Raw genomic sequence first — 48,699 nt, 5'->3', positions numbered from 1 at the left:
GTCCAACGCCTCGAAAAACCGCACCTTCAACCCAGCACATGCCACGATCCCCGCAACTCCCTCAAATCGAGGGTGTTGCGGGGATCGTTAGAACCCGCCTTGCTCGCGTCGGGCCCTTCGGCACTCGTGCTGGGAGATCTACGAGTAGATGGCCTCGATGTCGCTGCCACGTTCGGTGTGGATGATGTTGCGCTTGAGCTTCATCGTCGGAGTCAGCTCACCGGTCTCGACGGTGAAGTCGTTCTCGAGGATCGTGTACTTCTTGATCTGCTCGGGGTTGGAGACCTTCTTGTTGGCCTCGGCCACGGCCTTGTCGATTTCGGCGACGAGGTCGGCGTTCTTCGACAGCTCCGAGAACGGGATGTCGGCAGCGAGGTTGTGGCGTTCGAGCCAGCCCGGCATCGCTTCGGGGTCGAGGGTGATGAGCGCACCGATGAATGGCTTGGCGTCACCGACGACGAGGCACTGGCTGATGATCGCGTTGGCGCGCAGCGCGTCCTCGAGCACCGCGGGGGCAACGTTCTTGCCTCCTGCGGTGACGATGATTTCCTTCTTGCGGCCGGTGATCGAGACGAAGCCTTCCTGATCGATCGACCCCAGATCGCCGGTGTGGAACCAGCCGTCGACGATCGCTTCGGCGGTGGCCTTCTCGTTGTGCCAGTAGCCGCTGAACACCACCGGGCCCTTGAGCAGCAGTTCGCCGTCCTCGGCGACCTTGACCGCGTGACCGTCGATGGGCTTGCCGACGGTGCCGACGCGCTGTTCCTTGGTGGTGTTGACGGTGACGGCCGCGCTGGTCTCGGTCAGTCCGTAGCCCTCGTAGACCGGGACGCCCGCGCCGCGGAAGAAGTGGCCCAGGCGAGCGCCGAGGGGGCCACCGCCCGAGACCGCACGATCGCAGTTACCGCCGAGGGCAGCTCGCAACTTGGAGTAGACGAGCTTGTCGAAGACCGTGTGCTTGAGGTTGAGCACCAGGCCTGCGCCGCCCTTCTCCTGGGCTTCACTCCACTCGATGGCCGTCGCGGCGGCCTTGTCGAAGATGCTGCCCTTGCCGCCGTCGTGTGCCTTCTGCTTGGCCGAGTTGTAGACCTTCTCGAACACGCGCGGCACCGACAGGATGAAGTTCGGCTTGAAGACGGCGAACTGATCCACCAGTGTCGACACGTCCGAGGTGTGGCCCACGGTCACCTTCGACTCAAACGAGCCGAACGACACCGCGCGGGCGAACACGTGCGCCATCGGTAGGAACATCAAGGTGCGGTTGCCCTCGCGCATGGAGTCGTGCAGCGCGATCTGGGTGGCCTGGACCTCGGCGTAGAAGTTCGCGTGTGTCAGCTGCACACCCTTGGGGCGGCCGGTGGTGCCCGAGGTGTAGATCAGTGTCGCGGGGGAGGCGGCAGTGACCTGGTGTCGACGGGTGTGCACGTCCTCGTCGCTGATTCCCGCGCCTCGGGTGGTCAGTTCGTCGATGGCTCCGCCGTCGATATGGAGTACCTCGCGCAGTTCGGCGGCACCCTCGGTGACGTCCTTCAGGTTCGAGACGTGCGCTGCGGTCTCGACTACGAGCAGCTTGGTAGCGGAGTCCTCGAGGATCCACTGGGCCTGATCGGGCGACGAGGTCTCGTAGATCGCGACGGTGCACCCGCCGGCGGTCCAGATGGCGTAGTCGAGGACGACCCACTCGTAGCGGGTCGCGCTGAGGATCGCGACGCGGTCGCCGAGTTCGACGCCCGACGCGATCAGGCCCTTGGCCACGGCGGTGACCTCTTTGGCGAACTGACCCGCGGTGACGTCGGTCCAGGTGCCGTTCACCAGGCGCTGGAACGGGACGAAGTTCGGTGATTCCTTCTGGTACCGGAAGACGGTGTCGGCCATGGATGCGTCGTCGGGAATGGTGAATGACGCCGGCACAGAATATTCGCGCACTGCTGGACCCCTTACGGATAAATAGCGTGGTAGTTGTGCATTTCATCACACCCGAGTCCGTAACGCACCACCGAGGTTGTCCGCTTTGTGAATTTTCGGTCGTTTTTCGGGGGAGGTGAGTGTGACTCGGGGTACAACATAACGGTGTCCGGTCGTGTGTCTCCGTCGGGTCGCCCTCGCAGGGCCGCGTGTGCGTGCCCCCATCACCGCTGTTTTCGTCACCTGATCAGCGCAGAAGGAGTCGCGGGGGCCGGGCAGGTACTAAACTCGGGTGTATATGAGCACTTCAGAATCTGATCAGGATGCCGCCGTGACGTCTGACGAGACGAGTTCGTCCCCTCCCGTCCACGCAGGTGAGTCTTCTTCGACAGCGGATGACGACATCACTTTTGCCGATCTCGGAATAGACGAGCGGGTCCTGAAGGCCCTGCGCGACGTCGGATACGAGAGCCCGTCGCCCATCCAGGCGGCCACCATCCCGCCGTTGATGGCGGGGAACGACGTCGTCGGCCTCGCGCAGACCGGAACGGGTAAGACCGCCGCGTTCGCGGTGCCGATCCTGTCTCGTCTCGATGTCTCGCGTCGGACGCCGCAGGCCTTGGTGCTGGCACCGACCCGCGAGCTCGCGTTGCAGGTGGCCGAGGCGTTCGGGAAGTACGCCACCCACATTCCGGGTCTGCACATTCTGCCCATCTACGGCGGTCAGGCGTACGGGATCCAGTTGTCCGGCCTGCGCAAGGGTGCCCAGATCATCGTCGGAACCCCGGGCCGTGTGATCGACCACCTCGAGAAGGGCACACTCGACCTCTCCGGGCTCGAATACCTCGTGCTCGACGAGGCCGACGAGATGCTCAAGATGGGGTTCCAGGAGGACGTCGAGCGCATCCTCTCCGACACTCCCGAATACAAGCAGGTCGCGTTGTTCTCGGCCACGATGCCGGCCGCGATTCGCAAGATCTCCAAGCAGTACCTGCACGACCCGGTGGAGATCACCGTCAAGACCAAGACGTCGACGGCACCGAACATCACGCAGCGCTACGTCCAGGTGGCCCATCAGCGCAAGCTCGAGGCGCTCACTCGAATCTTCGAGGTCGAAGAGTTCGAGGCCATGATCATGTTCGTGCGCACCAAGCAGGCCACCGAAGAGCTCGCCGAGAAGTTGCGCGCACGGGGATTCTCCGCCGCCGCGATCAACGGCGACATCGTGCAGGCACAGCGCGAACGCACCATCGGCCAGCTCAAAAATGGCCAGATCGACATTCTGGTGGCCACCGACGTTGCGGCTCGTGGTCTCGACGTCGACCGCATCTCGCACGTCATCAACTACGACATCCCGCACGACACCGAGTCCTACGTACACCGCATCGGCCGTACCGGCCGCGCGGGTCGCGCCGGTCAGGCCCTGTTGTTCGTTGCGCCCCGCGAGCGTCACCTACTCAAGGCCATCGAGCGTGCGACGCGGCAGCCGATCACCGAGATGCAGCTCCCCAGCGTCGACGACGTCAATGCGCAGCGCGTCACGAAGTTCAAGGACTCCATCACCGAGAGCCTCGGCAACGAGAATCTGGCGCTGTTCCGCCGGCTCATCGAGGACTACGAGCGCGAGCACGACGTGCCGCTGGTCGATATCGCAGCAGCTCTGGCCATCCAGTCGCGCGACGGCGAAGCCTTCCTGCTCAAGCCCGAGCCGCCTGCCCCGCCGCGGGCACCCCGCGAGCCTCGGGAGCCGCGGCCACCGCGGACGTTCGACGAGGATGCGGCCAGCTCGCACCACCGCAAGACCGGCCAGGAAATGGCGACGTACCGCATCAGCGTCGGTAAGCGTCATCACGTCGCTCCCGGTGCCATTGTCGGTGCCATCGCCAACGAAGGCGGTCTGCGTCGAAGCGACTTCGGGCACATCAGCATTCGTCCCGACCATTCGCTGGTCGAGTTGCCTGCCGACCTCGCCGACGAGACGGTCGAGGCGCTGCGCCGCACCCGCATCAGCGGCGTGTTGATTCAGCTGCAGCCCGACTCCGGTCCTCCCGGACGCAGTGGCGGGCCGCGCGGCGGCGGAAAGTTCAAGGGCAAGCGCTAGCACCACGTGCGCGGAACTTCGTAGCCTGCTACGAAGTTCCGCGCAAGACCCGCGGGCTCGAGCGTTTGGTGGCTCAGGCCCCGGGTATCCGCACGTGCATGACCAACGTCACTCTGCGTGTCAATGGAACCGATCGTGAGATCGACTGTGACACTCGATCCACTCTGCTCGACGCACTTCGCGAGAACCTGGATCTCGTCGGGGCCAAGAAGGGGTGCGACCACGGTCAGTGTGGTGCCTGCACCGTCCTGGTCGACGGCCGGCGAATCAACAGTTGCCTCACGTTCGCCGTCGCGCAGGTCGGGCGCGAGATCACCACCGTCGAGGGACTGTCCGACGGCGACACTCTGCATCCCGTACAGCAGGCTTTCGTCGATCGTGACGCCTTTCAGTGCGGGTACTGCACGTCCGGGCAGATCTGCTCGGCGGTCGCGGTGATCGAGGAGGCAAAACAGGGCTGGCCCAGTGCGGTCACCGAAGACCTCGAGGCCACCGATGTCGAACTCGACTCCGACGAAGTGCGCGAGCGCATGAGCGGCAACCTGTGCCGCTGCGGTGCGTACGCGAACATCGTTCCCGCAGTGCAGGACGCGTCATGAAAACATTCGATTATCGAACCGCCACTGCGGTCGACGACGCTCTCGAACGCCTGGCGGGGGACGAGAACGCGATGTTGCTCGGTGGCGGCACCAATCTGGTCGATCTGATGAAGCTGGGTGTGGCGGCACCATCGGCGTTGATCGATGTCACGCGATTGCCGCTGCACGACATCGACGTCGCCGACGACGGAGCGTTGCGGATCGGATCCGGGGTGTCCAACAGTGATCTCGCGGTGCATCCGGTTGTCCGCCAGCGGTATCCGGTGCTCTCGCGGGCAGTGCTGTCCGGGGCCTCGGGCCAGCTACGCAACATGGCCACCACCGGTGGAAACCTGTTCCAGCGCACCCGATGCGTCTACTTCATGGACGCATCCAAGCCGTGCAACAAGCGCGAACCCGGTTCGGGTTGTCCGGCACGTAACGGCGAGCATCGAAACCTCGCCATCCTCGGAGCCTCGTCGTCGTGCGTGGCGACGCATCCGTCCGACATGGCCGTCGCGCTGTCGGCTCTCGACGCGCGCATCGTCGTTCGCGGAGTCGACGGTGAACGGAAACTCGAGATGGACGAGTTCTACCGATTGCCCGGCGATGATCCGACGCGAGACAACACTGTCGCCCGAGACGAGATCGTCACCGCCATCGAAATTCCGAAGGCTGCCGACGGCACTGTCTCGACGTATCGGAAGGTACGGGACAGGCAGTCGTACGCGTTCGCGGTCGCGTCGATCGGCGCTGTGCTCGACGTCGAGGACGGAATCGTACGTGGGGTGGCGATCGCGCTGGGCGGCGTCGCGCACCGACCGTGGCGGGCCCGAACCGCCGAACATGCTTTGCTCGGAACCGCTCCCGACGAGGCGTCGTTCCGGGCTGCGATCACCGAGGAACTGCACGCAGCAGAGCCGTTGCGAGACAACGCGTTCAAAATTCCGCTGGTCACGAACCTGGTGACGCGCACGCTGACGGAGTTGGCAGAGCTGGGCACACACGAAGAGTTGGGAGATCGGTCATGACGGCATCGATCGGCCGGTCGATTCAGCGCACCGAGTCCGTCGACAAGGTCACCGGCCGAGCGCGCTACGCCGCCGAGCAGCCGCCGATCGCCGGCCAGGTGTACGCCTGGTACGTGCCCGCGACGGTTCCCGTCGGGACGGTCGAGAACGTCGAACTCGCTGACGGGGGCCCGGCGGTCCACGCGCTCCTGTGGCACGGCAACGCCGAGAAGCTGGGCGAGGTGGAAGATGCGGAACTGCATGTGCTGCAATCGGATTCCGTTGCTTACCGCGGCCAGATCGTGGCCGTCGTTCTGGCCGACACCCTCCAGGATGCCCGCGCGGCCTCTGCCCGAGTACAGGTGCGTTACGCCGACGTTCGCTCACCCGACAACACCCTGAGCGCCGATCACAGCTCGCTGTATGCGCCCGAGTCCGTCAACGCGGGGTTCCCCACCGACGTCACGGTCGGTGATCCGGACGCTGCATTGACGACGGCCGAGCACGTCGTCGACAACTGGTACTCGACGGCTCCGATGCACAACAGTCCGATGGAACCGCATGCCACGACGGCTCAATGGTCCGATGGTGTACTCACGGTCTGGGATTCGACGCAGGCACCGTCGGGAGTTCAGGGGGATCTTGCCACGGCGTTCGGACTGGAACCCGCGAATGTTCGCGTGATTGCCGAGAACGTCGGCGGAGGCTTCGGAGCGAAGGGCAGTACTCGGCCCAACGCAGTTCTCGCTGCGATGGCGGCGCGAGCAACCGGCAAGACCGTCAAGCTGGTTCTGCCGAGGCAGGCCCTGTTCGATGTCGTCGGATACCGCACCCCGACCCTCAATCACGTTCGCCTCGGTGCGGATTCGAGTGGCAGGCTGCAGGCCATCGCTCACGATTCCTTCCAACAGACGAGCACGATCTTCGAGTTCTGTGAGCAGACGTCGGAATCGACCCGGCACATCTATGCCTCGCCCAACCGCGCCACAACGCATCGGCTCGCGTCGCTGGATGTCGGCACCCCGCGCTGGATGCGAGCCCCGGGTGAGGCACCCGGCATGTTTGCCGTCGAGACGGCGATCGACGAATTGGCAACGGCCACCGGAATCGATCCGATCGAGCTCCGGATCCGCAACGAACCCGACGTCGATCCCGCGAGTGGGAATCCGTTCAGCTCCCGCAGTGTGGTGCAGTGCCTGCGCGAGGGTGCCGAGAAATTCGGCTGGGATCGTCGAGACTCCACGCCGGGCCGACGCCGAGAAGGCAATGTCTTGCTCGGAATGGGCGTCGCGACAGCGAGCTACCCGGTGCTGATCTCGCCGAGTACCGCGGCGGCGCGTGTCGAGCAGGACGGCACGATCACGGTGTCCGTCGCTGCATCCGACATCGGAACCGGTGCGCGGACCGTGCTGCGACAGATTGCCGCCGATGCGCTCGAGGTCGATGCGGATGCCGTCACGCTGCAATTGGGCGACAGCGCTCTGCCCAAGGCCCCCGGTGCCGGTGGATCCTCGGGCACCTCCTCCTGGGGTTGGGCGGTCACCAAGGTCTGTAACGCGTTGCGGGACCAGGGACCGTTGCAGCCGGGTAACTCCGCCGAGGCCGATACAACCGACGACGTCGAAGCCCAGAAAGAGTTGGCGCGCATGGCGTTCGGTGCCCAGTTCGCCGAGGTGGCAGTCGACGTCGACACCGGCGAAGTACGAGTGCGCCGGATGCTGGGTGTGTTCGGCATCGGCAAGGTGATGAATCCACGGCTGGCCCGGTCGCAGCTCATCGGCGGCATGACGTTCGGACTCGGAATGGCGTTGATGGAGAGCGGCGTCGTCGATCACGAATTCGGCGGCTTCGCCAACCACGACCTCGCCGAGTACCACATCCCGGCCTGTGCGGACGTCACCGATCTCGAGGCCGTGTGGATCGAAGAGGTCGACACCGAGCTCGCACCGATGGGCGGTAAGGGAATCGGTGAGATCGGTGCGGTGGGCTCCTCGGCAGCCATCGGCAACGCGGTCTACAACGCCACCGGCGTCCGAGTCCGCGACCTGCCGATCACCCTGGACAAGGTGCTACCGCACCTCTAGAACGGGCGCAGCCCCTCTACGCCAAGATTCGCTGCAGGAACTGTCGGGTACGGGGCTCGGTCGGGTTCGCGAGAACCTGCTCGGGCGTCCCGCGTTCGACGACGACGCCGTTCTCGAGGAACAGCACCTGATCGGCCACCTGCTGGGCGAAGCGGATCTCGTGGGTGACGATCACCATCGTCCAGCCTTCGGCGGCAAGGCCTTTGATGACGCCCAGTACTTCGCCGACCAGTTCGGGGTCGAGTGCGGAGGTCGGCTCGTCGAACAGCATCAGTTTGGGGCGCAAGGCGAGGGCCCGGGCGATTCCGACGCGTTGCTGTTGGCCACCGGAAAGCTGGAACGGGTACTGATCGGACTTGGCGTCGAGACCGATCTGGTCGAGGATCGCGTGTGCGTCGCGAGTGGCGTCGTCCTTGGACCGCTTCTGGACGATCACCGGTCCCTCGATGATGTTCTGCAGCACGGTCTTGTGGGGAAACAGATTGTGGCTCTGGAACACCATGCCGCTCTGCGCGCGGAAGTGGCGCAGTCGCGCGGCGTCCACGGGCTCGGCGAAGTCGACCGACACGTCGCCAATGCGGATCAGGCCGGCATCGGCTCGGTCGAGAGCATTGAGCGTTCGCAGCACTGTGGTCTTGCCGGAGCCGGACGGCCCGATGATGACGGTGACGGTGCCCGACGGCACGGTGAACGAGACGTCCTTCAATACCTCGATCGGTGCGAACGATTTCTTCAGTGCGGATACTTCCAGCAGGTCTGTCATTTCGCCACGTACCTGTCGAGTCGGACTTCGAGTTTGCCTTGGAAGAACGAGAGAATTATGCAGATCACCCAGTAGTACAGGGCGGCAACGGAGTACAGCGTGAAGAAGTCGAACGTCGGAGCCGCCGCCAGCTGCGCGACGCGCAGCAGTTCGGTCACCAGGATGGTCGATGCCAGCGAGGTGTCCTTGACCAGCGAGATCAATGTGTTCGACAGCGGCGGCACGGCGGTACGCAGTGCCTGCGGAAGCACGATGCGCTGCAACGTGGTTCGGTATCCCATGCCGATCGTCTGCGCGGCCTCCCACTGGCCCTTGGGCACGCTCAGTATCGCAGCGCGAATGACTTCGGCTGCGTAGCCGCCGACATTGAGCGAGAACGCCACGACCGCCGCCGGAAACGGCGAGATCACGATGCCGAACTGCGGCAGGCCGTAGAAGATGATGAACAGCTGCAGCAGTAGGGGAGTGCCGCGAATGATCGAGACGTAGAACCGGGCCACTGCGGCGAGGGGCTTGATCGACGAGATCCGGGCGAGTGCCACGGCCAGCGCGATGACCAGTCCCACAACGAAACTGACGGCGGTCAGCGGGATCGTCATGGTGACCGTCGCCTTGAGCATCGGCCACAGGTTGTCGAGTACCAACTGCATCTTCGACGGCGCAGTGGTTCCTGCGTCCTCGCTCACCGGTGCCGCGGTGTCGGCGGTCGGTGCCGCGACGTCGCTGCCGAAGTACTTCTTCGAGATCTCGGCGATGGTGCCGTTGTCACGGAGGGTGTCGATGGCCGCGTCGACCTCCTCCATCAGGCCGCTGTTCTTGCGGGCCACGAAGGACTGCAGCGTCGTGTCGCCCGTGTTTCCGGAGACCCGCACTCCCGTGTCGCCGGTCTGCTGCAGGTATTCGGCGATGGCGAGCGAGTCGTTGACGGTGGCGTCCACCCGGCCGTCCTTGACGAGCGCGACCGCTTGGACGAATCCCTCGACCGCCTCGACGTTCGCGCCCGCGTCGGCAGCGACCTCGGCCCAGTTGCTCGTCGACGATTGGGCGGTGGTCTTGCCGGCCAGATCGGCCGTCGAGGTGATCGTGGTGTTGTTCGCGGCGGTGAGAATCTGGCCTTCGGACACCGTGTAGGGCTTGGACAGGTCGTAGGTCGACTGCCGGGCGGGGGTGATCGACACCTGGTTCGCGATCAGGTCGAAGCGTTGCGATTGCAGCCCGGCGAAGATCGAGTCGAAGGGGGTTTGCACGAAGTCGACGCGGACGCCCAGTTCGTCGCCGACCGCGTTGATGACGTCGATGTCGTAGCCGGTGAGTTGGCCGTCCCCGCCCTGATAACTGAACGGGCTGTACGTGCCCTCGGTGCCGACGACGAGTACACCGTCGTCGCGCACTCGGTCCAGGAGGGATTGCGACGACGAACTACACCCGGACAATCCGAGTATGCCGATCAGAATCGCGACCAGAACCAGAGTGGATCTGCGCACCATCTAGGCCTGCTTTCGCTGTAATGACGAGTGGAGAAAAACCTACCCGTCGATCTCCAGTTCCGCTGACACGACGACGGTGTTGTTCATCGGCAATGCGGCCGCTCCCAGCGCAGTCCGCGCATGCGCACCGACCTCGGGTCCGAAGATCGCCAACACCAGATCGGAGAACCCGTTGACGACGGTGGTGGTCTGAGTGAAGCCGTGATCGGCGTTGACCGAGCCGGTGACGGTCAGCCACGCGCTGATTCGATCGAGATCTCCGATGGCACGGGCGAGGCTGCCCAATACCGCGAGGGCGGTGTCACGCGCGGCGTCGGTGGCGGCGTCGAGGTCGACTTCGGACGGCACTGCACCGAACGGACCGGCGAGGGTTCCGTCCGGTGCGAGCGGCGAATGACCCGAGACGAAGACGCGGCTGCCGCGCACGCGAACCCAATCGAAGGAGAACTCGAATCCCGGTGGTGCGCTCGGTTCACCGGGCAGCTCGAAGCCGAGTTGGGCGATGCGACGTTCGATCTCCATGAACGGAAATCCTGTCAGACCGCAACGCCGTTGATGGTGCGAACCGTCCATCGGGTGCCGTCGTGTTCGAGTGTGGACACACCGGCGTTGAGTATGCGGGGTGAGTGTCGTCGACGGATGGCGTCGAAGATGGCTCGTATGACGCCACCGTGGGCCACGGCGATCACCGCGGAGTCGGGGTAGCGCGAGGCGATCTCGTCGACGGCTCGCACGCCCCGGACGATCAGATTCGATCGTGGCTCGAGGCCCGGGTATCGCCCGTCCGGCCAATGCGAGTACGCGTCCCAGTCGGTGAATCCCTCGGCGTCACCGAAGTGACGCTCGGCCAGATCCGGGAATTCGGCGGTTCGGTTCAGGCCCAGATGGGTCCCGATGATGTCGGCGGTTTCCGCGGCCCGGACCAGCGGCGAACTGACCAGGTGATCCCACGTACGGAACTCCAGTTCGTAGCCCGCCTCGCGGGCCTGAGCTCGTCCGGTGTCGTTGAGAGGGATGTCCGAAGAGCCCTGCAGGCGGCCGTGCAAATTCCAGTTCGTTTCACCGTGCCGAACCAGCGCCAGAAAAGTCATAGTGAGCGGAGAATATCCCAGAGTTACCAGGGAGTACGGTCGATACCGAGATAAGCGAACGAGCACGGAGGATTGTCGATGAATCTTGCCCTGACAGAAGAAGAGGCCGCGTTCCGCGACGAGATGCGGACGTTCTTCACCACGAAGATCCCCGCCGAGATTCGCGAGAAGAACGCGACGGGTCAGGAGTTGAGCAAGGACGAAGTGGTCACGACCATGCGAATCCTGAACGAGAACGGACTGGCAGTACCGCACTGGCCTGCGGAGTTCGGTGGCCGCGATTGGTCTGCGGTCCAGCGTCACATCTGGCTCGACGAAATGCAGCTGGCCTCGGTACCCGAGCCGCTGGCGTTCAACGCGTCGATGGTGGGCCCGGTCATTGCGACGTTCGGGTCGCAGGAGATCAAGGAGAAGTTCCTGCCGAAGACGGCGAACCTCGACATCTGGTGGTGTCAGGGGTTCTCCGAGCCCGAGGCCGGTTCGGATCTCGCCTCGCTGCGTACCACCGCCATTCGTGACGGTGACGACTACATCGTCAACGGCCAGAAGACGTGGACCACTCTCGGCCAGTACGCCGACTGGATCTTCGCGTTGGTACGCACCAACCCCGATGCACCGAAGAAGCAGGCCGGAATTTCGTTCCTGCTCATCGATCTGAACACCCCCGGCATCGAGATGCGTCCCATCAAGCTGGTCGACGGCAGCGTCGAGGTCAACGAGGTGTTCTTCGACAACGTCCGCGTCCCGGCCGAGAACCTCGTGGGCGAGGAGAACCAGGGCTGGAGCTACGCGAAGTTCCTGCTCGGCAACGAGCGCACCGGCGTCGCCCGCGCCGGACACACCAAAGTTCGACTGGGACAGGCGAAGAAGCACGCCGCGCAGACGAAGGTCGGCACCGGGACGCTGCTCGAGGATCCACTGTTCGCGGCCAAGCTGGCCGAGGTGGAGAACGAACTGCTCGCCCTCGAGCTCACCCAGTTGCGGATGGTCTCGAGCTCGGACGACGGCAAGCCGAACCCGGCATCGTCGATTCTGAAGCTGCGGGGTTCCGAATTGCAGCAAACCACAACAGAATTGCTGATGGACATCGCCGGGCCGGACTCCTTGCCCTACGAGGCAGGCGAGGACATCGAGAGCGACGGTTGGGCACAGCGGTCGGTACCGAACTACCTCAACTATCGCAAGGTCTCGATCTACGGCGGCTCGAACGAGGTTCAGCGCACCATCATCGCGTCGGCGATTCTCGGACTGTAAGGGAGCATCTGAAGACATGGATTTCGAACTCAACGAAGAGCAGAAACTGTTGCGCGACACCACCCGTGAGGTTCTTTCGCGCGCCTACGACACCGAGAAGCGCAACAAGATCGTGGCCGGTGAGCTGGGGTGGAGCACCGACGTCTGGAAGCAACTGGCCGAGGTCGGTCTGCTGGGTCTGACGTTCAGCGAGGACGACGGCGGGATGGACGCCGGTCCCGTGGAGATCATGGCGGTCATGACCGAGGTCGGACGACGGCTCGCGCCGGAGCCCATTCTCGACGCCGTTCTCGTGCCCGGCGGGCTCATCTCCGAGCTCGGCTCAGCCGATCAGCGCAAGCGACTTCTGCCACCCGTGGCCGAGGGCTCGTCGATGTTGGCGTTCGCGCACAACGAATCCGGCAGTCGCTGGCCGAACGTCGAGGTTGCCACCACGGCGACCGAGGACGGTGGATCGTGGTCGATCAGCGGCGTCAAGAACCCGGTTCCGCACGGCGGCAGCGCTGACGTCATCGTCGTCAGTGCCGTGCTTCCCGGCGGTGGAACCGGATTGTTCGTCGTCGACGGCGACGCGACCGGGCTGACCCGCAAGTCGTACGCCACCCACGACGGTCAGCGCGCCGCGCAGATCGAATTCTCCGACGTTGCTGCAGAACCGCTGGGTTCGGCCGAGAACGCAGCCGCGGCGATCACCGGTGCCGAGGTGCGCGCACAGGCCGCGCTGTGCGCCGAGGCAGTGGGAGCAATGGAAGAGGCGCTGCGGCTGACCACCGATTACCTCAAGCAGCGCAAGCAGTTCGGGGTTCCGCTGGCCAAGTTCCAGGCGCTCACCTTCCGCGCGGCGGACATGTACGTGCTGCTCGAGCTGGCCCGCAGCATGAGCCTGTACGCCACCATGTCGTTGGCGGACGGCAATGTCGACACGACCATCGCCTCGCGCGCCAAACTGCAGATCTCTCGTTCCGGTCGCAAGATCGGCCAGGAGGCAATTCAGTTGCACGGCGGAATCGGCGTCACGGCCGAATATCCCGTCGGGCACTACACCAGTCGGCTCGTGGCCATCGAGCACACTCTCGGTGGGGCCGACGAGCACCTGCGCATCCTGTCGGACAAGGTCGGCGATCACGACCTCATCGGAATCTGATCCGGTAGAAGAACACGGGCCCGGCCACCTCGTCCAGGTGGTCGGGCCCGTTGTCGTCTGTCGGACGCGTCAGCTACCCGAATCCGCCTGCACCACAAGGTCGGCCACAGCCGCGGGGTTCGAGACCAGGATGGCGTGCGAGCCCGGCACCTCGGTCACCCGGGCCCCGGCCCGCTGCGCCATGAACCGTTCGGCAGAGGTTGGGATGATCTGATCCTGCTGGGGGATCAGCGCCCACGACGGCGTATGCGCCCAGGACGGCGCACCGCTCGGTTCGAGCAAGGCACCGGCGGCGATGGTCTTCTGATGTGCCGCCATGCGGGCGGCCTGCTCCTCGGTGACGTCGGGGGCGAAGAACGGACGGAAGAGCGCGGGCGTGATGTACGAGTCGACGTTCTTGCCGATCAGGTTGGTCGAATCGTCGACGATCGACAGCCCGATCACGGGTGGGACCAGAGCCGTCACGGGGAATCGGAACGGGTCGAGTTCGAGGGCGACGGGTTCGCCTTCGACCGGCATGAACGCCGCGACGTAGACCAGTGCCTCCACGTTGTCCGCGTGCACGTTGCTGATCACCGTGCCGCCGTAGGAATGGCCGACCAGCACCACGGGCCCGTCGATGTTCTCGACGACGTCGGTCACCGAAGCCGCATCGATCGCCGGGCCGCGCAGTGAGTTCTCGGCGGTGACGACGGGGTAGCCGCGGCCGCGTAGGTCGGCCGCGACACCGTCCCAGCTGGTGCTGTCGGTGAAGGCACCGTGCACGAGGACAACGGTCGGCAGGCCCTGCGCGGCGGCCGGAGCCACGCCGATCCCGAGCATCGTGCCCACGGTCAGTGCCGCGGCTGCGAGCAGGGAGGTCCACTTGGAAGACGTCATGTTCTCAACCTGCCACACGCCAGGAGTTTCCACGGTGTTCACCGTCCGGATTCGACCAGCTTTTTCTCAGTGAACGCTCGTATGCTTGGCTTGTGGCAGTGGCGTTCGCCCGACCGGGTGATCGTGAAACGGTAGGTCCGATCGTGAGCGAGAGTTCGATGAAGTCTCGGATGGCCGAGTACCCACGTCCCCATCACTGCTTGTTGCACATCAGCGACACGCATCTCGTCGACGGCGGCGGTCGCTTGTACGGCGGCGTGGACAGTGAGTTGCGGCTCGAACAGGTGATGACCGATGTTCGGAACTCGGGGGTGCGGCCCGATGCGTTGGTGTTCACCGGTGATCTGACGGACAAGGGCGAGGCGGGCGCCTACGAGAAGCTCCGCGCTCTGGTCGAGCCGGTGGCCGAGGAGCTCGGCGCGCAGATCGTCTGGGCGATGGGCAATCACGACGACCGCGCGACGTTCCGTCGGACCCTGCTCGACGCCGAACCGAGCGGGCAGTCCATCGATCGCGTGCACGACGTCGACGGGCTTCGCATCGTCACCCTGGATACGACCGTCCCCGGAAAGCATCACGGTGAGCTCGCCGACGAGCAATTGGCCTGGCTCGCAAACACTCTCGCAACCCCTGCCGAGTTCGGCACGATCCTGGCGATGCATCACCCGCCGGTACCGACCGTGCTCGATCTCGCAGTTCTGGTCGAGCTCATCGATCAGCCGCGCCTGGCGGACGTGCTGCGCGGCAGCGACGTGCGATCGATACTCGCTGGACATCTGCACTATTCGACGACAGCGACGTTCGCGGGCATTCCCGTCTCGGTCGCGTCGGCCACGTGCTACACCCAGGATCTCAATGTTCCCGCCGGCGGGTTACGCGGTCGCGACGGAGCCCAGGGCTACAACCTGGTTCACCTCTACGACGACACCGTCGTCCATTCGGTGGTGCCGACGGGCTCGTACGACACTGTGGGAGAGGCAGTGTCGGCAGAGGAGACCGCGCGTCGGCTCGACGCAGCGGGAGTGACCATTGCCGACAGCGCCCGTCGAAAGTTGTTCAGCGACGCCTAGTTCGGGGTGCGTTCCCACGGCGCGACGATGGGGAAGTACTTGTCCAGGAACTGCGTCACGGTGCGCGTGCGCAGATCGAGGTCGACCTCCGGAAAGCTGCCGTCGTTGAGGCAGAAGAAGTCGACCGATCGCTTGGGCAGCAGCTTCTCCATCAACTCGAGACCCGCGACGGACGTGGTGTCGATGTACCGAACCTTCGCATCCTTCTGGACCACGGCGCGTCCGCTCATCAGCGCGTAGTAGTGGTACAGCGAATTCGTGACCGAGATGTTCGTACTCGCGCGGAATGCACTGGCAGCGGTGGAGGCGAACTCGTCGGGGAACTCGTTCTCCATTTCCTGCATCACGCTGCGGCGCAACGGCGTTGCCGCATGCTCGAGGTGCCGGGTGGTCGTCATCCCGAAGCGGTCCTGCAGGATCCGACGGTTCACGCGTGCCGCGTTCTCGAAGCCGCTGCGGTCGGCGTCGCTGTAGCCCAATCCGATTCGCGTCGTCGCCTCGATGAACATGCTGATTCCGCCGGGGGAGAAGAACATCGACGGGCTGACGGGGCGACCGAAGAACATGTCGTCGTTCGAGTACAGGAAGTGCTCGGACAACCCGGGGATGTGGTGCAGCTGGCATTCGACGGCCTGCGAATTGTGCGTCGGCAGTACGGAGGTATCGACGAAGAACGCCTCGCTCGGCACGAACGTCACCTTGGGATGGTCGGCGAGCCACGCCGGCCTCGGTGAGTCGGTGGCAACGAAGATGCGCCTGATCCACGGCGCGTACAGGTGAATCGACCGCAGTGCGTACTTCAGCTCGTCGATCTGCCGGTACCGGGCGGCCGAATCGTCGCCCTCGCCGACGACGTAGTTCGCCATCCGACGAGCGCGTTGGGCCTGGAATTCCGCGGACGAACCGTCGACCCACGAGAACACGATGTCGATGTCGAAATTGATGTCCGACGCGTGGTCGGCGAACATGTTCTCGATGGTCGGCCAGGTTCGGCCGAAGCGCTCGACGGTGCCGCGGACGGCCTCGTCGGGCCGAATGTTGCGGCGAGTGAGCGAGTTCTCGATCGGCAGCACGATCTCGGACGGTGAGAACGACCACAGCTCGATCTGCACCGCGGTCGATGCGCCGTAGTAGAGCCCGCTGAACGGCTCGACACGTGGGCGGTAGAGCCGCACGATGCGTGCGTTCGACGACGGCGACAAGGTGCCATCGGCTACCAGTACCGCTTTTCCGCGGGCGTCGACGGTCTTGGAGTAGAAGGGCTCGGCGCGGCAGGCATGCACCAGGGCCGTGGTCAGTGCCTCGCGAGCGGCCAGTTCTATGGCGATGACGGGACGCTCGTCGTTGCCGCGCACCAGTAGGTACTTGATCCGCGCGGCGTCGAGCACGGCGCGCACGAACAGCAGATCTTCGACCATCGCCTGGTGCGGGGTGGTCGAGGTGATGGTCAGTGCGTAGCGGCCGTCGTGGCTGACGACGTCGGACCGTTCGCTCAAGCGCGCGGCGGCAGCGTCGGATTCTCGGGTGACGGCATCGTTGGTCTCGTGCTCCGGTGGAACGAGGTAGATATCGTGCGGGGCAGAAGACGAGGTGATGACGTTCCTTCCGGAGTGTTCGCGCTGGCCGAGGAACCCCGGTGCCGTCTCAGTCTAGTGCAGGTGCGGTGCCTTGCGGACGCGCTGCGGTAGAACCCTGCTCGCTGCGACCAGGCCCAGTGCGATACCGACGGCGTCGGCGAGTGCGTCGGCGGCCGATCCGGAGCGACCGAGCGGCAGGATCGCCTGCAGGAACTCCGATACCACTGCGAACGCCGACACCCACAGTGCGGTGCTGACCCAGCCGACGCCGGCGAGTCGGGAGGTGTAGGCGAGAGCAGCGAACAGGATGCAATGAATGATCTTGTCGCTGTGCTGAAAGCCGGAAGGCACCCCGGACGCGGGGGTGAAGAGAACGATCAGCGCGACGACGAACGTGACGGCCAGGGGAATTCGGTACGTCGACTGCGAGATCACTGCGAAGAGTTTACCGGCGCTGCAGCACCACCACTGTGTCGATTCGCTCGTCGCCGTCCGGCGTCGTCCGGGTGCGGTGTTCGGCGTGGATCACCTCGAACCCGTCGCCCGCCGCAGCGACGACCGGTTCCGGTGCGAACAGTCGGTGCTTGGCCGGATGCTGCGAGGCGTGGCTGTCGCTGGGACTGTGCCCGACGATCAGTAGACGGCCCTTCGTCGCGACCGCCGCGGCGAACCTGCGGGTGGTCAGTTCCAATTCGTCCGGCGGCACCTGCAAGAAGTGCACCGACACCAGATCGAACGCCGCGGCCGGGGGAGTCCAGTCCAGAACGTCTTCCTGACGCCAATCCACCGCGAGCGTCTGTGACCCGAGTGCCTGCTGTGCGGCGCGAGCGCGGCCGAGAGCCACATCGGAGATGTCGACGCCGGTCACGTTCCATCCTTCGCCGGCCAGCCAGAGTGAGTCGGCACCTTCACCGCAGCCGATGTCCAGGGCGCGGCCCGGAATCAGCTCGGACGCTTCCTGTACCAACACGGCGTTGGGATTTCCGCTCCAGATGGCGGTGCGTTGGTTGTAGAGGTTGTCCCAGAACGATTCGTCGAAGGCACCGTTCTCGAAATCCGGTTCCGGGTGGGTCGGGTCGGCTGGATGAGTGTGCGCAAGTGTGTGGTCGGCCATGGTTCGAGACTGCCCGCTGTCGTCCCCGAGCGCAAACGAATTTGCTCATTCGGCAAAAATAGGCCTTGGGTAAAGTAATCCGTCATGACCGAACCGGAACGCGAAGTACTGACGTGGGAGACCTTCGGAGACGCCTCGCGCGATCTGACGAAGAAGATCGTGGGCGACGGGTTCGTTCCGGATATCGTCATCGCGATCGCCCGCGGCGGACTCATCCCTGCCGGTGCCATCTCCTACGCCATGGGCGTCAAGGCTGCCGGCACCCTCAACGTCGAGTTCTACTCCGATATCGAAGAGACCCTGCCTGATCCCGTTGTGCTCGAACCACTTCTGGATACCGACGCGATCGTCGGCAAGAAGCTGCTCGTGGTCGACGACGTCGCCGATTCCGGCCGCACCCTGGCGCTGGTGATCGATCTACTGAAGGCGCACACGGCCGACGTGCGGTCGGCCGTGATCTACACCAAGCCCAGAACCATTGTGCAGCCGGACTACTCGTGGCGAGAGACCGACAAGTGGATCAATTTCCCATGGTCCACGTTGCCGGTCATCACCTGAGTTATTCGGTGGAGACGTCGATCAGCACTTTGCCGACGGTTCCGTTCTCCACGGCGTCGTGAGCAGCCGCGGTCTCGCTCAGCGGGAAGCGGTGCAGAGGGAGGCCGGTGGCTTCGCCCACCTCCAGCACACCTGCTGCCGCCGCTGCGCTGACGTCCGCCTCGGCGTTGCGCAGAGCCTCGTCGCCCACGGTGTAGAGCAACACGAACTGGTAGCGAGTGTTGAGCACCATGTTCGGCCGGACGTCGAGGGTGATGGTGTCGCCGCCGTTGTTGGCGTAGACGGCTACGGATGCTCGGTTCGCTCCCACGGCCGCGTTGAGTGCGGCGTTCTGTGCGGGAGCGACCTCGACCACCAGATCGATTCCGCCGGGCACCAATTCGCGGATGTCAGCGGCGGCGTCTCCGGTCTTGTAATTCACCACGTGGTGCGCGCCGGCAGCGGTGGCCAGTGCGCCCTTCTCCGGTCCGCTGACGGTCGTCACCACGGTCGCGCCTGCCCAGCGGGCCAATTGGATCGCGGCATGGCCGACGGCACCGGCGCCACCGGCGACGAGTACCGACTTGCCTTCCAATGCGCCGGGATGCAAGCGAGACGGGCCGTCCTCCGACACCGTCAGTGCGCGGTGTGCCGTCATCGCGGGTACGCCGAGGCTCGCGCCGACGTCGAAGCTGACGCCGTCGGGCAGAGCAACCACACGTGATGCGGGAAGGTTGGTGAACTTCTGCGCCGTTCCGGTCGGACGCTGATGCTGGGCCAGGTACACCCAGACTCGATCTCCTACGGCCAGCCCCTCGACATCAGGGCCCACGGCGTCGATCACTCCGGCACCGTCCTGGTTCGGAACCACCTCGTCGAACGCCAGCTTCTCGCCCGGGCCGGAACCGGTCCTGTTCTTCCAGTCCGTCGGATTGACGCCCGAAACCACGACGCGCACGCGCACTTCGCCTGCGGCCGGCTCGGTCACCTCGCGATCTTTCGGTTCGAGGACGGACGAATCGCCGGTGCGGGTGTACACAATTGCTGGAGAAGTCATACCGGGTTCAACGCGCCTGGAGGGCCCCGATGTTCCCTTCGAAGCAATCGGGGTATGCATGACTGGCTATCAGTGCTCGACGAAAGAGGCGTACTCGATGAACCACAACGACCTGCTGACCGACGCATTCGGTCGAATCAAGGAACTCGTTCACTCGGTGTTGGACGACATCCCCGCTGCCGCGTTGACCTATCGGCCCGACGCCGATGCCAACAGCATCGCGTGGTTGCTGTGGCACCTGACGCGTGTGCAAGACGACCACATCGCGGGTGTGGCCGGGAGCGAACAGGTCTGGACGTCGGAATCGTGGTTCGAGCGTTTCGGATTGCCGTTCGACAAGTCCGACATCGGGTACGGCCAATCGTCCTCCGACGTGGCTCAGGTCACCTCGAGCGCCGAGTTGTTGCGCGAATACCACGACGCCGTGTACTCGAAAACCGTTGCGTACCTGAGCGGTATCTCGACCGACGATCTGGACCGAATCGTCGACGAGAACTGGGATCCGCCGGTCACGTTGGGTGCGCGCCTGGTGTCCGTGGTCTCCGACGACCTTCAGCATGCCGGGCAGGCGTCGTACGTTCTCGGCCTGTACACCCGGCAGGCATAGTCGTCAGGCGTAACGCTTCTGCAGGTTCTCCAGCGTCTTTCGGATGTTGCGACGCTGGAACTGTGGGAACGTCTTGCCGCTGGTGACGATCTTGTCGAACACGAGCGCCAGGGCATCGGGCCATTTCGTTCTGTCGTCGGTCCAGGTTTCGGTGACCTTTGTGCCGCCCGCGACTGGCTCGAAGTCGTATCGCCAGGTTGCGTTAGCGCCCTTGATCTTCGGAGCGCTCTTACCGATGGCGTGGACGCGGAACTCGAAGGTCTTGCCTGGGTCGGCTGCGGTCACGGTGCAGCGAGTGATCCACTTCGCCCGGCCGCGCTTGTTGGTTCCGTCGAATACCATTCCCACGTAGGCGCTCTCGCGAGGATCGTGCACAGTGGCACCGGTATTTTCGGGACTCCACCGGCCCATCTTGGTGGGGTCGCTGATCGCAGCGTAGAGGGTGTCGGCGTCGGCGTTGACTACGACGCTGTCGGACACTGTGAACTCGCGGCTCATGAGGATGCGCCGTTCTTCAGGCCTGGATGAATACGAGTGAGCATGGGCACCAACAATGTTCGCGGGGTGATCTGGGCGAAGATCGATCCGATGCGGTTGGCGGGCCCGGGGATCGACACCATCCGTCCCTTGGTCATGTCGTCGACGGCAGTCTTGGCCACCGTTTCTGCCGACACCCACATGATCGATGGCAGTGCCTTCTCGGCGTCGTCTTTCGCGAAGCCCGCGGCCTCGCCGAAACCGGTTTGCACCGGTCCTGGGCACAGCGCGGTGGCGGTCACGCCGGTTCCGCGCAGTTCTCCGGTCAGAGACTGGGTGTAGGAGAGAACGAACGCCTTGCATGCGCCGTAGCCCGCTTGGCCGGGAAGCGGCTGGAACGCGGCGGTGGAGGCCACGTTCAGCAGAGCTCCGCGTCGTCGCTCGGTCATGCCGGGGAGGAAGCGAGTGCAGAGATCGGCGACGGCAACCACGTCGACCTCGATCATGTTCATCTCTGCTTCGGGGTCGGATTCGACCACCGGGCCGAGCGTCGACAGCCCGGCGTTGTTCACCAGGATGTCCGGTATCAGGCCGAGTTCGGTGATGCGCCCGAGCAATTCGGCGCGGGCGGTGCGATCGGACAGGTCTGCTGCGAGCACCTCTGCGCGAACTCCCCGCGAGCGGAGCTCGTCCGCAAGCTCGTCGAGCTTGTCGGCGCGGCGGGCGACGAGGGTGACCCCGTGACCTCGGGAGGCGAGTTCGCGAGCGATGGCGGCACCGATTCCGGAAGACGCTCCGGTCACGACGGCAGTCCGGTCGGGTGCGGGGCGAGGGAGGCTCATGCCCCCACCGTAGCGAACGCCCGCTGTGCAGCGCATTTGAATCCGGATGAGAGGTTAGCCTAGGGTTACTTTAAAGTCCCTTTGCTTGTCGAAAGGTAACCATGTTCTCTGTTTCACCGACCGGTCGACGGACTGCGCGCCGCGCAACCCTGCTGTCCGCGCTCACGGTGTCGGCCCTTGTGGTCGGTGCGTGTTCGAGTACCGATACCGCTGAGGAACCACAGGCGGGCAGCGACTTCGCGGCCGTCACCATCGATTCGGCGCTGGGTCAGGCCGTCATCACCGAGAAGCCGGAGCGCATCGTGACGCTCGGCCAGGGCTCGGCCGAAACGGCGATCGCGTTGGGTACCGTCCCGGTGGGCGTCGAGGAGTATTCCTGGGGTGCCGACGACACCGGCTACCTCCCGTGGGTGCACGACGCGGTCACCGAATTGGGTGCCGAGCTTCCTCAGCAGTTCACGGGCGGAACCGAATTGAACATCGAGGCCGTCGCGGCTCTCGAACCGGATCTGATTCTGGCACCGTGGTCCGGCGTCACGCAGGATCAGTTCGACAAGCTCAGTGCCTTCGCCCCGGTGGTCGCCTACGAGGAGAAGCCGTGGACCACGACGTGGCAGGACCAGATCACCGTCATCGGCAAGGCCATGGGCGAGGAGCAGAAGGCGGCGGATGAGATCGGCAAGATCGAGGACCGCTTCGCCGACGCTGCCGCCCAGCACCCCGAGTATTCGGACGTGAGCTTTTCGTACATCTACAACACCGGTCCCGGAACGCTTGGAGTGTTCCTCGCCGACGAGCAGCGCGTCGCGATGGTCCGCGGTCTCGGGCTGCAGGTCGATCCGGTGGTGAACACGCTCGACGAGACCGAGGGCACCGACTCGTCGGTGATCGGCTTGGAGAACGCGAATCTGTTGAACGACTCCGATCTGATCTTCACCTTCTACTCAGATCCGCAGAACCGCACCGATACCGAGAATCAGCCTGCCTACAAGCAGATTCCGGCCGTGTCCCGCGGTTCGGTCGTTGCGCCGACGGATCAGTCCTTCGTCACCGGGTCGTCGATCATCAACCCGCTGACAGTGCCGTGGGCACTCGAGCGCTACGTGCCGATGATCGACGAGGCGGTCGCGAAGCTAGACGCGAAGTAGGTCACCGGTCGCTCGATCGGAGCGGAGACGAACAGGATCGGCTTCACGCAGGTCGTGTTACATGCGCAGGAAGCACGCAGTGTCTGATCGAAACGCCGAGCTCGACAATCTCTTCCGGCCCCGCACCGTGTTCTCGGTGCGGGGCTGGTGTGCGTTCGAGGGGACTATGCGATGTGGGGGCCTGCTCGGGCGTGAGATTGCCGGGGTTCTCGGTACGGGTCGACGGATGCCGGGGGTACGAACCAGGGGTGTTGATCGGTGCCGATGAACACTTCCCACTCGGAGTGGTGGATGAGTCGGTGGTGAAATCCACACAGGAGGACGAGGTTGTCCATATCGGTGGGGCCACCATCGGCCCAGTGCCAGATGTGGTGACCTTCGGTCCAGGCGGCGGGTTTTCCGCAGCCCGGGAACGCGCAACCGTGATCGCGGGCAGTCAATGCTCGTTTCTGTTTCGCGGTGACGGTCCGGGCGGTGCGGGCGAGGTTCAACGGGTTGCCGTTCTCGTCCATGACGATCGCGGTGAGAACACAGTCGCAGGCCAGTTGGCGAGAGGTGTTGCGGGAGAGTGGTCCCATCCACGGTAGCCACCCGACCGACGTGCCGTCGCCGAACAGGTCCCGATACGCGCCGCGGTCCTGGCTCGGTCCGGCAGCGCTGTCGGTCTCGAGTTCATCCGCCGCGTCCGACTCGGTCGGGTCGGATCGTATTGGGTCGGAGTGGATCGGGTTGCCGGCGTCGATGTCCACCGGGTCGGCTGGATCGGCGTTGTCGGATTCTGCTGCAGCGCGGGTGGTTTCGTCGTCGGTGATGTCGTCGGTGTTCTGACCGCTCAGGCTGTGGAGGTCCTGCAACCGGATGTGGAGGTTGATGTGGGGTCTCTCGCCGCCTTCGGTGGGGCGATCCTTCGAGGCGAGGTAGTGGTCGAGGATCTGCCCGAATGCGTCGGCGCGTCGCCTCGCAGGACTGCGTTCGTCGGGGGTGCCGTCGGCTGCGGGCCGGGGTTCGGTCAGCGGTGAGAGTGCGGTGAAGAGCTTTTCCGCGGTGACGGCATCGAAGTCGGCCTTGAGGCACAGGCGTTGGTTGAGCATCTTCGATGCGAACAGTTCGTTGCGGTCGGTGTCCTCAGGGGGCGGCTTGTCGCTGCCGTAGGTGTCTTCGAGTTTGGTGATCGCTTCACGGATCTTGTCGGTGCGTGCACCGGGCCCGGTGGCGGCGGTGATCATGGCTTTGCGGGCGATGTCGCGACCCTCTTGCGGGAGGTTCTTCGGTGGTGTTTCGGCGAAGGTGAGGATCAGGGCGGCGTGGTCGACGGACATGACGCCGGTGTTGACGGCGTCGGCGATGTCGGGGAAGTTCTTCAACCCGCGAGCGAGGGCCACGATCTTGTTCGCCTTGCTGGGCGTGAGCAGCGTGGTGGAGGTGAGCCAACCGGCAGGCCCGGGGAACCCGAGCTTCTCTCGGGAGACGCGGGTGTCGATCTCGGCGACCAATGCGATCCGCCGGGCTTCCAGCAATTGGATGTCGTGGGAGACCGCGGCAGCGTCGGCGAGCAGTTCTGCTTCGCTCAGTTGCCAGATCTCCGTGGTCATAGGAAGAAGTGTATCGAACGTGCGTTCGATACGCAATGATGGTGCAATCGAAAACTATTGCCCTGCATAAGGATTCGGGAATCGAAACCTGTCAGTGGCACGTTGTAGATGCTCGATCTCTCCGACGATCGCGCCAGACCGCCATTCTGCCGCGACAAGGAGCTTTGGAACACGGCCGGCTCCCGTGGCAGCGCCCTAGTAATAGTGGTGCGCGTTGCGCATTCGATACCAACAGAGACCACTCGACAGGGTCCGGCCGTGCACAACTTGCCGGGGCGCGTCAGTAGACCTCGCGTTGGCGTTCTTGCTCCAACACCTGCTCGAGGTCGCTCAATCGGTTCATCGATGACACCTGTCGCGCCGTACGGTGGTTGAGCGCCAACATCTCTCGGTGTCGGTGCACGAATGCCCAGTAGCCGGCGGTGAAGGGGCAAGCGTCGTCGCCCAGTCGCTTTTTCGGGTTGAACTCGCACGGCTTGCAGTAGTCGGTCATGCGGTTGAGGTACGCCCCGCCCGAGGCGTAGGGCTTGGTGGCAATCACGCCGCCGTCTGCGTGTTGACTCATGCCGATGACGTTCACCGGCATCACCCAGGCGAATCCGTCGACGAAAGCCGTGGCGAACCACTCGGTCAACGCTCGTGGGTCCCAGGCATGTTGCAGCGCAAAGTTTCCCAGGATCATCAACCGCGGAATGTGGTGCACCCAGCCGCGGTCGCGCACGCCGTCCACTGTCGACGACAGGCACTTCGCCACCACGGCATCGCCGTCCAACTCGGTCAGCCAATCCGGCAGTGGCTCATGGGCTTCGAGTTTGTTCCGTTCGAGGTACTCCGGCCCCATATGCCAGTAGAGGTGCCACACGTATTCGCGCCAGCCCAGGATCTGCCGAACGAAGCCCTCCACGCTCGCCAGCGGGGTGCCGTCGCGATGGGCGTCCTCGGCGGCGTGTGCCACGTCCAACGGTTGCAGCAGACCGAGGTTGAGCGGGACCGACAACAGCGAGTGCGACATCGTCCAGTCGTCGGCCATCACCGCGTCCTCGTATTTGCCGAAGTCGTCCAGGCGGTAATCGATGAAGTGCGCCAACGCTTCCGAGGCCTCAGAAGCAGTCACCGCAAACACGCGAGGCCCGTCCACACCGACGGTGTCCAACTCCCACGAATCGAGATCGGCACGCACCTCGTCGTCGATGGCATCCTCGGTCGGCCACCACGGTTCTCCCACGCCCAGGGTCAGCCGACCCTTCGGGGGTGGCGACTGATTCTCGGCGTCGAGGTTCCATTTGCCAGAGACCGGGTCGGCACCGTCCATCAGCACATCGAATCTCTTGCGCTGCTCGCGGTAGAACGTCTCCATGCGGAAGGTGCCGCGCTCGGCCGCCCAGTCGGCGAACTCGGCCCGGGGGAGCGCGAACATCGGCGTCGGCAGAATTTCCGAGACCAGACCCTCCTCGTGCAAGGCAGCGACGAACTTCTCCGCCGCATGCGAGGTGGGCTCGAACACCACCACGGGCTTGCCGTACTCGGCCAGGGCTTCGCGATACGTCTCGGTCTGCAGATAAGTGACGCGATCACCCAGCTCGTCGGCCAGATGACGCATCCCCGACAGCACGAGATGGAGCTTCTGTCGGTGGTATCGCCGGCGTCGAAACACGCGCCGGGACTCGATCATCAGCACGTCACGCTCGGCATGCTCGTCCACAGAGTGGAAGTGCGGGCCGAGCTGATCACCGAACAACCACAGAGCGTCCATTCTCGGAGTGTTCTCCCGCAGCGACGACGGCAAACCAGCGTCCGCAGCATGGCCGGCTGGTGAACACTGTGGCCGACCCAGGCGCGCCTTACTTGACCACCGACGATCCATCGCATGGACTGACCCGATGCCCGCTGATTCTGCGCTGTCCAGAAGAACGTTTCTTCGCTCGTCGTCGGTGGCCGTTGCCGTGGCCGGAGTCGTCACGACACTGCCCGCGGTCGCCCACGCCCAAGGCAGCGACCGAGGCTTTCTGCACGGGGTGGCATCGGGAGATCCGTTGCCCGACGCGATCATTCTGTGGACCCGCATCACCCCCACGCCCGACGCCACCCCAGGCTCCGGCGTCGGCCCGCAGGTATCGGTGACCTGGCGCATCGCCCGGAACGTAGACATGAGTGGCGTCGTCGCCTCCGGAACCGTCTCCACCGGCCCCGATACCGATCACACCGTGAAAGTCGACGTCGACGGCCTCAGTGCAGACACCACGTACTTCTACGATTTCCGCACGAACGACGCGGCGTCGGCCGTCGGGACCACGCACACCGCCCCGGCCAACGATGCCGACATCGATGCGATGCGTTTCGGCGTCGTCTCGTGCTCCAACTGGGAATCGGGCTACTTCGGTGCCTACCGGCATTTGGCTGCCAGGGGAGACCTCGACGCCATCGTCCATCTCGGCGACTACATCTACGAGTACGAGACGGGCGGATTTCCGGGGCGCGACGGCGTCGTCCGGCAGCATTCGCCCGCCCACGAGATCGTCACCCTTGCCGACTACCGCCAGCGGCACGGTCAGTACAAGTCCGATCCCGACTTGCAGGCCGCCCACGTCGGGGTGCCGTGGATCTGCACGTGGGACGACCACGAGTCGGCCAACGACGCGTACGACGGCGGTGCCGAAAACCACACGCCGGCCACCGAGGGCGATTGGTACACGCGCAAGGCCAACTCCGAGAAGGCCTACTACGAGTGGATGCCGGTCCGGGCAGCAGGCACTGCCACCAACCGTCACCTGTACCGCAGGCTGCGGTTCGGCAACTTGCTCGAACTCTCGATGCTGGACCTGCGCACCTACCGCTCGCAGCAGGTGTTGCCGTTCAACGGCCCCGAGGTCGATTCACCGAACCGCACCATCACCGGTGCCGAGCAGATGCAGTGGCTCACCGACGGCATCGTGTCGTCGCCGACGCAGTGGAAGATCGTCGGCAACCCGGTGATGATCACGCCCACTCTGATCCCACCGCTCGATCGAGACGCAGCCAGGGCCGTCACCTCGCTCCTCGGAATCCCGGAGGGCGGCTTGCCCTACAACGCAGATCCCTGGGACGGATACACGGCCGACCGCCGCAAGCTGCTCGGTGCCATCGTGGACGCAGGCGTCGACAACACCGTCTTCATCACCGGCGACATCCACTCCGCTTGGGCCTGCGAGGTACCCCTCGACGCAGCGCACTACGCAACGACGGAACCGGCTGCCACCGAGCTCGTCGTCACCTCGGTGAGCTCGGCCAACATCGACGATCTGACGCACACTCCGCCGCACACGCTGGGCCGGGTCGCCGAGGAAGCGTTCAAGGCGCTCAACCAGCACGTGAAGTTCGTCGACCTCGACAGTCACGGTTTCGGCGTCTTCGAGGTCACCAAGACGGCGGCTCGGATGGACCACTGGTTCCTCACCGCCAAGGAGGATCCGCGGACCGGCGTGTACTGGGGAGCGGGCTTCACCGTCGACTCCGGCACCCAGCGGCTTCGGGCGGCGGCACCGCCACTGGGCTGACCCGCCATACTGGACGGCGTGGCTGTACCGAAAATCGTCCTGTTCTACGTGTTCACTCCATTGCCAGATCCCGAGGCGATCCGGCTGTGGCAACACACGCTGGCCGCGTCCAACAACCTGACCGGACGCATCCTCATCTCCGAACACGGCATCAACGCGACGGTGGGCGGCGACGTCGACGACGTCAAGAGGTACGTCCGCGGCACCCGCAGCTATCCGGCCTTCAAGTCGGCCGACATCAAGTGGTCCGACGGCCTCGGCAACGACTTTCCGCGATTGAGCGTGCGAGTGCGCGACGAGATCGTCACGTTCGGAGCCCCCGGGGAACTGAAGGTCGACACCGACGGCGTGGTCGGCGGTGGCACTCATCTGAGCCCGCAGCAGGTGCACGAGCTCGTCGATTCCCGCGGTGACGACGTGGTTTTCTTCGACGGCCGCAACGCGTTCGAGGCGCAGATCGGCAAGTTCAAGAACGCGGTGGTGCCCGACGTCGAGACGACGAAGGACTTCGTCTCGCAGCTCGATTCCGGTGCCTACGACCATCTCAAGAAGTCCCCGGTGGTCACGTACTGCACCGGGGGAGTGCGGTGTGAGGTGCTGTCCTCGTTGATGGTGGCTCGCGGGTTCGAGGAGGTCTATCAGCTCGACGGCGGAATCGTCCGGTACGCAGAGACTTTCGGCGACGACGCGCTCTGGGAGGGCTCGCTCTTCGTCTTCGACAAGCGGATGGCACAGAACTTCTCCGACCACACCGCCGTCATCGGTCGCTGCAGTGCGTGCGGCAACCCGACGTCTCGTTACCAGGACTTCGACGGTGATGCCGGCCGTGGTTTGCGGTTGATCTGTCTCGACTGCGCCTGAGTGATGCTGCCTTTTCGAGACGGTCTCGCGCCTCTGAGACTGCTTCTACCGCATGGTGATCCGTCCGCCACCATCGTCGAATATCTCGAACGTGAGATGCCCGAAGACGATTGGCGTCGGGCAATCGGCGACGCCGAACTGGTGGACGAGAAGAGTCGGCCCATAACTTTGGACACTCGCTACCGCGCCGGCAGTCTGGTGTACTTCTATCGTGTTCCGGCGCAGGAGGTTCCGGTGCCGTTCGAGATCGGCATCCTGCACGAGGACGAAAATCTGCTGGTGGTCGACAAGCCACATTTCCTCGCCACCATCCCGCGTGGTCGGCACGTCACCGAAACCGCGACAGTGCGGCTGCGCAGGCAGTTCGATTGCCCCGACCTCACGCCCGCGCATCGACTCGATCGCGCCACCGCTGGAGTGCTGCTCTTCACCAAGACCAAGCATGCCCGACGGCCGTATCAGGAACTCTTCTCGACGCGCAACGTCGCCAAAGAGTACGAGGCCGTCGCGGGTTTCGATGCAGCACTGCAGTTTCCGCGCGTCGTACAGAGCAGGATCCTGAAGGAACACGGTGTCATGACAGCGTACGAGGAGCCGGGGGAGCCGAACAGTGAGACCAGAATCGAGCTCATCGACACTCTCGGCGACCTCGCCCGCTATCGACTCTTCCCCAAGACGGGTAAGACCCATCAGCTGCGAATCCATCTGTCGTCGTTGGGGATTCCCATCGTCAACGATCCGTACTATCCGGTGTACACATCGACTCCCGCCGACGACTTCACTCGGCCGTTGCAGCTCCTGGCCCGGGCACTGGACTTCATCGACCCGCTCACCGGCGAACAGCGGCGATTCGCCAGCGCCCGAGAACTCCAGCTCTGACGCCCAGGAATCGTTCGTTCGGACGATGGTGACAATTCGGGCGCGAGGTTAGCGTGTCGAGCAGACATGTCCGATGGAAGCACAGAGGAGAACTGCGTGAAGCGTCGTATTGCTGTTGTGTTGGGAGCTGCCGTCATCGCCATAGCGTCGCCAGCGGTCGCGGTGGCCGATACCGGAAGCGCGAGCACCGGTAGCGCGAACGGAGTGTCGAGCTTGTTCTCGGATCTGTCCCGGTTGTGGGAGGCCTGCTCGGTGACCATCTTCACCGGACAGTGCACCGGAATCGTCGCAACGGACGTGACCTACTGGTAGCGCACGCCCTGCACTGAACCCCCAACCGACAAACCCCCTGAACCATCAAACGCGCGCGCGTTCGCCGGACGCTCGCGGAATAGGTAACCATTCCGCTCGCATCCAGCAAACGCGCGCGCGTGTGCGTGGAGCCTGAGCCCTACTTCGCCAGCGACCGCGCCATTCCGCGTTCGACGGCGGCGACCAGCTGCGGTCGCAGTTCGGCGGCGGGGACGATGTGGTGCACCGATCCGACGCTCTGTGCGCGTTGAATGTTGTGGATGGCCTCGAATTCGGCTGCCACCTCACCCAGTTTGGCGTTGCGGGCGTTCGCTCGCACGGTGGCGAGTTCGACGCGCAGTGCCGAGCGAGTGGCGTCGTCCTCGGCCGCGTTCAGTCGTGCTTCGAGCTCCTTGACGTCGGCGTCCGCTGCGGTGCGGGCGTTGACGTCGCGGGTGAACACCACTGCGGCTGCCGGGGCACCGCCGAGTACGGAGGCGAAGGAGCCCTCGACTGCGAGGACCTCCATGTTGTCGTTGAGTGCTCCGGAGAACACCACGAACGCGCCGCCGTGGTAACGCGAGACGACACAGAACACGACCGGTCCGTCGAAGTTGACGATGGCGCGGCCGATTTCGGCACCGTATTCGAGCTGGATGTTGCGCAGCGATTCCGGTGATCCGTCGAAGCCGGAGAGGTTGGCCAGCACCACGATCGGCCGGCTTCCGCTGGCGGCGTTGATGGCGCGTGCCGTCTTCTTCGACGAGTTCGGGAACAGGGTTCCCGAGGTCCACTGATCGGGGCCGTCGGACGGGAACCAGCCCTTGCGGGGGATGGCTCGCGATTCGATACCGATCACACTCACCGGGATTCCGGCGAGGTGGGCGTCGAACACCACCGAGGTGTCGGCGTCGGCCATGTCGGCCCACCGCTCGAGCACCGAGTGATCCTGGTCGACCACGGCGCGCATCACGGTACGAATGTCGAACGGCTTCTTGCGGTCCGGGTTGGTCACCGAGGAGAAGATGTCGCCGACGGTGGTGAAGTCGCTCGACGGGTGCACGTGCGGGTAGGTACGAACGTCGCGCTCGGTCGGGTCGGCCGTGGCTGCACGGCGTGGGAAGCGTTCTCCCGGTGCGGCATACGCGTGATCGTAGTGAGCGAACAGGATGTCGCATGCGGCCCGCAGGTTCGGTGCCCAGTACTGCGCCTGGCCGTTGGGGCCCATGACACGGTCGTAGCCACCGATACCGAAGTTGTCCTCGGCCGAAACGCCGCCGGAGTAGTCGAGGGACTGCTTTCCGGTGAGCACCATCGCACTGTCGGGGGTCATCACCAGGATGCCCTTGGTGTGGGTGAGCATGGTGGCTTCGGCGTTCCAGTACGGCTGCGCGCCGACGTTGATGCCTGCGACGACGATGTTGATCTCTCCGCCGGCCTGGGTGAAGGTGATGATGCGGCGCAGTCCGCGCGAGACCCAGTCCATGTTCTCGGTGCCCGATTCCATGGAAATCGTTGCGCCGGAGGACAATGCAAACCATTCGACGGGGGCACCGAGTTGTTCGGCGAGGTCGATGGCCGCAACGATCCGCGAGCACTCCGCCTCGGCGACGGTGCCGAGCGCCTTGGTGGGGTCACCGAAGAGTGCGACGCGAGTGATGCCCTCGGGGTACTTGGCGGTCGGGGTGGTGGCCACACCGACGATGACGCCCGCGGAGTTGCGGCCGTAGGGACGATCGACCGGGGCGAGCACGCCGTCGGAGTCGAAGTCGTACTCGGTGAACGTGCCACCGTTGCTGCTGAGCAACGGAATCAGCTCGTACGGGTACACGGTGCCGCGGGCCTGGGATCGCTGCACCTTCTGGGTGTACTCGTCGAGCGGGCGCATCGGCTCGGTCGGCGGCGGGGTCACCTTGGCGACGATGCCGGCACCGGACCGGTACGACAGGCGCAGAGCCACCTCGCGCGGCGTCGCGCCCGGTGTTTCGGCCAGGCGTGCGATCAGCGTGATCTCTTCGAGTCCGGCTCCGATGGTCAGCGGAGCGATGTGCCGGGCGATGGTGGCGATGCGGTCCGCGGGCACGTTCAGCACCGGCCAGACGTAGAGCACGACGCGGTTGGCGTCGAGACGCTTCTTGCCGCGTCCGGCCTGTGCGCGGCGGATGCCGTCGAGGCAGGCTGCGACGGTTCGTTCGATCTCCGGCACGGCGACGATGTTTCCGGCGTCGTCCAATTGTGTTGTGATGCCGCGGATCTCGGCGAGGGCGACGAGTCGCTCGTCGGACGGGTTGGCCTTGGACGTCAGGTGGAACAGGTAGGTTCCGGCGCTGGCGGGCAGGCGAACTCCGTCGAAGTTCTTCAGTCGCCACAGGTCGAGTCGCTGACCGGTGAGTGGGTGCATGTCCCGAATGATGGTGTCCTCGGCGAGGGGCTCGGATCCCTCGACCGTGGTGCGGCGGTACGTCATCTTTCGAGTGACCGCGCCGAACACGGTGACCGTGACCCGGCGCCAGCGGCCGGAGCCGGAGTGGGCGGCCAGAACTTCCTGCAGTCGGGCCGAGAGCACGTCGCCGTCGGCGGGGGCGTCGGGCCACGACAGGTACAGATCGACGGCAAGGTTTTCCGGCGACGGGCCGGCGATGTCCTCGACGGCGTCGAGAGTCGTTGCGAGGGAGTCGAAGTCCGTCGCGGTCGAGATCAGATGCAGTCGTTCGCCCGAGAGCTCGAAGTTGCCGGTGACGAAGTGCTTACCGTCGCGGTCGAAGGCCTTGACATCCTCGAGGGTGCGAATTTCGTAGTACTGACGGGTGATCACCTCGAGCAGAGCACCGGGATCGGTGATCCGTTGTGCCAGAAGCTCGATCAGCGGTTCCGGTGTCGCCACGAGAGCTGCTACACGCGCCGAGTAGTCGGCTGCGTCCGGGTTCTCGGCGAGGTACTGCAGGCTGCCACGGACGCCGTCGTAGACCTTCTCGCGGGCGATCCGGATTTGCGGCTCGTCGAACAACCGGAAGCGCAGGTTGCGGGCGACGTCGCCGATGACGGGGTAGCGAGCCTGAGTGGCACCGATGAGGCGCTCGAGTACCTCGGCCATGGCCGGGGTGGCCTCGGGCTGGGCGGAGGAGTCGCTGAGCCAGTGGCCGAGGAGGGCCGCGATCACCGGAACCTGGTTCTCCATGCGCTGCAGGGCGAGGAAGACGCGGTAGACGGCCTCTTCGAGAGCCGGGGTTCGGCCCTCGTCGATGGCAGCGTCGTAGTGCGCGAGCGCGCGAGTGAGCTTGGCGCGGAACGACTCCGGCAGACCCTGGACGTCCGCGTCGAGCGAGTGCAGGAACGAGTGGAAGTGCTCGCGGGGGGAGTGGACTCGCTCGTCGCCCGTCTCCTCGTCCATCGTCGGACGGTTGCGGGAGAGCTCGCAGATGTCGGCGAAGGTGTTCAGCAACGCCAATTCGGCGGTGACCAGCTCCGAATCGTCGCGTGGCACCTCGGCACGCAGAGTCTCGTAGGTGGACAACAGGTTTCGAGCCCGGGCACCGCTGACGTCGAAGCCGGTGATGAGGGCTGCAAGTTCGTCGAGCCGATCCAGTGCGCGACGCTGCGGCGAGCGCTGCGCGGCGTCGTCGACGCCACGGAACTGCACCCGAGGTGCCTGCTCGGAGACCTTCTGTTCTCCGGCCTGATCGACGCGCAGCAGTGCAGCTCCCGCGTCGACCTGTCCGTTGACCGAGGCCAGGACCTCACGCACGGTGCCCGCGTACGGGGACCGGACGGCAGTTTCCATCTTCATCGATTCGAGGACGACGAGGGTCTGTCCTGCATCGACCTCGTCGCCGACGGCGACCGGGACGGCGACGACGACAGCGGGTGCAGGCGCACGGACCAGCCCGGCCTCGTCCTGGGAGATCTGATGGCTGATGCCGTCGACCTCGACGAGGAAGTGGGCGGCTCCGGCGACGGTGACCACCTGGTAGCGGCGGTCACCGATGACGAGGCGGCTCTCGTAGGTGCCGAGGCGCTCGACATCGACCTGCAGTTCGCCGATGCCGTCGCTTTCGATGCTGTAGCGGTGAGTACCGGTCTGGCCGACCTCGAGCTTGTAGGCCTGGCCCTGGTAGTTCAGCTCGACGGTTCGGCCGATGGCGTGTGTCGCGCGTGGGCGCCCGCCGCGAGCGGAGTTGAGGAACGAGGTGCGTTCGCGGCCTTCCTCGGCGTCGTAGGCATCGATCGCTGCGGCGATGATGGCGATGTCGGCGACGGCGGTCGGCCCCACCTGGGAACCGGCTTCGGTGCGGTCGAGCCAGCCGGTGTCGGCGGAGGCGGAGATGACTTCCTCGCGGTCGAGCAGGCTCAGCAGGAACGACTTGGTGGTGGTGCCGCCGTCGATGACGACCGTGGTCTCGCGCAGTGCGTTACGCAGTCTCGCCAGCGCTTCGCTGCGGTCGCGGCCCCAGGCGATGACCTTGGCGACCATGGAGTCGTAGTCCGGTGGGATGACGTCGCCCTGGGCGATGCCGGTGTCGACGCGGATGCCGGTGCCGAGGGGGAACTTGAGCAGCTCGACGGTGCCGGGGGCCGGTGCGAAGCCGTTGTCGGCGTCCTCGGCGTTGAGGCGGGCCTCGACGGCGTGACCGAACTCGGGCGGGCAGTCGCCGGGCAGTGCCTGACCGTCGGCGACGAGGATCTGCAGCTTCACCAAATCGATGCCGGTGGTGTATTCGGTGATCGGGTGCTCGACCTGCAGGCGGGTGTTGACCTCGAGGAACGTGAAGATCTTCTGCTCGGGCTGGTAGAGGTACTCCACGGTGCCCGCGCCCTGATATCCGGCGGCCTTGACCAGCTCGGCCGAGGCCGTGCGCAGCTGATCGGACTGTTCCTTGGTCAGCAGCGGGGAGCTGGACTCCTCGATGACCTTCTGGTTGCGACGCTGAATCGAGCAGTCGCGCACACCGGGGGCCCACACGTTGCCGTGACTGTCGGCGATGACCTGGACCTCGACGTGCCGGGCGTCGGTGACCAGACGCTCGAGGAATACGACGGGGTCGCCGAACGAGCGCTCGGCCTCACCCTGGGTGCGTTCGAGGGACAGTTCGAGTTCGTCCTCGTGGAAGACCTTGCGGATGCCGCGGCCACCGCCGCCCGAGCGGGCCTTGATGATCAACGGGTAGCCGATCGCCGCGGCGTGGCGACGAGCGTCGGCGCGGGTCTCGACGGGGCCGCCGGACCACGGTGCGACGGGAACGCCGACTTTCTCGGCGAGAATCTTGGCCTCGACCTTGTCACCCAGCAGGCGCATCGCGTCCGCGGACGGGCCGATGAAGGTGATGTTCAAGCGGGCGACCAGGTCGGCGAACGTCGGGTCCTCGGCGACGAAGCCCCAGCCGACCCATACGGCGTCGGCCCCGGATTCCACCAGCGCCGCTTCCAGCACGCCGTAATCGAGGTAGGCCGAGCCGCTCGCCGGCTTACGCAGCGTGACCGCTTCGTCGGCCAGGCGGACGAACATGGCCCGCTTCTCGGCCTCGGTGTGCAGCGCTACGGTGCGGATGCCGTAATCGTGTTCGGCGTTGAGCTCTCGGACGGCTCGGATCAGCCGTACTGCTGCCTCGCCTCGGTTGACTACTGCAATCCGCTTGAACAACGTATCTCTCTTCGCTCGGTGTAGGCGCACATCGCGTCGGTGCACTCGATGGGAGGTGGGTCCGGCTGGGCATGTCCGTTTGATGGTTGTCGGGTCGTTGCGCAGGCTCCGGTCCTGCGCCCATGCAGCACTCCGGTCGACTCATTCTAGCGGCAACCGGACCCTGTGCCGTGCCAACGGCGTTCGGGGTGAGTGTGATTGATCACGAACGAGCCAATTCAATTCTGTGACAACACATTCCGTACTGGACATTTTCTTTGCTCTGCCTCACATCGGATTCGTACTCACGAGTAGCGTTGTCGGGACGCATAATTCGTGATTCCTCACCATCTCTGGCTACCGGCGAGTACATTACCGACGGGTACAGGTCGACGAAGGCGGTTTCGGACGAGCAGCAGGTTGCCGAGGAGGCGTTCATCCGGTGTGTCCGACGCTCTTGTCCGGTATCCGCAACGCGTTGACCCACAGCCTCGTCGCAGTGGCGAGCAGCGCCTCGTAGTCGGCGTCGGGATTGCCGTCCTCGGCGTCGACGACGAAGTGGTTGAACGCGAGACGACTGATCATCGACGACAATGCGCGGGAGGCGAGCAGGGGATCGAGGTCGGTATCCGCCACGCCGCGTTTCTGCAGGCTCTCGATACTGCGTGCATTGCGTCGAACGAACGCGTCGGCGCGTTCGCGGCGCAGGCGGCGAAAGTCGGGATCGATGTTGGAGACCTGCTCGAGCAGTGCCATCAGCTTGGCGTTGCGCCGATATGCCTCGAAGTACGCCCGATTGCTGGCTGCGATCACGGCAGCGGGATCGTCGTGCGGGTCCACCCGTTCCGTGCCGGGGTGCAGCATGTCGTCCCTGGCCTGTTCGAGCACCGCGGCCAGAATCTCTTCCTTGCTGGTGAAATACGTGTAGAAGGTCCCAGCCGAGCAGTGCGCGGCTCTGGTGATGTCGATCAGCCGGGAGTCGAGGTAGCCGCTGTCCTCGAACACGCGTCGGGCGGCTGCCACCAGTGTGGATCGGGTCCGTAGTCCGCGCTGGGTCGTCGGCCGGCGAGTCGGCTGTTCCCCTTCGGACACCGGTGCGGCAGGCATTCAGTCTTTATACGTCATCGCTCACCGCCGTCGGGGCGAACCAGCCGGGTGAACCGCACGCCGCTGTCGAACTGGCGTGAGTGCAGATGCTCGAACCGTCGTGCGATCGGCGGCTCGGGTCCGGTCTCGGGCGCGAACAGCCCGATTCCCCGGCCGAGCACGACGGGATAGACCTTGAGAAACAGCTCGTCCATCTCGTCGACGAGCTGCCCCGCGAGGTGGCCGCCGCCGCAGAGCCACACGTCGGCGTCGCTGTCCTCGGCTTTGAGTTCTCGAACCAGGTCGATCGGGTTCCGGCCGACGATCGGCTCGGTCGCGTCCGTCGCGGCAGGCAACGTATGGGAGAGCACGTACTGCCGCAGATGGGGGTACGGGCTGGTGATGCCGATGTCGAGTGCGGGTTGCAGGGTCGCCCGGCCCATCACCACGGTGTCGAACCGCGCCGGCGGGGCATCGATGCCGAGTGCGGCGCGGACGTGCACCGGCAGCGTCTCGGGCAGCTCGGTCACGATGGCCTCGAGGTGATCACCCTCGGTCGCGAAGCAGTCGTAGGTGCCGTCGGGCGCGGCGATGAATCCGTCGAGTGTGACGGCGATGTAGTAGACCAGCTTGCGCATGCGACGCTCCTGCGATCGGCGGCCGGTGCGTGTCCGGACGGGCCGCGTTTTCTGTTGTCGTTCCAAGCAACCGAGTCGGTCTTTGTGACCGAACACTAGAACGCATTCTGTGTGCTCGGACCCCGGTGAACAACTGCTTTTCAACGGCTACTGTGACGCGGGTGCGTAAGCACTGTCCCCTGGCGGGACGGCCATTCGAGCATTTGTGGGGAAACTGTGACGGCTGCAGCGGCTACCGGTCGTGAATACGACGACGAGCTCAAGAGCAGGGTTGCGCGCCTGTTGCGCTTCCTGCGCGAGATAGTCGAGGCGCGGTCGAATCCGGTCCTGAGGTTCGACGATCATGTCCAGGTCGAGTGGTTGTACTCCAGTGAGATTCCGGTTCGTCTCGACCCGAAGGCCGGCCAGGGCGGGGTCGTACTTCGGGCGCCGCGCATCGCCGTCGACGACCCGCCCGAGCCACCGGCGCTTCTGACGGGTTGGCTCGATCCCCAGGTCGTCGGTGACAGTCGCTACCGCGAGATCGAGCTCGCCGACGCGTCGACGGCGGCATCACGTCGTCGCGGCGAGGCGCAGGAGTCCGACGCCGATTTCGATATTCGCAAGGCCTACGAGATCAAGAAGGCTTTCGAGCAGTACTCGGAGTCCTGGAAGCAGTGGGCTCAGGAAGATCGAGACCGGCGGCCCAAGGCAGCGCTGTACCAGGCATTGCAACTGATGATGCAAGAGCTCGCCTCGCGCCCCGAGTCGATCGAACTGGTGGTGGCATCGGGTCTGCTGACGTCGAGCAACCCCGACCCCCAGCGCAGCGTGCGTACTCACCTCCTCACCCAGTCGGCCGGAATCGAACGTGATGTGCGGACCGGCGACCTGTTGGTTCGACTGGTCGCCGGTAGTACCCCGCGTCTCGAGGACGGCCAGCTGCTCACCGGATCGAAGGACTTCGATACCTCCGGCTCGGTGGCTCTCGCCGAGAAGCTGCACGGCAACGTCGACTCGCCGCTCGGTGAGGGCGTCGAAGAATTCTTGCGTGAATGGGCGACGCGAGTTCCCCGTTACGAGATCGAGGTGCTCGATCGCCTCGGGCCCCCGGGAGCTCTCGCATACATCGACGACGATCGAACGCTGACGGTCTCGCCCGCACTCGTGCTCCGAACCCGCGACTCGTTCGCGCTGGTCGAGTACTACGAGCAGATGATCGCCGATCTCGACGCCGCCGACTCACCGGTTCCGCTGGGCCTCGCGCAACTGGTCGACGCGATCGAGCCGGCCGATCGGATGGCATGGCTCGAACGGACCGGAGCCGGCGCGTCGGCGGCGCTGGCCGAAGATCCGCTGTTTCCGCTGCCGGCCAACGCCGAGCAGTCGCAGATCATCGAACGACTCGGACGCGACAGCGGTGTGGTCGTCGAAGGGCCGCCCGGGACGGGGAAGACCCACACCATCGCGAACCTGATGTCCGGGCTGCTGGCGCGAGGTCAGCGGGTTCTGGTCACTAGTGAAAAGTCACAAGCTTTGCGAGTCCTGCGCGACAAGCTGCCGCCCGAGTTGCAGGAGCTCTGCGTCTCGATCACCGACCTCTCCCGTGGTGGTTCGGACGAGTTGAATCGCAGCGTCGCCAAGATCGCCGAGCGTAAGACCTCGTTCGACGAAGCCAGTGAGCAGCAGAAGATCGACGCGCTCACCACCCGCCGCGCGGCCGCGCTCGCTCGTCGGACGGAACTGCTGAACCGTGTCAGCGCCCTTCGTGAATCCGAAACCGTTGTGCACGAATATGTTTCGGATGGGTACGACGGCACGGTGGCGTCGATCGTACGTAAGGTCAAAGCAGCCGAAGGTGCCCACGAGTGGCTGCCCGGGCCGTTGCTCGCCGACCGGCCACCGTTCGACGGTGCCCAGGTCGACCAACTCCGAGCGCTGATTGCGACCTCCGACGGTGCCCGCGAGCAACGATCGCGCCAGGTGCTGCCGCGTCCCGAAACGATGCTGCCGAATTCGGCCGAACTCGCAGCGCTGTGCCGGCGTGTGCATACGTCGATAGACGCCGTCCCGCCGCTGGCTGCCGACCTGATCACGTTGCTGAGCGGCGTCGAACCTGCGGTCTCGTCCGACATCCGTTCTCTCTGCGAGGAATTGGCGGCTCGCGTGCGAGTGGTCGCGGAGCTCGATGCCACGTATGCGCGGGTGACCGACTCCGTGCTGTCCGGCGAAGCGTCTCACCTGTGGTCGCGGGTCAGCGGAATCGACGACCTCGTTGCCACTGCCGCAGCGTCCGACCGGTACATCGGCGCGCACGACGTGCAGTGCTCGTCCACGTCTGCTGCGACTCTGCAGGCTATGGATGCGCTCGCAGCTGCGCTGGAATCGGGAATCGAATGGAAGCCGCGGTTTCGGCGTAGCGAGGAGCAGAAGACCGTCGAAGCTCTCGGCATCGTCGCCACCGTCGACGGGCAACCGGCGACGAGTGCGATGGCCGCTCGGCTTGTCGCGGAACATATTCGGGCTCTCGACACCGTGCAGACGGCGGCGGTGTTGCTGGCCGACCTGGCGATCGTCGTCCCACTCGACGGCCCTCGATCGATTCGCGTCAACACCGTTGCGCAGATCGCCGATCGACTCCGTTCCGTAGCGGCAGTGGTTGCCGCTCGTGACGCACTGGTACACCGGCTCTACACGGTGTCGCCTGCTGCGCCGTGGATTCGAAGCCTCGCCGAAGCTCAGGAGATAGCCGGAGCCGCTGCGGCCATCTCCGCGCGCGTCGACATCGACATCGCCCGCGCCGAGCTGGACGCTCTGCAGTTCGCGGTGGCCACTCGTATCGATGCGGGACCGTCGCCCGAAGGTCTGAATCTGGTGACGGCCCTCGGCGCTGCCGATCCTGCAGAATTGGCGGGCGCGGTCTCCGCCTACGCTCAGGCCTGCGCGGAGCAGGAGAATCAGCTGCTGCTCGAGTCGATGTCGGCCACACTGTCGGCAGTCGCGCCGGCCCTGTTCGAGTTGGTCAAGGACACCGCGGCAGACCCGGAATGGGACGAGCTCAGTTGGCAGCTGTCCAAGGCGTGGGCGTGGCGTCGCGCGCGCGAATGGGTCGGTGAGCAGCACCACGGGGGTCTCGAGCAGCAACTCGAAGCAGAGTTGGCGGCCGCGGATGTCGACATCGCTTATCTCACGACGCGTCTCGCTGCCGCGAGTGCCTGGCTCAACAGCCTGCAGCGGATGACGGCCGTCGAGGTTCGCGCACTGCAGACTTACCGCGAGCACATTTCCAGTATCGGTTCGGGTGCCGGCAAGTACGCCGAAACCTACCGCAGCGCAGCACGATCGGCGATGCGAGAGGCACAGAGCGCGGTGCCCGCCTGGGTCATGCCGCTCTCCCAGGTGCTCGCGTCGATTCCGCCGGTGCCGGGTAGCTTCGACGTCGTCATCGTCGACGAGGCCAGCCAGGCCGACATCACGAGCCTGTTCCTGCTGTACCTCGCGCCTCGGGTGATCGTGGTGGGAGACGACCGGCAGTGCGCGCCCGCCGATGTCCCGCAGGCCGGCACACTCGAGGACGTGTTCGACCGCCTCGATGTATATCTCCCGGATCTACCGGAGCACGTGCGGGCGACGCTGACACCGCGGTCGAGTCTGTTCTCCATGCTGCGCACCCGGTTCGGTCAGGTGGTGCGACTACGAGAGCACTTCCGTTCGATGCCGGAGATCATCAATTGGTCGAGTCAGCAGTTCTACGGAGACTCGCCACTGGTGCCGGTGCGGCAGTTCGGTTCCGATCGACTGCCGCCGCTTCGGCACACGTACGTTCGCGGGGCGACGGTCACCGGAAAGAACGCCTCGCTCGTCAACCGTACCGAGGCCATCGCCATCGCCGAGCAGATATCCGAATGCCTCGCCGATACCGCGTACGACGACCTGACCTTCGGAGTCGTTGTGCTGCAGGGGCAGTCGCAGGTCGACGAGATTCGCAACGAGCTGATCAAACGTATCGGCATCGAGCAGTGGGAACAACGCCGCTTGCGAGTGGGCACGCCACCGGACTTCCAGGGCGACGAGCGCAACGTCGTGTTCCTGTCGATGGTGGTGGCACCGGATCAGAACTTCGCCACCCTGACCTCGAACCAGTACAAGCGTCGGTTCAACGTGGCCGCGTCGCGGGCGCAGGATCAGTTGTGGCTGTTCCATTCGGTCACCGTCGATCGCCTCAAACGAGCAGACCTGCGTAACTCTCTGCTCGGCTACGTCACGTCGGTCTCGCCTGCTCCCGCCGATCCGATGCCCCAGAACGTCTCGCGCGAGATCAGGAAAGCCCCGTTCGAGACGCTGCTGGAACAGCAGCTGTTCAACGACCTCGTCGAGCGTGGCTTCCACGTCAATCCCGGTGTCGAAGTGAACAATCGGCGTATCGCGCTCGTCGTCACGGGGGAGTCCTCTCGCCTCGCCGTCGAATGCGACGGTGATTCGTTCTCGACCACCCCCGCGCAACGATCGGCGGATCTGCAACGCGAGCAGGAACTCAAGCGATGCGGGTGGACGTTCTGGCGCGTGCGGGAATCGGAGTACCACCTCGACCGTGACGGTGCTCTCGACAGTCTGTGGTTCACCCTCGCGCGATTGGGAATCAAGCCCGGTGCCGTTGGTGCGGAAGGCGGAACGGCGTCCGAGGAGACCTGGACACCGGTACCGCTCGAGTCCTCGCAGTTCGACGATTCCGGGGCTTTCGAGGCTGCGACACGAACGAACGCACCCGTTCGGCATGATTCGGTGCTGTCTCTGTGGACGATGCCCCGCCTCGACATACCTAGCGACAACACCGCCGACACCGACACCACGAACGGAACCGGCACATCCAGACGGTCGGGGTCGACCAACGGAACCGGTGCTGCGAACGGTTCGAGCACGATCGACGCGACCGGAGCTCCGCGCGCGTCCACACCCCCGACAGCGCCGAAAGAGCCTGCTGCAGCTGCGGACTCGGACGGACCGGGTGCATCCGATTCGGTCGACAGCTCCGAAGAAGTGCGGGGCGCGGTCGACGGAGTCGAATCGAGTGGTGGCGTCGAGGAGTCCGAGAGCTCGGTCGACGAGGTGGTCGCCGAGCACCAACTGCCGCTCAACGGACTGCGGGGATACACCACGCGCAGCAGCCCGTAGGTGTAGCCCGCAGCAGTCGCGGCGCGTCAGCGTGTAGCTCGTTACCGTCGTAGTCTGGTTCGCGGTATTCGCGCACGTTCGAGCAAAGAGGGTCTCCGCCGATGGCAGATCGACAGACGCAGGGGCGGTACGACGACAGGGCTGCGCCGGCCCGGCCCGCACGGACACTTCGTCGGCGAACCATGCTGCCGGCCACGATTGTTGCCGTATGTGCGGTGCTGTTCGGGCTGCCCATGTGGACCGTGCTGTTCGCGGGGGCGCAGTGGCCGCCGGTGGTTCGGCTGCTCGGCGCGGCACTGGTGATCGCTGCCGCGCTCGCCTTGCCCACCGCGATGTATCTCGGTCACCGGCCCGGCATCGAGGGGGACAGGAAGGACGCCTGGGCGCGTCTCGGCGACGTCCTGCTGGGTCTCGCCTGGATCGCGTTCGTATGGTCGGCGCTCTCACTGTTGCTCAGGCTCGGGCTGTGGGCGGCCGGTGTCGACGATCCATTGCGGTCGCGAATCACGGCGGCGGCGACGGCGACAGTGATCGTCGGCCTTGCCCTCTGGGGCCATTACGAGGCCATGCGGACCCCGCGCGTTCGGCACACGAGCGTCAGCATTGCCCGGCTCGGTGCCCGATTCGACGGCCTGCGAGTCGTCCTGGTCACCGACACCCACTTCGGTCCGGTGAACCGAACCGTGTGGTCGAGGCGACTGACCGACGCCGTCAACGCGCTCGAACCGGACGTGCTCGCGCACGTCGGCGACATTGCCGACGGTTCCGTGTCCACGCGCAGGCAACAGGCTGCGCCGCTGGAATCGATGCGCGCGTCCGCCGCCCGCGTCTACGTCACCGGTAATCACGAGTATTTCGGTGAGGCGCAGGAGTGGCTGGACCACATGCAGAGCATCGGGTGGAACGCGCTGCACAATCGTCATGTCGTGCTGCATCGAGGTGACGATGCCTTGGTCATCGCCGGTGTTGACGACGCCACGGCAGCAGGGTCGGGTGCCCCCGGCCACGGTGCCGATCTGGCTGGGGCACTGGCCGGGGCCGATCCGTCGATCCCGGTGTTGCTGCTGGCCCACCAGCCGAAACAGATCGGCGACGCCGTCCGAGCGGGCGTCGATCTGCAGGTGTCCGGCCACACCCACGGCGGTCAGATCTGGCCGTTCGCGGCATTGGTTCGACTGGACCAGCCGGTGGTGCACGGACTGAGCAGGCATGGAGCGCGTACACAGCTCTACACCAGTCGGGGGTCGGGATTCTGGGGGCCGCCGTTCCGGGTGTTCGCACCGAGTGAGATCTCGGTCCTGACGTTGGTGGCAGGCTGACGCGTCGGCACCTGGCAGTATCGGACGGGTGAGGCACACGGGAGAGATCCAGGTAGTCGCAACCGATCTCGACGGCACGTTACTTCGTTCGGATCGAACGGTGTCGGCGCGGACGGCAGATGCGATGGCCGCGGCCGAAGCCGTCGGCATCCGGGTGGTGTGGGCGACGGCGCGGGCGCGGCACTCCATCGCCGAGCTTGCGGCGTCGTGTGGGTTCACCGGTACGGCAGTGGGAGCGAACGGTGCGGTGGTGCTGGACCTTGCCGATGGCAGCCCGGTCATCGTCGCGACCAGGTCGGTGCCAACGGAGACGGTCGCGGCTGTCACCTCCGCCGTTCGATCTCTGGTTCCCGGCGTGGCGTTCGCAACTGTGGGTGCCACTCGTTTCGTCGCCGAGTCGCGATACGCGGAGCTGTGCGTCTTCGCCGACCATCACCGCCACCCGCACGAGATGGAGCTGTCGGAGGACGGTCTGTCGGCCGACATCGAGCCGACAGTCAAAATTGTTGCACGGCATCGTGATACGCCGAGCGAGGAGTTGTACGCGTTGGTGGCCGAGGCAGGTCTCGTCGGTGTGGAACTGACGCACTCCGGGGCACCGTACATCGAGATGTCCGCCGCCGGGGTATCCAAGGCCACTGCTCTGGCGGAGTTGTGCGAACAGTGGGGCGTAGCTCAGGACGACGTGGCAGCAGTGGGAGATGCGCGCAACGACCTTCCCATGCTGGCGTGGGCCGGTACCGCGCTGTGCCCATCGAATGCTGCGGAGCCGGTGCGCGCTGTGGCCGATCGCGTACTGCATTCGCACGACGACGATGCGGTTGCTCGCTATCTCGAAGAACTCACCGAGCGTCGAGTGCAGCGGTAGTCGTTCGCGATACTGTTCTCGGTCGACCGGCCCTCGACCCACCTGGGTCCGACATCACGGATCGCGTTGTCTCCGAACAACAGTGCCCTGCTGTGTGGAGTCGTCGAGGTAGGTTCGGCGGACGCCGGTAGCCTCGGTCGTGCCGAATCGACCACCACGAAGGGCCTGCAGTGAACGACTCTCCCACGACCCGACCGTCCGAACCCACCACGATCGCCGAGTATCTCGACGCTCATGCACTGCAGGTGTTGCCGCTGGACGGCGCTGCGGCGGCCGATCTCGGCATCACGGTGCCGGTTCCCGCGGGGTGGCAGACGCTCGATCCGGCACAGTTTCCCGGTGCGACCCAAGTGACGGTCGAGCCGAACCTGGTGGAGAACGGTTTCGCGCCGAATGCTGTCTTGCTGGTCGGGAAGCTCTCTCGCTCCATCGACCCGGAAGCGTTGATGGCGTTGGGTTTCGGTGACGGGCGCGCGATGCCCGGGTGGGTCGAGCGGGAGGCGAGTACGGCGTCGTGGGTCGGGTGGCCGTCACGGTTCATTCGGGGCACCTACGTCGCCCAAGGGCTCGAGGCTGCGGTGACGACGCGCTACGCAGTGGTCGGCGAGGGAGCTCAGTACTTGGTCCAGTTGACCGTGACGACGCTCGAGTCTCAGCTGGATGCGCTCGCATTCGACGTCTCCGCGATCAACGACGGACTGACGCTTCCCGCGGCATAACTCATTCGGGTTTTCTATGGCAGGGCCTCGTTATCGCGATTGTAGAACCGGCAGGCTTTCGTTTGACTGGTGACGAACCATTCGAGCGAAAGGTGAAACACCATGCGAGTACTTGTGATCGGCGGAGCGTCGGGAATCGGTAGGGCGGTTGCTACCGAGATCATCGACAGCGGAGGAAGCGTCGTGCTCGCCGGGCGTCGGCCGGATGTCGTGGAACGGGTTGTGTCTGCGCTGGGTGATCGAGCCAGCGCCCTGACTGTGGATCTGAGCGACGAGGAATCCATCGCCGCAGCTGCTGCAACTGTCGGAGCGATCGATCACGTCGTGAGTCTGGCCGCCGATCATGCCAACGGACCCATAGGTGAGCTCGACGTCGCCGATATCCGAAAAGCGTTCGACGCAAAAGTGATCGGGCCGATCCTGTTGGCCAAGCATTTCGGTGGGCACATCTCCGAAGGTGGCTCGCTGCTGTTCTTTTCGGGGGTTGCCGCATGGAAGCCGGCGCCAGGGCTGTCGATCATGTCCACGACGAACGGTGCCGTGTCGTTTCTCGTCGAGGCTTTGGCGGTAGAACTGGCACCGATTCGAGTGAACGCCGTGTCGCCGGGAATCGTGGACTCCGGAGCATGGGACGCCATGGGCGACGGCAAGCAATCGTTCTTCGAGGAGACGGCGCGAGCGAATCCTGCCGGACGCGTCGGTCGACCGGCCGATGTGGTCGCCACCGTGCTGTACGCCCTCACCGCCACCTTCGTCACCGGCACAACACTGCATGTCGACGGCGGTGGGCGTCTGAGCTGAACGAGCCGAACACTGGAGCCGGGTTGCTCGTCGAACCCATGTCGTCACTCAGGCGTCATAGTCCGCGTGTTTTCGGCATGCCGTGGCGAGCGAGGTCGGTGAGAAACCGTTGCACCAGGGCGTCGGTAGGGGAGCCGATCATGGCCACCACCGTCCGGCGAAGTGGCGGGCGCAGCGGTTTGACGACTCCGTCGAACCTCGGCGGCAGCGCTGTACTCGGGACGAGTGCGATGCCCAGCCCCGCCCGAGCGAGTTGTGCTGCTGTGCTGGCACTTCGAGTGCGGGTGGCAACGGTCAGAACCACCTCGCTCGATGCGGCCTCGGCGTCGATCCAGGCGGCGAGCCCGTTGGTCGGGTGGTAGTGCACCACGGGCCGATCGAGCAGATCGGCCCACGACAGGTCGGGCCGGTCGGTTAGGTCGAGGCCCTCGGGGACCACCGCGACCACGTCCTCGGTACCGATCTTGACCACCTCCCCGACGAAGCGCGTCGACTCGGGGCCCACTGCCACGTCGCAATCGCCTCGCGCAACGGCGTCGGCCATCACGTCGGCGCTGCTGTATTCGGTCAATTCGATGTCGACGTCGCGGTATTTACGTGCCCAGGTGCGAAGTGTGGGAGCCAGTACGGGAACGGTCATCGTTTCGACGCAGCCCAACCGGAGGCGACCTTCCGAGCCTTCCGCGCAGGCTCTGCCGGTGCGGATGACCCGTTCGGCGGACGCCAGCGCCGCCCTGGCGTCATCGAGGACGGCAAGGCCCGTGGGGGTGGGGCGGACGCCACGGGGGAGTCGCTGCAGTAGTGGGGTACCGATCTCGTTCTCCAAGGCGGCCAACTGATGTGACAGTGCCGGCTGAGACAGGTGTAGTCGGGTCGACGCCGCGGTGACCGAGCCGCAGTCGACGACGGCAACGAAGCATTCCAAGGCGCGCAGAGTCGGCACCGCACGAGGGTAGGCGATACTGCTCTGCACTACCGCCCGGACAGGATCGAGCGGCGGTGTTTCGTGACACCTGGGTCTGCTGCACCGATCCGGCTAGGGTCGTAGGAATGTCGATCAGAACCGGCCGCGTTCGGCACCTGTCGGTGGTGCCGGATATCCCCGAAGCCGACGAGCCGGCCGAACCCAGCGCAACGGAGGGTGCCGCGCGTGGCCTGGCGAATCTGGTGCTGAGGGTGAGTATCGATCACACGCGGCCGTCGATCTGGCGACGAGTGCGCGTGCGATCGGATCTGTTGTTGTCGGAGTTGCATTCGGTACTGCAGATCGCCGTGGGCTGGGAAGACCGACACCTGCACGCATTCAGTGTCAGAACCGCGGGGGCGACCCGACGGTTCGAAATGCAGGAGACCCTCGACGACGAACCGGACGACGACGCCTCCAGTGAGGAGCGGGTACGCGTCGACGAGGTGTTGACGAACCCGGGATCCGTCATGACGTACGAATACGATTTCGGTGACGGGTGGACCCACACAGTCGAGCTGGAACACGAGGACTCCGATATCGACGACCTTCGTTCGATCTGTCTCGACGGTGCCCGCGCGTGTCCTCCCGAGTCCTCGGGCGGTCCGTCGCGCTATACCCAGGCGCTGGACATCGCGGCAGACTCGTCCGACCCCGAACACTCCGAACTTCTCTCCCAGTGGGGTCCGACGTTCGACCCGGCCCGTTTCGAGGTCGATGCAGTCAACCGCGTGCTGCAATCGGCAGATGTCGGTAGGTCGACGCTCGCCGAAGCTGTGGCGGCCGCACCGGCCATCGGGCGACTGTTCGACCGAGTACGACCCACCCACGTGCCGTCACTGATGGCGTTGCTGCCCCGGTGCGAGCTCACCGTCGAGAGCTCGGTGGACCTGCCGGTTGCCGAGATCGCGATGGCCAAGCTCACCTGGTTTCTCCGAAAGGTCGGCGACGGCGGCGCTGTCCTCACCGATGCCGGCTACCTCAAGCCCGCTTTCGTGGCAGCGATCCGCGACGAGCTCGATTGGGGTCTGGGGTGGGTTGGGTCGAGCAGCCGCGAGATCGACCACCATCAGGTCACCGACTTGCGCGAGGCGGTCCGACACCTCGGGTTGACCCGCATCGCGAAGGGGCGGCTGCTGCGCACGAAGCTCGGCGAATCACTGGCAGACGACCCGATCGGCATGTGGCGCCATGCGGCCTCGCGGCTTCCGCTGGGGAGGGAGACGTACGAGACCGATGCCGCGACGCTGTTCCTGATCTCCCTGGCCGCATCGGCCTCAGCAGCCCACCGTAACGAGATGCTGATCGAGACGGTCTCGGAATTAGGCTGGGCCAGTGAGGATTCCGGTGTTTTCGACGCCAAGTTCGCTGCTCAGACGACCATGAGCTTTCTCGACCTCATCGGTGCCCATGGCCCGAGCTTCTACTTTCGGGAAGCCGTATCGGACTCACCGAGTTGGTCCCGTCGATTTGCGCGCGACGCTTTGTCCAGTTGACCGCCGATTCCGAGGCGTTCGGTGCCGTCTCGGCCGGCTCGACGCGTCTCCAGCGCCCTGACCTGCCGATTTGCGTGTGTGGGGTTGGTGGCGTAACTTTTGTCGAGTCAGAGCGACGGACACCGACCCGGTCTTCACGGACTGGGTGAACGAGGTTGG

Annotated in this window: 38 protein-coding genes; 20 read left to right on the top strand and 18 right to left on the bottom strand. The window is 65.1% G+C overall.

The window, feature by feature from the left end; translation table 11 throughout:
• Window positions 1-138: 138 nt before the first annotated feature.
• Window positions 139-1,926: an AMP-dependent synthetase/ligase gene (locus CH281_RS10105; RefSeq protein ID WP_179274162.1), complete on the bottom strand. Its 1,788-nt coding sequence runs from the start codon at window positions 1,924-1,926 to the stop codon at window positions 139-141.
• Window positions 1,927-2,203: 277 nt separating this feature from the next.
• Here CH281_RS10105 and CH281_RS10100 point away from each other — a divergent pair, with 277 nt between their 5' ends.
• From CH281_RS10100 to CH281_RS10085, 4 genes are all read left to right on the top strand, one after another.
• Complete coding sequence (locus CH281_RS10100) at window positions 2,204-4,006, top strand: DEAD/DEAH box helicase (protein WP_032364895.1); 1,803 nt, start codon at window positions 2,204-2,206, stop codon at window positions 4,004-4,006.
• Window positions 4,007-4,104: 98 nt separating this feature from the next.
• Complete coding sequence (locus CH281_RS10095) at window positions 4,105-4,605, top strand: 2Fe-2S iron-sulfur cluster-binding protein (RefSeq protein ID WP_094694065.1); 501 nt, start codon at window positions 4,105-4,107, stop codon at window positions 4,603-4,605.
• The gene (locus CH281_RS10090) at window positions 4,602-5,615 is read left to right on the top strand and encodes an FAD binding domain-containing protein (protein WP_094694053.1); all 1,014 of its coding nucleotides are present in this window, start codon (window positions 4,602-4,604) and stop codon (window positions 5,613-5,615) included. The genes CH281_RS10095 and CH281_RS10090 overlap by 4 nt, the downstream gene beginning before the upstream one ends.
• On the top strand, window positions 5,612-7,678 hold the full coding sequence (locus tag CH281_RS10085) for a xanthine dehydrogenase family protein molybdopterin-binding subunit (RefSeq protein ID WP_094694051.1): 2,067 nt from the start codon (window positions 5,612-5,614) through the stop codon (window positions 7,676-7,678). Before CH281_RS10090 ends, CH281_RS10085 begins: the two co-directional genes overlap by 4 nt.
• A gap of 16 nt (window positions 7,679-7,694) precedes the next feature.
• On the opposite strand, the gene CH281_RS10080 is transcribed toward CH281_RS10085, so the two are convergent.
• Genes CH281_RS10080 through CH281_RS10065 form a run of 4 tightly spaced genes read right to left on the bottom strand, consistent with a single transcriptional unit; the run spans window position 7,695 to window position 11,019 of the window.
• Window positions 7,695-8,441 (bottom strand): amino acid ABC transporter ATP-binding protein, encoded by a 747-nt coding sequence (locus CH281_RS10080; protein WP_048315850.1) that lies wholly within the window; start codon window positions 8,439-8,441, stop codon window positions 7,695-7,697.
• On the bottom strand, window positions 8,438-9,928 hold the full coding sequence (locus tag CH281_RS10075; protein WP_081701652.1) for an ABC transporter permease subunit: 1,491 nt from the start codon (window positions 9,926-9,928) through the stop codon (window positions 8,438-8,440). The genes CH281_RS10080 and CH281_RS10075 overlap by 4 nt, the downstream gene beginning before the upstream one ends.
• Window positions 9,929-9,967: 39 nt before the next feature.
• A complete protein-coding gene (locus CH281_RS10070; RefSeq protein WP_094694063.1) occupies window positions 9,968-10,450 on the bottom strand; it encodes a RidA family protein in 483 nt (160 codons plus the stop codon).
• A 14-nt stretch (window positions 10,451-10,464) separates the two neighbouring features.
• The gene (locus CH281_RS10065; protein ID WP_027497992.1) at window positions 10,465-11,019 is read right to left on the bottom strand and encodes a histidine phosphatase family protein; all 555 of its coding nucleotides are present in this window, start codon (window positions 11,017-11,019) and stop codon (window positions 10,465-10,467) included.
• 78 nt (window positions 11,020-11,097) lie between these two features.
• Here CH281_RS10065 and CH281_RS10060 point away from each other — a divergent pair, with 78 nt between their 5' ends.
• Together CH281_RS10060 and CH281_RS10055 are read left to right on the top strand one after the other, a co-directional pair.
• Window positions 11,098-12,273 (top strand): acyl-CoA dehydrogenase family protein, encoded by a 1,176-nt coding sequence (locus tag CH281_RS10060; RefSeq protein WP_027497991.1) that lies wholly within the window; start codon window positions 11,098-11,100, stop codon window positions 12,271-12,273.
• Window positions 12,274-12,289: 16 nt separating this feature from the next.
• Window positions 12,290-13,417: an acyl-CoA dehydrogenase family protein gene (locus CH281_RS10055; RefSeq protein ID WP_032375479.1), complete on the top strand. Its 1,128-nt coding sequence runs from the start codon at window positions 12,290-12,292 to the stop codon at window positions 13,415-13,417.
• Between the two features lie 69 nt (window positions 13,418-13,486).
• Here the strand turns inward: CH281_RS10055 and CH281_RS10050 are convergent, their stop codons facing one another.
• Entirely contained in the window at window positions 13,487-14,296 is an 810-nt protein-coding gene (locus CH281_RS10050; protein WP_094694061.1) for an alpha/beta hydrolase, read from the bottom strand.
• Window positions 14,297-14,454: 158 nt separating this feature from the next.
• On the opposite strand from CH281_RS10050, the gene CH281_RS10045 reads away from it, so the two are divergent.
• The gene (locus CH281_RS10045; protein WP_032371934.1) at window positions 14,455-15,366 is read left to right on the top strand and encodes a phosphodiesterase; all 912 of its coding nucleotides are present in this window, start codon (window positions 14,455-14,457) and stop codon (window positions 15,364-15,366) included.
• Here CH281_RS10045 and CH281_RS10040 read toward each other — a convergent pair.
• The 3 genes from CH281_RS10040 to CH281_RS10030 form a co-directional block, all read right to left on the bottom strand.
• Window positions 15,363-16,862: a stealth family protein gene (locus CH281_RS10040; RefSeq protein WP_176457011.1), complete on the bottom strand. Its 1,500-nt coding sequence runs from the start codon at window positions 16,860-16,862 to the stop codon at window positions 15,363-15,365. The two genes, CH281_RS10045 and CH281_RS10040, sit on opposite strands and share 4 nt — an antisense overlap.
• A gap of 153 nt (window positions 16,863-17,015) precedes the next feature.
• Entirely contained in the window at window positions 17,016-17,378 is a 363-nt protein-coding gene (locus CH281_RS10035) for a VanZ family protein (protein ID WP_048315843.1), read from the bottom strand.
• Window positions 17,379-17,388: 10 nt separating this feature from the next.
• Entirely contained in the window at window positions 17,389-18,057 is a 669-nt protein-coding gene (locus CH281_RS10030; protein WP_094694049.1) for a class I SAM-dependent methyltransferase, read from the bottom strand.
• A gap of 84 nt (window positions 18,058-18,141) precedes the next feature.
• On the opposite strand from CH281_RS10030, the gene CH281_RS10025 reads away from it, so the two are divergent.
• The gene (locus CH281_RS10025) at window positions 18,142-18,615 is read left to right on the top strand and encodes a phosphoribosyltransferase (protein WP_027497985.1); all 474 of its coding nucleotides are present in this window, start codon (window positions 18,142-18,144) and stop codon (window positions 18,613-18,615) included.
• Window position 18,616: 1 nt separating this feature from the next.
• Here CH281_RS10025 and CH281_RS10020 read toward each other — a convergent pair whose 3' ends face one another.
• Window positions 18,617-19,651 carry an NADPH:quinone reductase gene (locus CH281_RS10020; protein WP_057472871.1) on the bottom strand — a complete coding sequence of 345 codons (1,035 nt, stop codon included), beginning with the start codon at window positions 19,649-19,651 and terminating at the stop codon, window positions 18,617-18,619.
• A 97-nt stretch (window positions 19,652-19,748) separates the two neighbouring features.
• Between CH281_RS10020 and CH281_RS10015 the strand changes: the two genes are divergently transcribed.
• The gene (locus CH281_RS10015) at window positions 19,749-20,258 is read left to right on the top strand and encodes a mycothiol transferase (protein WP_094694059.1); all 510 of its coding nucleotides are present in this window, start codon (window positions 19,749-19,751) and stop codon (window positions 20,256-20,258) included.
• Between the two features lie 3 nt (window positions 20,259-20,261).
• On the opposite strand, the gene CH281_RS10010 is transcribed toward CH281_RS10015, so the two are convergent.
• Together CH281_RS10010 and CH281_RS10005 are read right to left on the bottom strand one after the other, a co-directional pair.
• Complete coding sequence (locus CH281_RS10010; RefSeq protein ID WP_027497982.1) at window positions 20,262-20,756, bottom strand: SRPBCC family protein; 495 nt, start codon at window positions 20,754-20,756, stop codon at window positions 20,262-20,264.
• Window positions 20,753-21,577 (bottom strand): SDR family NAD(P)-dependent oxidoreductase, encoded by an 825-nt coding sequence (locus CH281_RS10005; protein WP_094694047.1) that lies wholly within the window; start codon window positions 21,575-21,577, stop codon window positions 20,753-20,755. The genes CH281_RS10010 and CH281_RS10005 overlap by 4 nt, the downstream gene beginning before the upstream one ends.
• A gap of 101 nt (window positions 21,578-21,678) precedes the next feature.
• Here CH281_RS10005 and CH281_RS10000 point away from each other — a divergent pair, with 101 nt between their 5' ends.
• Window positions 21,679-22,725, top strand: a complete 1,047-nt coding sequence (locus CH281_RS10000; protein WP_094694045.1) for an iron-siderophore ABC transporter substrate-binding protein — start codon at window positions 21,679-21,681, stop codon at window positions 22,723-22,725.
• A gap of 164 nt (window positions 22,726-22,889) precedes the next feature.
• Here CH281_RS10000 and CH281_RS09995 read toward each other — a convergent pair whose 3' ends face one another.
• Together CH281_RS09995 and CH281_RS09990 are read right to left on the bottom strand one after the other, a co-directional pair.
• Window positions 22,890-24,317 carry an HNH endonuclease signature motif containing protein gene (locus tag CH281_RS09995; protein ID WP_094694043.1) on the bottom strand — a complete coding sequence of 476 codons (1,428 nt, stop codon included), beginning with the start codon at window positions 24,315-24,317 and terminating at the stop codon, window positions 22,890-22,892.
• Window positions 24,318-24,597: 280 nt separating this feature from the next.
• Complete coding sequence (locus CH281_RS09990; protein ID WP_094694041.1) at window positions 24,598-26,070, bottom strand: cryptochrome/photolyase family protein; 1,473 nt, start codon at window positions 26,068-26,070, stop codon at window positions 24,598-24,600.
• Between the two features lie 127 nt (window positions 26,071-26,197).
• Here CH281_RS09990 and CH281_RS09985 point away from each other — a divergent pair, with 127 nt between their 5' ends.
• The 4 genes from CH281_RS09985 to CH281_RS09970 all read left to right on the top strand — a co-directional run bounded on the left by CH281_RS09985 (window position 26,198) and on the right by CH281_RS09970 (window position 29,902).
• Window positions 26,198-27,850, top strand: coding sequence for an alkaline phosphatase D family protein (locus tag CH281_RS09985; protein WP_094694039.1), 1,653 nt, complete (start codon window positions 26,198-26,200; stop codon window positions 27,848-27,850).
• Window positions 27,851-27,868: 18 nt separating this feature from the next.
• Window positions 27,869-28,711: an oxygen-dependent tRNA uridine(34) hydroxylase TrhO gene (gene trhO, locus CH281_RS09980; RefSeq protein WP_032364882.1), complete on the top strand. Its 843-nt coding sequence runs from the start codon at window positions 27,869-27,871 to the stop codon at window positions 28,709-28,711.
• A gap of 3 nt (window positions 28,712-28,714) precedes the next feature.
• Entirely contained in the window at window positions 28,715-29,590 is an 876-nt protein-coding gene (locus tag CH281_RS09975; RefSeq protein ID WP_094694057.1) for a pseudouridine synthase, read from the top strand.
• Window positions 29,591-29,686: 96 nt separating this feature from the next.
• On the top strand, window positions 29,687-29,902 hold the full coding sequence (locus CH281_RS09970; RefSeq protein ID WP_032383864.1) for a hypothetical protein: 216 nt from the start codon (window positions 29,687-29,689) through the stop codon (window positions 29,900-29,902).
• 139 nt (window positions 29,903-30,041) lie between these two features.
• On the opposite strand, the gene CH281_RS09965 is transcribed toward CH281_RS09970, so the two are convergent.
• The 3 genes from CH281_RS09965 to CH281_RS09955 form a co-directional block, all read right to left on the bottom strand.
• On the bottom strand, window positions 30,042-35,519 hold the full coding sequence (locus tag CH281_RS09965; RefSeq protein ID WP_094694055.1) for an ATP-binding protein: 5,478 nt from the start codon (window positions 35,517-35,519) through the stop codon (window positions 30,042-30,044).
• A gap of 414 nt (window positions 35,520-35,933) precedes the next feature.
• Window positions 35,934-36,605 (bottom strand): TetR/AcrR family transcriptional regulator, encoded by a 672-nt coding sequence (locus CH281_RS09960; RefSeq protein WP_094694037.1) that lies wholly within the window; start codon window positions 36,603-36,605, stop codon window positions 35,934-35,936.
• Between the two features lie 14 nt (window positions 36,606-36,619).
• Window positions 36,620-37,222 (bottom strand): dihydrofolate reductase family protein, encoded by a 603-nt coding sequence (locus CH281_RS09955; protein WP_032389953.1) that lies wholly within the window; start codon window positions 37,220-37,222, stop codon window positions 36,620-36,622.
• A gap of 216 nt (window positions 37,223-37,438) precedes the next feature.
• On the opposite strand from CH281_RS09955, the gene CH281_RS09950 reads away from it, so the two are divergent.
• From CH281_RS09950 to CH281_RS09930, 5 genes are all read left to right on the top strand, one after another.
• On the top strand, window positions 37,439-42,373 hold the full coding sequence (locus tag CH281_RS09950; RefSeq protein WP_094694035.1) for an AAA domain-containing protein: 4,935 nt from the start codon (window positions 37,439-37,441) through the stop codon (window positions 42,371-42,373).
• Window positions 42,374-42,474: 101 nt separating this feature from the next.
• On the top strand, window positions 42,475-43,692 hold the full coding sequence (locus CH281_RS09945; RefSeq protein WP_094694033.1) for a metallophosphoesterase: 1,218 nt from the start codon (window positions 42,475-42,477) through the stop codon (window positions 43,690-43,692).
• A gap of 28 nt (window positions 43,693-43,720) precedes the next feature.
• Entirely contained in the window at window positions 43,721-44,560 is an 840-nt protein-coding gene (locus CH281_RS09940) for an HAD family hydrolase (protein WP_094694031.1), read from the top strand.
• Between the two features lie 170 nt (window positions 44,561-44,730).
• On the top strand, window positions 44,731-45,279 hold the full coding sequence (locus CH281_RS09935; protein ID WP_057472880.1) for an LpqN/LpqT family lipoprotein: 549 nt from the start codon (window positions 44,731-44,733) through the stop codon (window positions 45,277-45,279).
• A gap of 102 nt (window positions 45,280-45,381) precedes the next feature.
• The gene (locus tag CH281_RS09930) at window positions 45,382-46,080 is read left to right on the top strand and encodes an SDR family oxidoreductase (RefSeq protein ID WP_032364877.1); all 699 of its coding nucleotides are present in this window, start codon (window positions 45,382-45,384) and stop codon (window positions 46,078-46,080) included.
• A 55-nt stretch (window positions 46,081-46,135) separates the two neighbouring features.
• Here CH281_RS09930 and CH281_RS09925 read toward each other — a convergent pair whose 3' ends face one another.
• Complete coding sequence (locus CH281_RS09925; RefSeq protein ID WP_032364898.1) at window positions 46,136-47,023, bottom strand: LysR family transcriptional regulator; 888 nt, start codon at window positions 47,021-47,023, stop codon at window positions 46,136-46,138.
• 107 nt (window positions 47,024-47,130) lie between these two features.
• On the opposite strand from CH281_RS09925, the gene CH281_RS09920 reads away from it, so the two are divergent.
• Window positions 47,131-48,540 (top strand): plasmid pRiA4b ORF-3 family protein, encoded by a 1,410-nt coding sequence (locus CH281_RS09920; protein ID WP_032364876.1) that lies wholly within the window; start codon window positions 47,131-47,133, stop codon window positions 48,538-48,540.
• Window positions 48,541-48,699: the final 159 nt, after the last annotated feature.

The sequence above is a fragment of the Rhodococcus sp. 06-221-2 genome (genome assembly GCF_002258365.1).
Classification (GTDB): Bacteria; Actinomycetota; Actinomycetes; order Mycobacteriales; family Mycobacteriaceae; genus Rhodococcoides; species Rhodococcoides fascians.
Note: the sequence above shows the minus strand (reverse complement) of the source record. Positions and strands in the feature narration are given on the sequence as shown.

Bases quoted from the DNA above. Each gene is read 5' to 3' on its own strand.
- CH281_RS10100 (WP_032364895.1), top strand. From the start codon at position 2,204: ATGAGCACTTCAGAATCTGATCAGGATGCCGCCGTGACGTCTGACGAG.
- CH281_RS10095 (WP_094694065.1), top strand. From the start codon at position 4,105: ATGACCAACGTCACTCTGCGTGTCAATGGAACCGATCGTGAGATCGAC.
- CH281_RS10090 (WP_094694053.1), top strand. From the start codon at position 4,602: ATGAAAACATTCGATTATCGAACCGCCACTGCGGTCGACGACGCTCTC.
- CH281_RS10085 (WP_094694051.1), top strand. From the start codon at position 5,612: ATGACGGCATCGATCGGCCGGTCGATTCAGCGCACCGAGTCCGTCGAC.
- CH281_RS10080 (WP_048315850.1), bottom strand. From the start codon at position 8,441: ATGACAGACCTGCTGGAAGTATCCGCACTGAAGAAATCGTTCGCACCG.
- CH281_RS10075 (WP_081701652.1), bottom strand. From the start codon at position 9,928: ATGGTGCGCAGATCCACTCTGGTTCTGGTCGCGATTCTGATCGGCATA.
- CH281_RS10070 (WP_094694063.1), bottom strand. From the start codon at position 10,450: ATGGAGATCGAACGTCGCATCGCCCAACTCGGCTTCGAGCTGCCCGGT.
- CH281_RS10065 (WP_027497992.1), bottom strand. From the start codon at position 11,019: ATGACTTTTCTGGCGCTGGTTCGGCACGGTGAAACGAACTGGAATTTG.
- CH281_RS10060 (WP_027497991.1), top strand. From the start codon at position 11,098: ATGAATCTTGCCCTGACAGAAGAAGAGGCCGCGTTCCGCGACGAGATG.
- CH281_RS10055 (WP_032375479.1), top strand. From the start codon at position 12,290: ATGGATTTCGAACTCAACGAAGAGCAGAAACTGTTGCGCGACACCACC.
- CH281_RS10050 (WP_094694061.1), bottom strand. From the start codon at position 14,296: ATGACGTCTTCCAAGTGGACCTCCCTGCTCGCAGCCGCGGCACTGACC.
- CH281_RS10045 (WP_032371934.1), top strand. From the start codon at position 14,455: ATGAAGTCTCGGATGGCCGAGTACCCACGTCCCCATCACTGCTTGTTG.
- CH281_RS10030 (WP_094694049.1), bottom strand. From the start codon at position 18,057: ATGGCCGACCACACACTTGCGCACACTCATCCAGCCGACCCGACCCAC.
- CH281_RS10025 (WP_027497985.1), top strand. From the start codon at position 18,142: ATGACCGAACCGGAACGCGAAGTACTGACGTGGGAGACCTTCGGAGAC.
- CH281_RS10020 (WP_057472871.1), bottom strand. From the start codon at position 19,651: ATGACTTCTCCAGCAATTGTGTACACCCGCACCGGCGATTCGTCCGTC.
- CH281_RS10015 (WP_094694059.1), top strand. From the start codon at position 19,749: ATGAACCACAACGACCTGCTGACCGACGCATTCGGTCGAATCAAGGAA.
- CH281_RS10010 (WP_027497982.1), bottom strand. From the start codon at position 20,756: ATGAGCCGCGAGTTCACAGTGTCCGACAGCGTCGTAGTCAACGCCGAC.
- CH281_RS10005 (WP_094694047.1), bottom strand. From the start codon at position 21,577: ATGAGCCTCCCTCGCCCCGCACCCGACCGGACTGCCGTCGTGACCGGA.
- CH281_RS10000 (WP_094694045.1), top strand. From the start codon at position 21,679: ATGTTCTCTGTTTCACCGACCGGTCGACGGACTGCGCGCCGCGCAACC.
- CH281_RS09995 (WP_094694043.1), bottom strand. From the start codon at position 24,317: ATGACCACGGAGATCTGGCAACTGAGCGAAGCAGAACTGCTCGCCGAC.
- CH281_RS09990 (WP_094694041.1), bottom strand. From the start codon at position 26,070: ATGGACGCTCTGTGGTTGTTCGGTGATCAGCTCGGCCCGCACTTCCAC.
- CH281_RS09985 (WP_094694039.1), top strand. From the start codon at position 26,198: ATGCCCGCTGATTCTGCGCTGTCCAGAAGAACGTTTCTTCGCTCGTCG.
- CH281_RS09975 (WP_094694057.1), top strand. From the start codon at position 28,715: ATGCTGCCTTTTCGAGACGGTCTCGCGCCTCTGAGACTGCTTCTACCG.
- CH281_RS09960 (WP_094694037.1), bottom strand. From the start codon at position 36,605: ATGCCTGCCGCACCGGTGTCCGAAGGGGAACAGCCGACTCGCCGGCCG.
- CH281_RS09955 (WP_032389953.1), bottom strand. From the start codon at position 37,222: ATGCGCAAGCTGGTCTACTACATCGCCGTCACACTCGACGGATTCATC.
- CH281_RS09945 (WP_094694033.1), top strand. From the start codon at position 42,475: ATGGCAGATCGACAGACGCAGGGGCGGTACGACGACAGGGCTGCGCCG.
- CH281_RS09930 (WP_032364877.1), top strand. From the start codon at position 45,382: ATGCGAGTACTTGTGATCGGCGGAGCGTCGGGAATCGGTAGGGCGGTT.
- CH281_RS09920 (WP_032364876.1), top strand. From the start codon at position 47,131: ATGTCGATCAGAACCGGCCGCGTTCGGCACCTGTCGGTGGTGCCGGAT.